Raw genomic sequence first — 46,975 nt, 5'->3', positions numbered from 1 at the left:
GCATCGTCATTGGCAATATCGGTTCCTGATTGATCTTCTACATCATCTCCTGTTGGAGGTGTTCCTACTGCAGTTGCTTGGTTGGTCACGCTGCCTGTGTCTATATCATCCTGTGTGATGGTATAGGTTCCCGTGTAAACCCAAATCTCGGTTACATCAAGCTCGCCGTCACCGTCGGTGTCTCCCGTCGGGCCACTGATCGTTAAAATCAAGGGATCGGTTACGGTTATGTTAGACAGGCTCAAGTTCCCCTCATTAGTTACCGTGAAGGTATAACTGATTGTTTCATCAACATCTGTACAGCCGTTTTGGTTTTCGTCATTGAGAATACCTGTTTTTACTATTGCGATGTCTGGATTTTGGCACAAAATTATTACCGTAGGGTCATCTTCCAAAACGCTGTTATCATCTGAAAGGTCCGTAACTACGGTAGCATCGGGAGCAATACCGATTGCAATGGCCTGGTTGGTAACCTGTCCAGTATCAATATCCGCCTGTGTAATATTATAGGTTCCTGTATATAGCCAAATTTCAGTAACATCCAGTTCGCCGTCGCCGTCGGTATCGCCAGTTGGACCCGTTATTGTTGCGATCAATGGATCGGAAACCGTGACATTGTTCAAGCTTACGCTTCCCTCATTGGTAACCGTAAATGTGTAATCTATAGTTTCACCAGCATCGGTACAACCGTTTTGGTTTTCGTCATTAAGAATACCTGACTTAACAATGGCAATACAATTTTGAGAAATTGTAACCAGAATAGATGTAGTACATCCATTTGCATCCAAAACTTCTATGGTGTAAGTACCCGGTGCTAAATTATCAAATTTTCCGGAAGCCTGTGTCGTACCGCCATCGAGGCTATATAAATAAGGAGCTGTGCCACCGGAAGCCTGAACCGTAACACTTCCGGTACCTGTACATAATGGGTTGGTTTGGGAAAGAATCTCAATATTTAAAGGGAAAGGTTGGGTTACAACAGCACTGGCTTTTGCAAAACATCCTGTGCCAGCATCAACAATTTGCAACAAATATTCCCCGGCAACAAGGCCTGTTATGGTTTGGGTGGTTTGGCTCACGGGACTCCAAATGTAGGAAAACGGACCTACCCCCCCAGTTACATGTGCAGTTGCTGTTCCGTCGCTGCCTCCGAAACAAGATACAGGAGTTGTAGTGATACTAGCTATTATATCATGGCAATCGCCTGGACTTACCGTGACTGTAGCTGTAGCGGTACAGCCATTGGCATCTGTGACGACCACTGTATAAGTACCATCACTTAATCCTGTTATTGTTTGCGTTGTCTCTCCTCCAGGACTCCATAAATATGTATAGGGAGACGTGCCACCACTTGGATGTGCAGTAGCCGTTCCATCATTGGTGTTTGGACCAATTTCATCAGTAGCGGTCGCGGTTACGGTTAAAGGAGTGGAAGGTTCGGTAATTGTAATTTCTTGGGTAACCGCTGGGCAAACTGATCCATCAATTGTTACGATAACGGTATATGTTCCCGCTGTAAGCCCATTTACTGTACTCGAAACAACCCCACTATCTACCTGCGGTGGCATTGTATTCCAACTAAATGTGAAGGTAGAGCCAGGGTTTGAAACAGAACTAGCACCTACGGTGGCACTTCCTGTGGCATCATTAGTACACAATACATTGGTAACATGGTCTATGGCTATAATGGCATCACAAGTAACTATACATTCTATAATTACATCTTCCTCAGAAATACACCCGTTGGTATCAGTAACAAATACGTGATGAGTTCCTACGGATAAGTTTGTAGCCGTCGCGGTTGTTTGATTATTGGCGCTAGCACTCCATTGATATGAATAAGGAGGTGTTCCCCCACTTGGAGATGCAGTGGCCTCTCCATTATTACATCCTTGAGAAGTTGTTGCGTCTATTTTTGAAATAGTAATAGTGATCGGTTGGGTTATCGTAACCAAGAAACTTTTCTCGTCCGAACAGTTGGGCGTGGTGCCCGTTTCAGCATATACATAGATGGTCTGCGTGGAGGCGATCGAACTGCCAACAGGCAACTGCATGCCTGTTCCGCCTGGGCCGGTGTAGTATTTTCCGATATTAAGTGCGGGAAGCGTATAGCTGTCGCAAGCAATAACATCTGCCGGATCGTCAACCACTGGTGTTTGAATAATTTTTAATGTTACCTTCGTGCGAACAGGAGATTTACAGCCGCTATTATTCACAACAGCTTCAGCATAATAATCTATTGTTCCAATTGTATTTAATGTAGGTGTTGATACAGGAGATCCTCCCACCGGCTGGGTATACCAAACAACAGTCTGGCCGGCAACTACCGTCGCGGTGGCTGTCAATGTTTGTATTGGGTCTAAAGCACATTCGGTCTGGTTGCCACCGCTTACGGGTGGGTTTACGGCCGCAGGCTGTGCTATTGTAATACTTTTTTGGGCTGTACAACTATTATTATCAGTTATAGTAACATTATAAGTTCCGGCAGTAAGACCTGATTGATCTTGAGCTGTTATATTTAATCCGCTTCCGTTGTTGGTAGTCCAAGCATAGGAATATGGCGTAGAACCTCCAGTAACACTTAAATCAATAGAGCCATCTGCCAACCCAAAGCAAGAAACGTTTACTTTGGTAAATGTTGAAGCAAGATCTGTAAGATTTAAAGTAAGTTTTCTCGCTGGAGAGGTACATCCCAAAGCTGGATTAAAATAAAATGCATACCAAACCCCTGGAGGTGTTACAGTTGGATTAAGAGGCAAATGGTCTGCTACAACAGTTGGATCAGGATTAGTTGTCCACTTTAATTGTGCACCCGGAGGAGTTGATGAAGTAACAAATGTATTAAGTTGCACAGGAGTTGCTGAACAATAAGTTTTTGTATCCGGGGATACAATTGGTGCATTCGCATAGCCCTCAACAGATAATCTTAAACCATCTACTAAAATAACTGATCTTCCTGGGTTTCCAGTTTTGTAGAAAACTTCAACACTATTAGCACTTGGGCCAGATTTAAAAGTTATACATCTATTTTCCCAAAGAGGGTCTATTTCAGTCCAACCTCCTGGATTTTGATTTCCTCCGTTTCCGTTTGTGGCGGTAGATAACCTTGTAGGAAAATCATTAGTAGTATGTGGAATTAAATTTGCGTGGGTATAAGTTAGTGGATCACCACCGGGCAATTGAACCGCACCATTTCTAACACCAAATTTTAAATCTGGAATATATTCGATAATTGATCCTCCTTGATTATTGCTATTTACGGTATTATAACGAGGTATTACAGCAATTTCAAAACATACGGTATAAACTGTATTTGGAATAACCGCTAGTGTTTGCCGAATTGCTTCATTTTGAAATGAAAATATGGCAAAACCTCCCCCATCATAGGCAGATGGCTCAATAATTCCTGGATAGACTACATTGGCATTTGTTGTAGAATAGGATATATATTGTCCTTCTGACCAGTCTACCGTTCCGTCATCTTCCCAACAAGTATATTTTGTATCCGCTTGGTATTCACCATTTGTGCCACCTATAGCTGTGCGGAATGTACCTCCAGCAACATCGGACTTTTCAAAAGATCCGCAAGTTATTAAATTACAAACACCCACAGAATTCGGGCCTTTATTTGCATTGTCGAAAGCTTCTGCTTTTGTCTTAGAACGAAACGTTCCATTATAAGCTGCAGCCTTTTTATCCAGAGCAGCATTATATTGATCCAAATACGCTTGCGTGTACGGCAATATTACTTCGCCCTCATCTGTCGAACTTTTTACTTGAGCATATCCGTGGCTACTCAAGCAACCTATTAAAATGAGACCTATTAGAAACCTCTTATCAGAAGCAAATAATTTAGTAATTATTTTAAACATAAGTTAGAATTTTATTAATATCGATATATTTTGATAATACAATAATTGAATATTTCGCCTCAATTAATGTCCAAATATACAGCGGAATAAGTGCTAAGGAATTACTAATAAACGAGTATTAGTTGAACTGTAAAAAATAGTCGCCAAACGACATAAATCGAATAGAAAATAGGTTTTATTTGTAGGAAAAATACATACGTGTAAGTACGTACATAGGCTGTTTATAAGGTTTTTAAAAACGCATTTAGTAAGAAAAAATGCAGAGTCACTAAAGGCTAACGAGATTTTTTTGCAAATTTTAGCCAGTTTTAACACGTACGAAATATCCCATATCAAAATAAGAAAAGTTTTCTCCCAAATATTCCAACCTTCCAAAAAGAACAATGCCTTACGCTTATTTACAGCAATATCCATTTTAGATGCAGCTTAGGTTTATTACTTAAATAACAAACTTTATCTTTGCACCTTCATATACAGAAAAAAATGTCCTTACTAAAAGAAATAAAACGCAGAAGAACTTTTGGGATCATCAGCCACCCAGATGCTGGAAAAACCACGCTAACAGAAAAACTACTTCTATTTGGAGGTGCTATTCAAGAAGCTGGCGCCGTAAAAAGCAACAAAATCAAGAAAGGCGCTACCAGCGACTTTATGGAAATAGAACGCCAGCGTGGAATATCTGTAGCTACATCGGTTCTAGCATTTGAATATGAAGGCATAAAAATCAATATTCTCGATACACCCGGACACAAGGATTTTGCTGAAGATACTTTCAGAACCCTAACCGCCGTAGATAGTGTAATAGTAGTGATTGACGTTGCAAAAGGTGTCGAGGAACAAACCGAGAAGTTAGTTGAAGTTTGCCGAATGCGAAATATCCCAATGATCATTTTCATTAATAAAATGGATCGTGAAGGTAAAGATGCTTTTGAATTACTCGATGAAATTGAACAAAAACTGAATTTGCGAGTAACGCCACTTAGTTTTCCAATCGGGATGGGGTATGATTTCAAGGGAATATATAATGTGTGGGAAAAGAACGTAAACCTTTTTAGTGGCGACAGCCGAAAAAATATTGAGGAAACCATTGAAATCGAAGACGTAAGCAGTCCCGAACTGGAAAAACTGATTGGTGATAAAGCTGCCAAAACCCTACGTGATGAATTGGAACTTGTTTACGAAGTTTATCCGGATTTTGACCGTGAGGAATATTTGGAAGGAAAACTTCAGCCTGTATTTTTTGGTTCAGCTTTGAATAATTTCGGCGTGCGCGAGTTGCTGGATTGTTTTGTTGAAATAGCCCCTACTCCACGCCCAAAGGAAAGCAGCACACGGTTGGTAAAGCCGGACGAAAAGGAATTTTCAGGTTTTGTTTTTAAGATTCACGCAAATATGGATCCTAAGCACCGCGACCGTTTGGCATTTGTAAAAATCGTTTCGGGAACCTTTGAAAGGAACTCTCCGTATTTACACGTTCGAAATGGAAAGAAATTGAAATTCAGCAGTCCCAACGCTTTCTTTGCCGAAAAGAAACAAATTGTAGACGTTTCCTATCCTGGCGACATCGTCGGTCTTCACGACACAGGAAATTTCAAAATTGGCGACACGCTTACCGAAGGTGAAGAAATGCAATACAAGGGGGTTCCAAGCTTTTCTCCGGAACATTTCAAATACATCAACAACGCAGACCCGATGAAAAGCAAACAGCTCGAAAAGGGTATTGATCAATTAATGGACGAAGGTGTGGCTCAGCTTTTCACTTTAGAACTCAACGGAAGAAAAGCAATCGGTACTGTGGGGGCGCTCCAGTTTGAAGTAATTCAATACCGACTGGAACACGAATACGGTGCAAAATGTAGCTATGAAAACCTGAATGTACACAAAGCCTGTTGGGTAGAACCGAAAGACCCAAAAAGCGAGGAATTTGCTGAATTCGAAAGAGTAAAGGCAAAGTTTTTGGCGAAGGACAAACGTGGCCAATTGGTGTTCTTTGCCGATTCAGCGTTTACCCTCCAAATGACGCAGTCAAAATATCCGAATGTAAAATTGCATTTTGTGAGTGAGTTTGAAAAGGCTGAAAGATAGAAGTGGGAAGTTTGAAGTTTGAAGGCCGAAGCTAGAAGAAGGAAACTAATAAAAACTTGCATCAAAAAACAATTTATAATTAAATAAAAAATCCAGCTTTTCAGCTGGATTTTTTATTTAATTATGCTTCGCCGGTTGGGCCAAAGTTTAAGGGAATGGGCGGTTGCTCATAATCCTTTATTTCGCCATGGGCGTTTTCAAATCTTTTTACATTGTCATTCAAAGCCTTTAGAAATCTTTTGGCGTGCTGTGGCGTCAAAATAATTCTCGACTTCACTTTGCTCTTCGGGATTCCGGGCATAATAGTTACAAAATCCACAACAAATTCAGAAACAGAATGATTGATAATGGCCAAATTGCTATAAATGCCTTGTGCCACAGCTTCATCCAATTCAATGTTTATCTGTCCTTGTTTGGGTTGTTCTTTTTTTTGATCTGCCATGTTTAAAATATAATTGTGGGCACGGTAGAGACGCACGGCCGTGCGTCTCTACCGCCACACAAATTAATTAAAATTTACTTCCTGCTTTACGCGGTTCATTTCCTCAAGCTCTTCTTTAGAACCTACAATTATAGTATCATATCTACGCATACCGGTTCCGGCTGGTATTTTATGTCCTACAATTACATTTTCTTTCAAGCCTTCCAAAGTATCAACTTTACCGGCAACTGCCGCCTCGTTCAATACTTTGGTGGTTTCCTGGAAGGAAGCCGCAGAGATGAACGATTTGGTCTGTAACGACGCTCTCGTTATACCCTGAAGTACCGGAGTTGCCGTTGCTGGAACCGCATCGCGCGCTTCTGCAAGTTCTTTGTCGTTTCTTCTCAATAAAGAGTTTTCGTCCCGAAGATCACGTGAAGTAAGGATTTGTCCTTCCTTCAAGTTTTCAGAATCGCCTGCGTTTGTAACAACCTTCATTCCGAAGATTTTATCGTTATCTTCGATGAAATCGTCTTTATGAGCCAATTGATCTTCAAGGAAAGTAGTGTCTCCCGGATCTTGAATCCTAACTTTACGCATCATTTGACGAACAACAACTTCAAAGTGCTTGTCATTGATCTTCACCCCTTGCAGACGGTAAACCTCCTGAACTTCGTTCACAAGATATTGCTGTACTGCAGATGGGCCTTTAATACGAAGGATATCTTCTGGCGTAATGGAACCATCAGAAAGTGGCATACCTGCACGAACGTAATCGTTTTCTTGAACTAGAATCTGGTTACTTAATTTTACCAAGTACTTCTTCAATTCGCCCAATTTGGACTCAACGATAATTTCGCGGTTACCACGTTTAATTTTTCCGAAGGAAACTACACCGTCAATCTCGCTAACTACTGCCGGGTTTGATGGATTACGCGCTTCAAAAAGTTCGGTAACACGTGGAAGACCTCCCGTAATATCTCCAGATTTCGCAGATTTACGTGGAATTTTCACAAGTACTTTACCAATCTTTATTTTGTCGCCATCGTCCACCATTATGTGTGCTCCAACAGGTAAGTTATAGCTACGGATCACTTCGTCTTTCTTCCCTAAAATTTGAAGGGTTGGGATTCGTTTTTTATCTCTAGATTCAGAAATTACTTTTTCCTGGAAACCAGTTTGCTCATCAATCTCAACCTGATAAGTCAAACCTTGAACAATGTTTTCGTACTTAATCTTTCCAGCAAATTCTGAAATAATTACACCGTTATATGGATCCCAAGAACAAACTATATCACCAGCGTTCAGGCTATCGCCATCTTTCACAAACAGTGTCGAACCGTAAGGAATGTTATTGGTGCTAAGTGTGATTCCGGTTTTCTTGTCAACAAGTTTAAGTTCAGAAGTACGTGAAATTACGATATCTACCGTTTTTCCTTGGTTATCTTCACCTTTAACGGTTTTAAGATCTTCGATCTCAGCTTTCCCATCAAATTTAACAACCAATTTATTTTCTTCGGAAATGTTCCCTGCAATACCTCCCACGTGGAACGTACGAAGTGTAAGCTGGGTTCCCGGTTCACCAATAGATTGTGCTGCAACAACACCAACAGCTTCCCCGCGCTGAACCATTTTATTGGTAGCAAGGTTACGACCATAGCACTGTGAGCAGATTCCTTTTTTGGCCTCGCAAGTAAGTGCGGAACGAACTTCTACGCTGTCCAATGGAGAAGCTGCAATAGCATCTGCAATCTCTTCGTATATATGTTCGCCAGAGGCAACAAGCAATTCTTTGGTCAATGGATTAACAACATCGTTAAGCGCAGTACGCCCAACAATTCTATCGCGAAGTGTTTCCACAATCTCTTCGTTTTTCTTTAAAGCCGAAACTTCAATTCCACGAAGTGTGTAGCAATCTTCAATATTGATAATAACATCCTGCGAAACATCCACCAAACGACGTGTCAAGTATCCAGCATCCGCCGTTTTAAGAGCGGTATCCGCAAGACCTTTACGTGCACCGTGAGTAGAGATAAAATACTCAAGAATTGAAAGACCTTCCTTAAAGTTGGAAAGAATTGGGTTCTCGATAATTTCACCGCCACCGGAGTTTGATTTTTTAGGTTTCGCCATCAATCCACGCATACCTGTAAGCTGACGGATTTGTTCCTTAGAACCCCTCGCACCAGAATCAAGCATCATATACACAGAGTTGAAACCTTGCTGATCTTCGCGAATACGCTTCATAGAAAGTTCGGTAAGTTCAGCGTTAGTTGCAGTCCAAATATCAATTACTTGGTTGTAACGTTCGTTGTTGGTAATAAGACCCATGTTGTAGCTATTGATAATACCATCCACTTGCGTGTTGGCATTGTCAATCATACTTTGTTTTTCAGCAGGGATAATAATATCACCAAGACTGAAAGACAATCCGCCTTCAAAAGAGTATTTATATCCAAGGGTTTTTATTTCATCAAGGAAAGCTGCAGTAACTGGAACTGAAGTTACTTTCAAAATTCCACCAATAATATCACGAAGTGATTTTTTGGTCAATACTTCGTTGATGTATCCAGCAGCTTCAGGAACTTTCTCGTTAAAGATTACCCTTCCTAAAGTAGTGGTGATGATTTGTTTTACTAATTCACGTTTCTCATTAAAGTCTGTAGTACGTATTCTTATTTCAGCATTCAAATCTACCATCCCCTCATTGTAGGCGATAATAGCTTCTTCAGCAGAATAAAAAGTTAGTCCTTCACCTTTCACTTTTACTTCATCAGTAGATTTTCTAAGTTTGGTCATATAGTAAAGACCCAAAACCATATCCTGAGAAGGAACCGCAACCGGCGAACCGTTTGCAGGGTTCAAAATGTTATGTGAAGCAAGCATCAAAAGCTGGCATTCCAAAATTGCCTCTGGCCCAAGTGGAAGGTGAACCGCCATCTGGTCACCATCGAAATCCGCATTAAATGCGGTACATACCAATGGGTGTAACTGGATCGCTTTTCCTTCAATCAATTTTGGCTGGAAAGCTTGAATACCAAGTCTGTGCAAAGTTGGGGCCCGGTTAAGCATAACTGGGTGACCTTTCAATACATTTTCAAGAATATCCCAAACTACAGGCTCTTTTTTATCTATAATTTTCTTTGCAGATTTTACAGTTTTTACAATACCTCTTTCAATCAATTTACGGATTACGAAAGGTTTGTAAAGTTCGGCAGCCATATCTTTTGGAATACCGCATTCGAACAATTTCAATTCCGGTCCAACAACGATCACCGAACGAGCCGAATAATCCACACGCTTACCAAGCAAGTTTTGACGGAAACGACCTTGTTTACCTTTTAATGAATCTGAAAGGGATTTCAACGGACGGTTGCTATCAGTTTTTACTGCGGAAGATTTACGTGTGTTATCAAACAATGAATCTACTGATTCCTGAAGCATACGTTTTTCGTTACGAAGAATAACTTCTGGAGCTTTAATCTCCATCAATCGCTTCAAACGGTTATTACGTATAATTACACGACGGTATAAATCGTTCAAATCTGAAGTTGCGAAACGGCCACCATCAAGCGGCACCAATGGACGTAATTCTGGTGGAATAACCGGAACTACTTTCATAATCATCCACTCGGCTTTGTTCTCGCGGTTTTTGTTTGAATCACGAAGTGCTTCCACAACTTGAAGACGTTTCAAGGCTTCTGTTTTACGTTGCTTTGAAGTTTCGTTGTTTGCTTTATGACGAAGGTTGTATGAAAGGGTGTCCAAATTGATTCTTTGTAAAAGATCAATTAAACACTCTGCACCCATCTTCGCGATGAATTTGTTTGGATCGCTTTCATCCAAATATTGGTTTTCCTGTGGAATTGAATCAAGAATTGCAAGATATTCCTCTTCAGTAAGGAAGTCCATTTTCTTAACGTTTTCACCACCTTCGTACTTTGCAATACCTGGCTGAATTACTACATAACGCTCGTAGTAAATTATCATATCCAATTTCTTGGAAGGCAACCCCAAAAGGTAACCAATCTTGTTTGGAAGACTACGGAAGTACCAAATGTGTGCCACAGGAACTACCAAATTGATATGCCCCACACGGTCACGACGTACTTTTTTCTCCGTTACTTCCACACCACAACGGTCACAAACAATACCTTTGTAGCGGATTCTTTTATATTTACCACAGGCACATTCGTAATCCTTTACCGGACCAAAAATGCGCTCACAGAAAAGACCGTCACGCTCTGGTTTGTGCGTACGGTAGTTTATTGTTTCGGGTTTTAAAACTTCACCACGTGATTCCGCCAAAATGGATTCAGGGGAAGCCAAACCAATAGAAATCTTGTCAAATTTCTGTACTGTGTTTTCTTTATTTCTGTTCATCATGTTGAAAAAAAATTAATTTTTTTTTGGGGTACGCAATGTACCCATTGTAGGCGCGCGATTAATCGCGCGCCTACCGGCACCGCCTTTCGGCTATTCTTCTAATCTAATGTCAAGACCCAATCCTTTCAATTCGTGCATAAGTACGTTGAAAGATTCCGGTAATCCTGGTTCTGGCATGGTTTCACCTTTTACGATTGCTTCGTAGGTTTTGGCCCTTCCAATAACATCATCAGATTTAACAGTCAATATTTCTCTAAGTGTGCTGGATGCACCGTATGCTTCCAAGGCCCAAACTTCCATCTCTCCAAAACGCTGACCACCAAATTGTGCTTTACCACCAAGAGGTTGTTGCGTAATAAGTGAGTACGGCCCGATGGAACGTGCGTGCATCTTATCATCTACCATGTGGCCCAGTTTCAGCATATAGATTATACCTACAGTTGCAGGTTGATCAAAACGCTTTCCGGTTCCACCATCAAATAGATAAGTATGTCCAAATCTTGGAATTCCAGCTTCATCAGTCAATTCATTGATCTGGTCTATGGTTGCACCGTCAAAAATTGGGGTTGCATATTTGCGACCTAATTTCTGTCCAGCCCATCCAAGAACCGTTTCATAAATCTGCCCAATGTTCATACGCGATGGCACCCCAAGTGGGTTCAACACGATGTCTACAGGAGTTCCGTCTTCTAGGAAAGGCATATCTTCCTCACGTACAATACGTGCAACAATACCTTTGTTTCCGTGACGTCCAGCCATCTTGTCTCCTACTTTCAGTTTACGCTTCTTAGCGATGTAAACTTTGGCAAGTTTCAAAATTCCGGAAGGAAGTTCATCTCCAACAGAGATTGTAAACTTCTCACGACGCAAGTTACCTTGAAGGTCGTTTTCCTTAATTTTATAGTTGTGCATTAGATCTGCTACCAAAACGTTGGTTTCATCATCAGTTGTCCAAACACCTCCAGTTAAGTGGGTGTAGTCGTCAACTGCGTGAAGCATTTTTAATGTGAACTTTTTACCTTTTGGGAATACTATTTCACCAAGGTCATTATTTACACCTTGAGCAGTTTTTCCACCTACAATGGTGAAAAGTTTTTCAACAAGAACGTCTTGAAGGTCTACAAATTTTGCTTCATATTTTGCCTCAAGTTCTGCTATGTCTTCTTTGTCTTTCGCACGCTTGCGCTTATCCTTTACGGCACGGGCAAACAATTTCTTGTCTATTACCACACCGTTCAAGGATGGCGAAGCTTTAAGCGAAGCATCCTTCACATCACCTGCTTTGTCACCAAAAATGGCGCGAAGCAGTTTTTCTTCTGGCGTTGGATCGCTTTCTCCTTTTGGAGTAATTTTCCCGATAAGGATATCGCCAGGTTTTACCTCGGCGCCTATTCTAATCATTCCATGTTCATCCAAATCTTTTGTAGCTTCTTCCGAAACGTTTGGAATATCATTGGTCAATTCTTCGTTACCCAATTTGGTATCTCGAACTTCCAAAGAATATTCGTCTATGTGGATAGAAGTGAAAATATCTTCGCGAACTACTTTTTCAGAAATAACGATTGCATCCTCAAAATTGTAACCTTTCCAAGGCATGAAGGCAACCTTCATGTTTCGTCCAAGAGCAAGTTCTCCTTTTTCGGTAGCATAACCCTGACATAGTACCTGTCCTTTTTTCACTCTGTCACCTTTGCGAACAATAGGCTTCAAGTTAATAGAAGTACTTTGGTTTGTCTTTCTGAATTTTACCAGTTGATATGTTTTATCATCAGAATCAAAACTAACCATACGTTGATCTTCAGTACGGTCGTATTTAATAGTGATTTCGTTTGCATCAACGTATTCAACCACACCATCACCTTCAGCATTAATCAATACACGGCTATCTGAAGCAACTTGTCTTTCAAGACCTGTTCCTACAATTGGTGAATCTGCAATTAATAAAGGTACGGCCTGGCGCATCATGTTTGAGCCCATCAGTGCACGGTTAGCATCATCGTGCTCCAAGAAAGGAATTAACGATGCCGAGATAGATGCAATCTGGTTTGGCGCAACGTCAGCGTAATTTACAACAGTTGGTTCTACAAGCGGGAAGTCACCTTCCATACGTGCAATTACCTTGTCGGTTTCAATCACACCTTTATCAGAAAGTGGAATGTTTGCTTGCGCAATGTGCATTTCTTCTTCTTCCTCAGCAGAAAGATAAACTGGCTCATGTTTAAAATCGATTTTTCCGTCAGTAACTTTACGGTACGGGGTCTCGATGAAACCAAGATTATTCACTTTTGCATATACTGCGAGTGAAGAAATAAGACCAATGTTCGGTCCCTCTGGTGTTTCAATCGGACAAAGACGGCCGTAGTGTGTATAGTGAACATCACGAACCTCAAATCCTGCTCTTTCACGGGAAAGACCTCCTGGCCCAAGTGCAGATAGACGACGCTTGTGCGTAATCTCTGCAAGTGGATTGGTCTGGTCCATAAACTGTGAAAGCTGATTGGTACCAAAGAATGAATTGATTACTGAAGAAAGTGTTTTCGCATTAATCAAATCTATAGGTGTAAACACTTCGTTGTCACGAACATTCATACGCTCGCGGATGGTGCGCGCCATACGGGCAAGACCAACACCAAACTGTTGTGACAATTGCTCACCCACAGTACGTACACGACGGTTGCTAAGGTGATCAATATCATCAATCTCAGCTTTAGAATTGATAAGCTCGATCAAATATTTAACGATGGTAATGATATCTTCCTTCGTAAGCACTTGCTTATCCATGGCGATATCAAGACCAAGTTTTTTGTTCATTCTGTAACGGCCCACTTCACCAAGATTATATCTTTGGTCGCTGAAGAAAAGCTTGTTGATGATACCACGAGCGGTTTCTTCATCAGGCGGTTCAGCGTTACGGAGTTGTCTATATATATGTTCTACCGCTTCTTTTTCTGAATTGGTAGGATCTTTTTGCAAAGTGTTGTGGATAATGGCGTAGTCTGCCAACAGGTTATCCTCTTTATGCAATAAGATAGTTTTTGAACCGGAATCAATTACTTCATCGATGTGTTCCTTTTCAAGAACTGTATCACGGTCTAAAATAATCTCGTTACGCTCTATGGAAACAACCTCGCCAGTATCTTCATCTACGAAATCCTCGTGCCAAGTTTTTAGCACACGTGCGGCAAGTTTACGGCCAATATATTTTTTAAGTCCTGTTTTTGAAGCTTTCACTTCTTCCGCAAGGTCAAATATTTCAAGAATATCCTTATCCCTTTCAAAACCAATGGCACGGAAAAGTGTAGTTACGGGTAACTTTTTCTTACGGTCAATGTATGCATACATTACGCTGTTTATGTCTGTGGCAAACTCAATCCATGAACCTTTAAAAGGAATAACACGGGCAGAGTAAAGTTTAGTTCCATTTGCGTGGAACGACTGGCCAAAGAAAACACCTGGTGAGCGGTGAAGCTGCGAAACAACTACACGCTCGGCCCCGTTAATGCAGAAAGTTCCGCTTGGGGTCATGTAAGGGATTGTACCTAGATAAACGTCCTGCACGATGGTTTCAAAATCTTCGTGTTCTGCGTCTGTACAGTACAGTTTCAATCGCGCTTTTAGAGGCACGCTATAAGTTAGACCGCGCTCAATACATTCCTGGATGGAATATCTTGGCGGATCTACGAAATAGTCTAAAAACTCTAAAACGAATTGGTTTCTGGTATCGGTAATCGGGAAATTTTCCAAAAAGGTTTTGTATAATCCTTCTTGGCCTCTTTCTTCTGATTTGGTTTCCAACTGGAAAAAATCCTGAAAGGATTTAATCTGAATGTCCAAAAAGTCGGGGTAAGCCGGCTTATTTTTTACAGAGGAAAAATTCAATCTTTCAGTTTGCGTTGCTGACATCTATGGACGGAATTTTAATTAAAATAATAATGAAAATCGTATAAAAAAGGTGTTAACCATTATATACGCAAAATGGTTTAGGTCTTTCCGTCGAAACGGAAGACCTAAACCTAAAGGTTTGGAACGTAAGGAGCTTACTTAAGCTCAACCTCAGCTCCAGCTTCTTCTAGTTGTGCTTTTAAAGCCTCAGCTTCATCTTTAGATACACCTTCTTTTATTGGAGAAGGAGCATTATCAACCATTTCTTTTGCTTCTTTAAGACCAGCACCAGTTAATTCCTTAACTAGTTTTACAACTGCAAGTTTAGATGCACCAGCAGCCTTCAACATTACTGTGAATTCTGATTGCTCTTCAACTTCTTCTGCACCAGCACCGCCACCAGCAGCAACAGCTACAGCTGCAGCAGCAGGCTCAATACCGTACTCGTCTTTTAATATTGTAGCTAACTCATTAACTTCTTTTACTGTTAGGTTAACCAATTTTTCTGCGAAATCTTTCAAATCTGCCATTTCTATCGTTTTTTAAAAATAATTGTGTTTATATAAATTAATTAGTGCAATGTTTATTTTATCCTTCTCTTTCGGATAAGGTTTTAACAAGTCCCGCGATTGTGTTACCACCACTCTTAAGAGCCGAGATAACGTTTTTAGCAGGTGATTGTAACAACCCGATAATTTCTCCAACAAGTTCGTCTTTAGATTTAAGGTCAACCAAGTTATCCAATTGATCGTCGCCAACGTAAATTGACTCTTGGATATAGGCTCCTTTCAAAAGAGGCTTATCAGATTTTTTTCTGAATTCTTTAATTACTTTGGCAGGTGCGTTACCTGTTTCAGAGAACATTAAGGAAGTGTTTCCTTTGAGTATTCCTGTTAATTCGCCAAAGTCTTTATCTGAACTCTCCATTGCTTTTTTAAGCAATGTGTTCTTAACAACTGCCAACTGAATTCCTGCTTTGAAACAAGCACGGCGAAGGTTGGTAGTGGTCCCTGCATTAAGGCCTGAAATGTCTGCCAAATAGATATTAGCATTATCAGACAACTGTGCAGTCAACGTTTCAATTACTTGTGATTTTTCTTCTCTTGTCATAATTTCCAGTTTTTACTGCTCAGTAAACCTTTTAGTGTCAATTTGAACACCAGGGCTCATTGTACTAGACATAAAGATGCTCTTAATGTAAATACCTTTTGCCGCCTGAGGCTTAAGTTTAACGAGGGTTGTTAATAATTCTCTTGCGTTTCCTGCAATTTTTTCGGCATCAAAAGATGCTTTCCCAATTGCTGCGTGTACAATACCGGTCTTATCAACTTTAAAGTCGATTTTACCAGCTTTTACATCTGAAACTGCTTTAGCAACGTCCATTGTTACTGTACCGGTTTTTGGGTTTGGCATAAGGCCACGAGGACCTAATATGCGTCCTAATGGACCTAATTTACCCATAACACTTGGCATAGTTACAATTACGTCAACATCTGTCCAACCCCCTTTAATTTTGTCGAGGTACTCATCAAGACCTACGTAGTCTGCTCCTGCCTCCTTAGCTTCGGCCTCCTTATCTGGAGTTACCAATGCCAATACTTTTACGTCTTTACCCGTTCCGTGTGGAAGGGTTACAACACCTCTAACCATTTGGTTCGCTTTACGTGGATCCACGTTAAGACGAATTGCAAGGTCAACGGAAGCATCAAACTTTACGCTGGTGATTTCTTTTATTAAAGCAGAAGCTTCAGCTACGGTATAGGTTCTATCCTCTACCTTAAGTTTAGCTTCCTTTTGCTTTTTAGTTAATTGTGCCATTTTATAGATTCTTTTTTAGATTAAAAAGGTGCATCACCTTTTAATTTAACTCCCATAGAACGTGCAGTACCAGCTACCATTTTCATAGCAGACTCAATGGTAAATGCGTTAAGATCGGGCATTTTATCTTCCGCGATTACCTTAACTTGATCCCAAGAGATTGTGGCTATTTTTTTTGCATGTGGTTCACCGGAGCCTTTTTTTACTTTCGCAGCTTCTAGTATTTGTACTGCAGCGGGTGGGGTTTTAATAACAAAATCGAAAGATTTGTCTTTAAAAACCGTGATCGCTACTGGCAATACTTTTCCTTGCTTATCTTGGGTTCTAGCATTAAACTGCTTACAGAACTCCATGATGTTTACACCGGCAGCACCAAGAGCAGGACCAACTGGTGGTGATGGATTAGCAGCACCTCCACGAACTTGCAACTTAACTACTTTACTGATTTCTTTTGCCATTTCTAATTTTTAATGTGGTATTTCAAAAGTGGAAGCCTCTGAAAAAACCTATTAAGCGTAACAATTAAACTTTTTCTACTTGCATATAGCTTAATTCCAAAGGTGTTTTTCTTCCGAAAATTTTCACCATTACCTCAAGCTTGCGTTTTTCTTCATTTATCTTTTCTACAGTACCGTTGAATCCATTGAACGGTCCGTCTATTACTTTTACAGTTTCACCGGTAATGAAAGGGATGTTTACATTATCGTCTTTCACAGAAAGCTCATCCACCTTTCCTAACATTCTGTTTACTTCAGATTGTCTAAGTGGTACTGGATCCCCTCCCTTAACTTCACCTAAAAAGCCGATTACTCCGTTTATCGATTTTATAATGTGTGGAATTTCACCACCTAAATTTGCTTGTATCATAATGTAGCCGGGAAAGTAAACGCGTTCTTTGTTCACTTTTTTACCGTTACGAATCTGTATTACTTTTTCAGTGGGTACTAACACCTGATCTACATAGTCTTCAAGGCCTAATCGTTTAATATCACTTTCGATATACGATTTGATCTTGTTTTCCTGTCCACTTACTGAACGGACTACATACCACTTTTTTGTACTTGTTGTTTCGGTCATTGTTTACGACTTGATCCAATCAAAATATAATCCTACTACTTTGCTAAAAACGGTATCTACACCCCAAACCGCTAAGGCCAATAAAACAGAAAAGACTGCTACTATAACAGTTAATCTCTGTGCTTCTGCCCACGTAGGCCAAGTAACGTGGTTTTTAAGTTCTTTGTACGATTCTGAAATATAGTTTGCCATTTTTGTCGCAGTTTAAAATTTTCTGGATATACACCCAAAGGTTTGTGTCTTTAGCACGGGTTGAGAGACTCGAACTCACGACACCTGGTTTTGGAGACCAGTGCTCTACCAACTGAGCTAAACCCGTTTATGAGGAATAGCACCCTTAAGGCGATACGCTAAACCCGCTATAAAAGCCAAGGTATCCCGAAGTTAATTCGGGACACCCAGCGCTTTAATTATATGATAATTAGTCTAAAATTTCAGTTACCTGACCCGCACCAACAGTACGTCCACCTTCACGGATCGCGAAACGAAGACCTACGTTCATTGCAATAGCTTGAAGCAATTCAACGTGAATAGTTAAGTTATCACCAGGCATAACCATCTCTACACCATCAGGAAGCATAATAGTTCCTGTTACATCAGTTGTACGTACGTAAAACTGTGGACGGTAGTTATTGTGGAATGGAGTGTGACGTCCACCTTCTTCTTTTTTAAGGATGTAAACCTCAGCTTTAAATTTAGCGTGTGGCGTTACCGATCCTTTTTTACAGATAACCATACCACGACTGATATCGTTCTTTTCAATACCTCTCAAAAGGATACCTACGTTATCTCCAGCTTCACCTCTATCAAGAATTTTACGGAACATCTCTACTCCAGTAACGGTAGAAGTTAGTTTTTCAGCACCCATACCAATAATGTCAACAACATCACCTGTATTAGCTACACCTGTCTCGATACGCCCTGTTGCAACAGTTCCACGACCAGTAATAGAAAACACATCTTCAATAGGCATTAGGAAAGGCTTGTCAACATCACGTGTTGGAAGTTCAATCCAAGTATCAACAGCTTCCATCAATTGCATTACTGTATCAACCCATTTTTGCTCACCGTTAAGTGCGCCAAGTGCAGAACCAGCGATTACCGGTCCGTTATCACCATCATACTCGTAGAAGTTAAGAAGGTCACGGATTTCCATTTCAACTAGTTCAAGCAACTCCTCATCATCAACCATATCCACTTTATTCATGAATACAACCATACGTGGAATACCTACCTGGCGACCAAGAAGGATGTGCTCACGAGTTTGTGGCATAGGTCCGTCTGTAGCAGCAACAACTAGAATAGCACCGTCCATTTGGGCAGCACCAGTAACCATGTTCTTCACATAATCCGCGTGACCAGGACAGTCAACGTGCGCGTAGTGACGGTTAGCTGTTTGGTACTCAACGTGTGAAGAGTTAATTGTTATACCTCTTTCTTTTTCTTCTGGAGCGTTATCAATTTGATCAAATGATCTGGCTTCTGAAAAACCAGCATCAGCCATCACTTTGGTAATAGCTGCGGTTAAAGTTGTTTTACCGTGATCTACGTGTCCAATTGTACCTACATTTAAGTGTGGTTTTGACCGATCGAATGTTTCTTTTGCCATTTTGTATTAATTTTAATCTTAGTTATATATTAGTGTTACTTGCATTCTAATTTTGAGCCAATGATGGGAATTGAACCCATGACCTCTTCCTTACCAAGGAAACGCTCTACCCCTGAGCTACACCGGCGTAAAGTATTTAATTTTTTCCCTTTTGCAGAAAGGAAGATAATCCCTGACTTCACAGGTTTTAGAGCGGGAGACCGGGTTCGAACCGGCGACATTCAGCTTGGAAGGCTGACGCTCTACCAACTGAGCTACTCCCGCATTTTGATTCTAAATTCAGAATCTTGGTTTTCAATATTTCAAGCCTACATTTTCGCCGCTGCGAAAACTAGTGTGGGGAGAGCAGGATTCGAACCTGCGAAGACGTAGTCAGCAGATTTACAGTCTGCCCTCGTTGGCCGCTTGAGTATCTCCCCTTTTTTTGGAATCCCAAAATAGAAATTCCAAATTCCAAAATTTCAAGAGCCGATAGAGGGACTCGAACCCACGACCTGCTGATTACAAATCAGCTGCTCTAGCCAGCTGAGCTACATCGGCTTTTTGAACTCTCTTTAAGGCTATTTTTCAGCCATAAAAAAGTCCGCTATTTCTAACGGACTGCAAATGTAGAAAAATTATTTTTTCTACAAAACTTTTTCTAAATAATTATACTATAAATATGCTTTTTCTTTCTGTTTTCTTTTCTTAAGCTGACGCTCCAGTATTTTAACAACTTCATCGGTAGCTTCCTCAAATGTTCTCGCCTCTTTTTTTACCATTACATCATCGCCGGGAATACTCAGTAATACTTCAACAATTTTATTTTCTTTTTCACTTGTTTTCTGAACTTTTAAGAAGACATCTGCAAAAACTATTTTGCTATAAAATTGCTCTAATTTGGACAGCTTTTTTTCAACGAATACCAATAATTCATCCTTGGCCGCAAAGTTGGGTGTTTGTACGTTTACTTTCATACTATAATGTTTTAAAGTTAATTAATATGTAGTTTTACGCCATAGGTCTCTTTTGGTCTTTTTAATTGCGCGGATGCGAGTTCTTGTATACTTCTTTCAACTCTGCGATGCTGTTTTGAGTGTAAACCTGTGTTGAAGCCAAGCTGGAATGCCCAAGCAACTCCTTCACCGAATTAATATCTGCTCCTTCATTCAATAGATGTGTTGCAAAAGAATGCCGCAGAATATGCGGGCTTTTCTTTACTTTTTCTGAAGCATTACTAAAGTATGAATTTATAATTCTATAGACAAGGGTTTCGTAAACTTTAACCCCTTTGGCGGTCAAAAAAAGCTTATCCGAATCTTTTATTTCATCCAATTGATCCCGAAATGGCAAATAGGCCTGAATACTTTTAATAACCGGCGACAACAATGGAATGATTCGCTCCTTGTTCCGTTTACCCAAAACCTTTATGGTTTTCTGCGCAAATGAAACGTCATTCAGTTTTATATTTATGAGTTCTGCCCTACGTATACCAGTAGAGTAAAAAAGCTCAACAATTAGCCGATCACGGCAGCCTTCAAAATTATTTTCGTTCTCAAGCATTTCCATAACATTTCCTATTTCCTTTTCCGAAAAAGGCACTTGGATTTTCTTAGCGGTTTTTAACGCTTTGTGCTTGGCCAAAGGGTTAATCTCGATCTGCCCTGTTTTCAGAAGAAATTTATAATAGGTTTTTAGTGAAGAAATCTTTCGGTTTACGGTTCGGTTTGAAATGCCCGAGTCTACAAGTGAAACTATCCAGCTTCGAACGATGGAATAGTTCACATCCAAAATTTCAGAATATTGATATTCTTCAGAAGCAAACTTCTGAAAACCTTCCAAATCTTTCAAATAAGCTGTCACCGTGTGTGGTGAATACTTTTTTTCGAGTTGAAGATAATCTGTAAAAGACTGAAAGGACATTTTTCGGTTATCGGTTATCGGTTATCGGGGGAAATTTACAAAATAACTCAATAACCCTTTAACGCAATAACTTTTACCAATAAAAAAATCCGTTGAAATATAATTCCAACGGATTTTTAGTTTTTATTATCAAAAAAGAAATTTTAGATTTCTTCCTGATCTCTTAAGTTCTGAATGTATTGAGCTTTTTGCATTTGTGCTCTTTTCTTAACAGAAGGCTTTGTAAAAGCTTGCCTAGAACGCAACTGGCGCATAGTTCCTGTACGATCAAATTTTCGTTTGAAACGCTTCAGTGCTCTGTCGATATTTTCTCCGTCTTTAACTGGTATAATTAACATAGTGTCATCACCTCCTCTCTTTAGGACGGCAAAAGTAGAAAAAAGTATTCAGTATTTAGTAATCAGTAATCAGTTTTTTTAAAAATAATTACTCTTTATATAAAGACGCGCGTTTGCTTAGGTCTTGGATGAGTTTCTCCTCCTCTTTGCTTTCCAGCAATACGTTGTAGTTTTTCCAAAACGACTCGTTGTAAGCCTTGCTCGAGAAAATATCTGCAGACCAATTATTTTGTTGCAATTCTTGGTTTATTAATTCTGGGTCCTGAATAATATCACTAAACAGGATTTCCTGAATAGTATAATAATACTGTTCGTCCTTATCAAAGCCTGGCTCTGCCTCGGTTTTTACCCTGTCTGAAGAGCGGTCTCCTGTGTTTACAAGCTTGGGGGTTTCGTAATAAATGTAATTTGGATACATCTTTCCATCATACTCAATATAGGTCATCACAAGCTTGTGAATAGTCTGGGTATCAAAAAGACTTTTGCTTCGCTTTTTCTGTACATCGGAAGCTGCGACCAATTCATATTCCACTTTTTTAATTGCGTAGTTATCGTAATAAATATAGATCCAACCTTTTGCTTCAAAACCTTCATTATAGATATTCGGTGTATTCAAGCCAACAAAATCTGCGCCTTTTGAAATTTTTATTTTATAGAGTTTCCTTCCGTTGTCCACCAAAATTGTATCGAGTTCAAACTGATGCTTTTCCAAAATATTCTTCCCTAGCAAAGCGCCAGTTACATTTGAATTCCGAACCAAGTTAAGCTTTCCTTTAAAAAGATTTTCCAAACCGTTTACGCGGCTGTCGTTCCATTTTATGGCATCAATTAAAGATGAAGTTTTTACAGAGCTTCTGCTTAGGCCACCACCTTTAGAGCCTATACTTTTAAGATAGGCCGAATACGTAAAAAGGCTGTCAATATCACGCAAATCATAACTTTTACGGGTTTCATCAACGTTTATTTTCAGATTGTTTTTCGCACCCGAGGCGTAACTGGAATCGTATAAAGTGATCGCACTTTCAATAAGCCATTTGTATTCCTTTTTGTTTCGTTCTTTGTGGCGCAGAAACCCTTTTTGGAGATAGGGTTGTTCGGGAAGATTTTTGGGTAGTTTTTCAATGGCTTTTTGCACAATACCATTACCGGTTGTAGGTCGTGGATCGGCTATTATTACTACTTCATCTAGAGAAGCTACGTCTTCCTCCAAAAATATATCTGTCGCATTTTCGAATTCATTAATAACAACCTTAAAACTTTTATACCCAATGGACGAAATAACCAGAGTATCACTCAAGTTTTGTTGCGGAACTTTTAATACAAAATTACCATCCGCATTGGTTATGGAACCGATGGTTGTATTTTTTATATAAACACTTGCGCTTTCAATGGGTTGAAAGGTTAAGAAATCTGCAACTTTTCCCTTTAGCTCTGTTTGAGCAAAAGTGGTGGCGCCAATAAAAAAAATGAATAATGTGAAAAAATACTTTTTGATGAAATACTTCATTATTTTTAAATAGGTTTATGAATAATTAAAAAGAATTTATGTCGCCGGCTTATACTCTTTTCCTTCAATAACCATTTTGGCAATAATCTCTCTCAAAATCTCTGAAGTACCTCCGCCAATTGGGCCCAATCTGCTATCGCGAAGCAATCGCGCTAATGGATATTCTTCCATATAACCGTAACCGCCTAAAAATTGAAGACATTCGGTCATAACTTCATCTGAAACCTTGGTAGAAATAAGTTTGCTCATTGTAGCTTCTTTAACCACATATTCTCCGTCGTTAAGACGCTTAGCCGTAACGTAATTAAATGTTTTGCAAACTTCTATATCTGTTGCAATCTGTGCAACACGATGACGCAAAGCCTGGAATTTTGAAATGCTTTTTCCGAAGGCAGTACGCTCTTTCATATATTGAATTGTGTATTCTAAAGCGAATTCACTGCGTGCGTGGGCGTTGATGCCCATAATAAGTCTTTCCAATGCAAAATGCTGCATTATGTATGGAAAGCCTAAATTTTCTTCACCCAATAAATTTTCGATTGGAATTTCTACATTATCAAAGGCTATTTCAGCCGTATCGCTGGCGCGCCAGCCCAATTTATCAAGCTTTGTTGCGGAAATACCTTTTGCTTCCCGGTCAACTACAAAAATGCTAATTCCTTTATTTCCTAATTCTGGTGACGTCTTTGCTGCAATAATAAGATAGTCGCTGTAAATTCCGTTCGTGATAAATGTTTTGGAACCGTTCAAAATATAATGGTCTCCTTTTTTTACAGCTGTGCTTCGCATTCCTGAAACATCGCTTCCACCAAAAGGTTCTGTAATACAAAGACACCCAATTTTTTCCCCTGTAATACTCGGTGTAAGATATTTTTCTTTTTGCGCGTGGTTTGCTTCTTTCTTAAGATGCGTCATTGCAAGGTAAGCGTGCGCCCACATTGCTGCGGCAAAACCACCACTATTCACTTTTTGAAGTTCTTCTAAGAAAATTATGGTGTAAAAAAGGTCCAAATCCAGTCCGCCATATTCCTCGGGCTGGTAGATTCCGAAGTAGCCCATCTCGCCAAATTTCTCCCAAATAAAGCGCTCAATATGACCGGTTTTTTCCCACTTATCAATATGCGGGACTACTTCCTTTTGAAGAAAATCCTGAAAACTTTTTCTGAAAAATTCGTGCTCCTCTGTAAAATACATCTTATTCATACTGGTCTAAAACTATTATTTATAAGCCTTTCGGCGGTTTATAAAATTTAATCAACGGACAAATATAACTGAATTAGCTGTAACTTTCTTTCCGTCATTCCTTCAATTTTTTCCAGTTCCTGGATGCTGCTTACTTTTTCTCGTAGCCTTCGGTATTCCCAAATTTTCTTTGCCATTTCAAAAGTGATGCTTGGAATGGTAGCAATATCAGACGCTGAAGCCTTGTTCACATTTATTTTTATTATTTCTTTCGGTATTTTTACGGTAAAAACATTTAGTGTTCGTTGCACAACTTCGGGGTTTAGACCATAAACTGCATTAAGTTCATTGTCGTTGCTAAAACCATTTACTTTCTCTCGATATGAAATTATTCTTTTGCTGAGTGCTTCGCCAATGCCGCTTATTTGTTGTAATTGTTCTTCGGTAGCTTTGTTGAGATCTGTTTTTTGGGCGAATGGTTTTTCATTAAAGCCACTTTCGCTTTTATAATTTTTGAAATCTGATTTTGGTTTCGGATTTGTTACCCAATCTGGAAATTTGAAAAAAGGACTTAATTCGTTCAGCAACGAATCTGAAACGCCTGTTACCTTTTTAAAATCTGCTGTGGAATTGATCCATTTATCTTCTTTTCTATACTGAAGTAATCGGTCAATTTCTTCATTACTCATTCCTAAAACGTAGCCTTTATAATCTGTAATGAAATTGGGATTGAAAGGGTATTTCTTCGGTTTTTTATTTTCAATTTCAACTAAACGGAGTGAATCCATTTCCTTTTGAAGCGAAACAATTTCTGCCGAAGAGGTATCGAAAGTATCTTCTTCAGAAAAATCTACAAACCAGTAAACGCACATTAATGAAATGATGAGCAGCAACAAAAGTAAAATCCCACTCCGTTGTTGTTTGCTGAACGTGAAGTGGGATTTTAATTCCATATAATTTAATTTTTACATATGCTTCTGCAAATCTTCAAAACCGTCATCAATTGCATCGTGTTTGGTTTTAATTGCTTTCATGTAGCGGTTCAGTTCTTTTTTTACAACTGGCGTTAATAATACAACACCGATGATGTTTGGAACCACCATTGCAAAAATCATTGCATCGGAGAAGTTGATAACAGAACCAAGACTAATTACCGATCCAACCCATATAAAGATACAAAATAACAGTTTATAAATAAGCTCGGTAACTTTTCCTCTTCCAAATAGGTAAATCCAACCTTGCATTCCATAGTAAGACCAAGAAATCATGGTTGAAAAAGCAAATAGAATCACAGCTACAGTAAGTACAATTGAGAAGTGTGGAATTACACTATCAAAAGCGGTTGCAGTTAGTTCAACTCCTTCTTTCACCTCTACACCGTATTGAATAATATTATTGTCGAAATTGGTTATTACAATTACCAAAGCAGTCATAGTACAAATAACCACGGTATCAATAAAAGGCTCCAAAAGCGCCACGATACCTTCGGAAGCAGGATACTTTGTGCGTACTGCCGAGTGGGCAATAGCTGCAGAACCAACTCCAGCTTCGTTAGAGAATGCGCCACGGCGAATACCTTGAATCATTACACCTACTAAACCACCTGCAATTCCAAGACCTGAGAAAGCACCTTCGTAAATAAGAGCAAAAGCGTCACCAATATGATTATAATTTGCAACCAAGATAATAAGGGCTGCCAGCACATAGATTCCCGCCATAAAGGGAACAATCTTTTCAGTAACCTTTGCAATACGTTTTATGCCTCCAATGATAACAAAGGCTACTATTATTGCCATAACAATACCAAACCAAGTTGCTGCGCTGGTACCCTGCAGTTCAAAAAGTTGTACAAATTGAGCTGCAGCTTGGTTTGCTTGGAACATATTGCCGCCGCCAAAAGAGCCCCCAATTACAAATATTGCGAAAATAACCGCGAGCACTTTACCTAAACCGCCCATTCCTTTTTGGGCTAAACCTTTTTTAAGATAATACATGGGTCCACCATAAACAGTGCCGTCTGGACCCACGTCTCGGTATTTTACACCAAGGGTACATTCGGCAAATTTGGATGCCATTCCCAACAAACCTGCAACTATCATCCAGAAAGTAGCACCGGGTCCACCAATGGAAAGCGCCACGGCAACTCCAGCTATATTTCCTAAACCTACTGTAGCCGAGAGTGCCGCAGTTAGGGCTTGAAAGTGTGAAACCTCGCCTTCTGCACTGTCATCGCGAATGGTTTCAATTAGGTTTTCCTGCTCATTTGGGGTTACATCACCATAAAGTGTGTCGGCGCCGTGCTTTTCAATATCTTCATATTTACCTCTCACAACACGAATGGCAGTTCCGAAACCTGTAAAATTTATAAGTCTAAAATATATTGTGAAATAAACTGCTCCTCCAATAAGGATTATTAAAACCCACGGTATTTGGAAATTCTCGGAGAAAGGAATTTCATAGAATATCAAGTCTACAAACCATCCTGTATATTTTTTAAAAATTATATCAACCTGTTCGGATGCAGTGGTATCCTGCGCAAAAGTGATAATTGGAATTAGAAATGTAATTAGCGAAAGCAGCTGTTTCTTCATAATGGATTTTTAAAATGAAATGTCTTGTGAAATAAAACAGAGCAAGATGCTTAAAAAAAATAACAATTTCAAAAAAATGCCATGAAATTTGTTAACGTTTTGCTAAACCCCGTATTCTCTTTTAAGGCTTTCTATTTGTTCAGGCCGCCCAATCAATATCAATTTTGAGTTTTTCTGAAGTACCAAAGATGGTTCCGGATTTACAATATATTCACCCGAAGGGGAGCGATACCCGATGATGGAACAGCCCGTTTTTTTACGAACATCTAAATCTCTTATTGCCTGTTCCCTGCCGTGGGGACACATTTTTTCAAAAGGTATTTGCTCTACATTTATACTGTCCTGCTGCCCAGAAACGGTCAAGTTATCCAAAAATTCTACAAGATCCGGCACAACTACAAGTGAGGCCATGTGGTCACCTCCTATTTTATCTGGCATTATAACATTGTCGGCTCCGCCAAGTTTTAATTTTTTATAACTGGTTTCCTCACTGGCGCGACTTATTATTTTAAGGTCTTTATTCATTTGCCGCGCTGAAAGGACTATGAATAAATTATCAGCGTCATTTGGCGTAGCACAGATTAAGGTAGAAGCTCTTTTTATCCCAGCTTTCAGCAAAATTTCGTCTTCAATGGCGTTTCCCAAGATGAATAAATAATCGTCGTCGGAAAAACGATCAATTATTTCCTCGTCTTTTTCAATAATAACAAAGGGACGATTGTACGCCAAAAGTTTCTGGGCCGCTTGTTTTCCATTTCTGCCAAAGCCGCAAACAACTACGTGGTTATGCATGGATTTCAATTTTTTCTGCACTTTTTTCTGTCTTAAAATACCTATGTTTTTGCTCAATATATATTCTGTGATTACTGAAATGGCGTAACCAACGATAAAGATACTGGAAATGATGAGAAGCGAGACAAAAAGTTTTTCATTCGGGCTTAGCGGCATTACTTCGCCATAACCCACCGTGGTTACTGTAATAACCGTCATATAAAAAGCATCTATCCAACTGTATTCTGAAAAAAAATGGAAACCAACAACTCCCGCCGTAAAAACCAAGATCAAGAGCAGAATGGCAACTGCTATTTTAGAGCTGAAGAATTGCTTCATAAATCAAAAACTGAGGTTCGTTTGGTATTTACCAAATCCTTGAGTCGTAAAACAAAGGCTAAAGTAAGGTAAATGGCAAAACCAGCACCCAATGTAGCAAAAGAGACGTAAATAAAAAAAAGACGAACGCTCTTGGCCCGCATACCCAACCTATCTGCTAAGCGCGAAGACACGTAAAAACCGCGTTTTTCGAGATAGTGTCTTAAGGAATATATGGTTTGTAACATAGTTGCAAAATACGCTTTTTCGTTCTAAATATGTAAATCGCAAAAAAAGATAAAGGTCAAATTAATTTCCTCATACTCGCTGTACCCTCAGAGCCAATTATTATATTGCCTATTGCACATTGCAAACATTTATTCTTATCGCAGTACTCACTTTTTAGTTGAAGTAACGCTTGACTCTGATATGCGTTTTTTGAAATATTTTTTAAAGAATTGAATTTCTTCACAATCGTATTTTCTTCGGAAGAAACTTCGGAGGCCAGTTTCAGTATTTCTTCGGAAACATCGCGGCCGTGCTGTGTGGCGTAACAAAACTTCAGCGGAATAACGGTATTGATAATCAAAAGATCTACAAAACTTTTGGTAACGCGCTTTTTGCGCTCCAAAGAACCAATGCCAAAGTTGTAATGCGTACTCCAGTATTCACTGCCATATACGTTGAAAAGTTCATGAAAACCGCTTACGCTTTTTATATCGATTACCTGTGAAAACAAGTTGTTACGCTGAAAATAAAGCATTGCAAACTGTGCTAAACGCACCGTGGGAAAGTTGGGAGGCCGTAGTCTGAAAAACTTTGGAACAATTACATTTTCATTCTGTAACTGAAATTTATGCTTCAAATATTCGTATTTTAATTTCAGCGTTTTAAAATACCAATCTTCCGTTTCGCCTTCCAACAATCCGGCCTGACCCATTAGCAGTGCTTCTAAATCCTGTCTTTCCTGACAACATTTTTTCACTACTGAAAAATCGATGGATTTTGCAATACTAAAGAAGGAATCTCCATTAACTTTTAGTCCAAAATTTTTGCAAAGCATTCTGAAAAGCAAGCTCTCCCAATGGTTTTGTGAATCTTTCAATTCCATTAAAAAAAATGTTTCCTTTTTTTGAAGCCTTTCAAAATATAGTCGTTCCAGCCAATTTTCAATACTAAAATCATCTACGTCTGCAAAATCACTTTCGCATTTAATCCACTTTTTTTCTTGGGAAAATAATTTCTGGTATTGTGCCACAGTAGTTTTTGGAATATGCTCCTTTATGACAAAAGTGGGTATCGCAGTGCCATCCTTTCTATAAATTTCGGCGTCGTGCTCCCAAACTACGTGCAGTATAACATTGTCATAAGCCGCATCGGTTTCGTGACCATGCGCATACCAGTCTGAGGATTTTAGATGAATCTCGACATTACCCGCCCAAAGTTGACCGTCCAGGTCAATCTGTGCATTAAAAAAATCGGGGCCCGAGTTTAAGTTATGGCTCCCTTGCTTTTGTATGTGTAGATTTTCATTAGTTGAAGTGTAAAATTCGCCCACATCAAACTTCTGAAATTTCCACACATAGTGCAGAAAATCTTCTTTCATTTGAAAAATAGTTTAGTGGGGAGTATTAAATGCGTGATAAATATAAGAAAAAATACTATGCTTCCGTCTCTTGCTTCTCCAATTTTTCTTGCTTATCAGCCTGTTTTTCAACTTTTTCCGAAATGGTATCCACATAAAGAATGCGGTTCCATTTGTAAAGTCTTCGAGACAGTAGAACATATCTAAAAATACCTATTGCCAAAAAAATGACACATACTACCAATGCTACATAGCCAAGCCATTTTATTCTCTCGAAGTCTTTTAGTTGCAGAATTCCAATTCCTCCCAATAATAAATAGAGTGAGGAGCGAATGTATGAAAGCAGCGTGCGCTCGTTGGCCAATTTAGTCCGCTCCAACGCCAATATTTCATTTGTATTTGCCGGCACGGGTTTAGTGCGTAGGAAACGGAAAAGTTTTTGGGCTTCGTTTTTCATATTAGGTTAAAAATACGGAAAATTTTTATGAAAATTTTGTCGCAAATTTACAAATGCATTTATAAAATATTCGCGAATTCGCGGCAAAAAACTACAGTGCACTAATTATATCGTGCTTTGTAATTATATTGAATTTACCTTCACCTAAATCTACTAAAACAGCATTGTTTTCTTTGTGAATCAATTTTGATATTTCTTCAATAGTGGTGTGTTTTTTCACAATAGGAAACGGTTTGTGCATTACATCTTTGATGGGAAGATCAGCCACGTTTTTGTTTTCCAGATATTTGCGAAGTAAATCTGTTTCGTCCAAAGCCCCCACAAAACCTGTTGTATCTTCCACAGGAATCTGCGAAATGTTGTATTTCTTCATCCGCTCTATGGCGTGACCAACCAGTTCTTCTGTTTTTACGGTTATTAATGGCTTGTCTTCATGCTCTTTTATCAAATCTGAAGCATTTTTGGCTTCATCCTCAACAAAACCGCGTTCGCGCATCCATTCGTCATTATACATTTTACCTACATAGCGACTGCCGTGGTCGTGAAAAAGAACAACTACCACATCGTCTTTTGTAAATTTATCTTTTAGTTGAAGTAATCCTTTTATCGCTGCTCCGGCTGAATTTCCAAGGAAAAAACCTTCCATTTTCGCAAGCTTTTGGGTGTAAATTGCTGCGTCTTTATCGGTCACTTTGGTGAAACCGTCAATTACACTAAAGTTAACATTCTTCGGAAGAATATCTTCACCAATCCCTTCGGTTATATAGGGATAGATTTCGTTTTCGTCAAAAATTCCAGTCTCATGATATTTTTTGAAAACACTTCCGTAGGTATCAATTCCCCAAATCTTTATGTTCGGGTTTTGTTCTTTTAAATATTTTCCAACGCCACTGATGGTGCCACCAGTACCAACACCAACGACAAAATGCGTTACTTTTCCGTCGGTCTGTTTCCAGATTTCTGGGCCCGTACTTTCGTAATGCGCTTTAGTGTTGCTTGGGTTGTCGTATTGATTTACGTACCAACTGTTGGGCGTTTCCTCTGCCAAACGTTTTGATGTGGAATAATAACTTCGGGGATCATCGGGAGCTACGTTTGTTGGGCAAACTATAACTTTGCTTCCCACAGCTTTCAGAATATCAATCTTTTCTTTGCTCTGTTTGTCGCTGATTACGCAGACCATTTTGTAGCCTTTTACGATTGCGGCAAGTGCCAAACCCATCCCGGTATTTCCGGAAGTTCCTTCAATGATTGTTCCGCCGGGTTTTAATCTTCCGTCGGCTTCTGCGTCTTCAATCATTGTTAAGGCCATTCGGTCTTTAACCGAATTGCCGGGATTGAAAGTTTCATATTTGGCAAGCACCAAAGCGGGAATGTCCCCAATTATTTTGTTGATTTTCACCATTGGTGTGTTCCCGATAGTTCCTAAGATGTTTTCTGCGTATTCCATAATAAATTTTAGAGGTGCAAAGGTAACATTCTGAATTCAGAATTCAGAATTACGGATTCAGAATTATTGATAATGAAAAGACCCCAAAGGTTTCAAAACCTTTGGGGTCTGGTTAATAATTTTTGCAGCGATACTTAAAACTTACCGTTGACTCGCTATCGAAGAACCGAAAGGAATTTTAAAGCATATAACATCTTCAAATTTATTGATAAATAATTGTTTCAGTATTTATTGCCTTATCATGAATTGTGAAACCGTTTAATACAAATAAGAATCCTGCAATCGGAAAAATCATTAAACTTAAAACTTTCAAGAAAGTTCTTAAAAATTTATTGTAGTTTGAATTCTTTTCAACATTTGAAATAACTCTAATCTTGGTTAACATTTTACCAAAAGTTATACCTTTATTAAAGACATCAAAGAGAAAAAAATAAATCCAATAGACGACAATTAAAAAACTATAACCATACAAAATATTTAGGTTAAAGATTTCTTTGGACCCTAATTCTACATTTAAATTTATAAAATTAGTCCCAAAGCTATATATAAAACCAATTACTATTAAATCAATTATTAATGCAAATATTCTTTTGGTCTTAATATTCATAATTATTAAATTTCTTCGTATTCAAAATTAACAGTGTTATCTCCATTGATGTAATATCTTTTTGATTTAATTCTAAGATTATGCCCATTAAATACCTCAACGGTACTGGATACAACATCAATATAATTATTTGGAGCAGTTTCCCCCATATCAGTATTACCGATATCTAAATTTGATAAATCAACATGAATTGTCAAATCCTCAGGATTGCGGTTTACCCCATTCTGTGCATAAGAACAAAGGGGCATAGGAGTAAAAATGTGACAACAAACTTCCACTTGTGTTTCTATATAAAATATTCCAACATTCACACCAATAGTAAAAGTACCACAACCGGGAGTTATATCGCTATTCTCTGAATTGGAAATTGTATTGAATTCAAGAATATTACTTGGGTGTGTAGATGAATTAGCTAAGTTACTGAACAGTAAAACACTAATTACTAAAAACATTTTTTTTAATCGTAAAAAATTTTTCATTATACAAAAATTTGTAGGTTAAATAATCAATTTTTGTATTGTAAAAAAGGTGCGCACCTATATCTACTAATACATTGCAAATTAAAAAAAAAACGAATTGTAGGAAATATATTTGTTAAATTTTTCAGATAATAGTTTCTTTTTTTAAAAGGCTATCAAGGTTTGAAATTGCTTTGTGCCTCGCAAGGTTACTCAAACCGAATTGCTTTAACAGGAGAAATTTTTGAAATAATAAAAGAAGGAATCAAAAGCATTAAAAGGCAGAGTAGAAAAGTTCCGCCATTCAAGATTAAAATATACTCCCAATTCAAATAAACAGGAGCTTCATTCACGTAATAAGTATCTGGATTCAATTTGAAAACCTTACCGTATTTCTGAACCAAAAGCAGTCCAATTCCAATAACATTTCCCCAGAAAAGACCGACGCCTATCAAGTACATTGCATTGTATAAAAAAACTTTGCGCACGCTCCAATCGCTACTTCCCAAAGCTTTCAAAATACCAATCATTTGGGTGCGTTCCAAAATCAAAACCAAAAGTGCAGTTATCATATTGATGCCAGCGACCAAAATCATAATCCCGATAATCATTATTATATTGAAGTCAAAAAGGTCGAGCCATTCAAAAATGGAGGCATATTTTTGGCGGATGGTCTGCGTGTCCAGTGTACTGCTTGTTTCGTTGTAAACTTCGTTTCCGATGGGAACAATTTGGTCAAAATCATTAACAAAAACCTCGAAAGCACCAATTTGATCATCTTCCCATTTGTTCAATCGCTGAATATGGCGAATGTCGGTTATTATAAATTGCTCGTCAAATTGCTGAAAACCGCTATTATATATTCCCACAATGTTGAAACCGCGGCTGCGTGGCGTTTTTGAAACTTCGTCGTTCAGAAAAAAAGTGGTCACTTTATCACCAAGTTTCAGATGAAGCCTATTTGCCAAATATTCTGAAATTAAGATGTCTTCGTTTAAATCACCTTTAAAATCGGGCAATTTTCCTTCCACCAAATAATCCTTGAAATATTCCCAATCGTAATCATTGCCCACGCCTTTTACCACCACACCTTCAAAATCGGTCTCGGTACGGATTACGCCGCCTTTGGAAGCGGTAACTTGCACGTGTTTTATTCCATCAATATTTTTAAAAGTGGGGTAAAAATCCTGATCTTTTGAAATAGGATTTTGGGAATCATTGGAAAAGTTGGTGTCGAAATTCGTAATGATTATATCGCCATTGAAGGCAGAAACCTTTTCGCGAATCTTTTTTTGAAGCCCAACGCCCGTTGCAATCGAGATTAGCATCATAATAATACCGAGCGCAATTGCGGTGATTGCAATTTTTATTATCGGCGCCGAAATACTACTTTTATAGTCCTTGGAAGCAATGATGCGCCGAGCGATGAAAAATTCGAAATTCACTGAAATTTTATGGGCTTAACTTTTTTCAAAAATACAGTTTTATTGGTTGTTTTGACCATTTTTTCCTGCGGAAGTTCCAATGAGAAAAGCCCCCTAACCCCCAAAGGGGGAAATGAGGACGGAAGACCAATGACGGATGACGGAACTTCGACTTCCCTAAGTGACCAAGATATTATTGTTGGTGCTGAGCAGTTTCAACTTTATTCTGAACTACTGAAAGGAAAAAATGTGGGAGTGGTTGCGAATCAGACTTCTTTTTTGGAAAATGAAAACCAGCATCTTGTAGATTTTTTGATTTCGAAAAATATTATTATTAAAAAGGTTTTCGCTCCAGAGCACGGTTTTAGAGGTACTGCCGATGCGGGTGAACATGTGAAAGATGGAGTAGATTCAAAAACGGGTGTTCCTTTAATCTCACTTTACGGAAATAACAAAAAACCATCCCAAGAACAATTGAAAGGAATTGACGTAGTAGTTTTTGACATACAAGATGTTGGCGCACGTTTTTACACCTACATTTCCACGCTTCATTATGTTATGGAAGCCTGCGCAGAGTTAGGTATTCCCGTCATAGTTTTAGACCGTCCAAATCCCAACGGACATTACATTGACGGGCCAATAATGGAACCTGAGAATGAAAGCTTTGTGGGAATGCATCCAATTCCAGTGGTTCACGGAATGACTATTGGCGAATACGCAGCTATGATAAATGGCGAAGGATGGCTGAATAACAAAGAAAAAGATTGGTCGCAAAAAAAAGATGTATGCGACCTTACCATTATCGGAATGAAAAACTACACTCATGAAACACAGTATTCACTTCCCATAAAACCATCCCCAAATTTACCTAACGATCAAGCCATAAACCTCTACCCTAGCCTCTGCTTTTTTGAAGGAACGTTTATAAACGCCGGCCGCGGCACGGATATGCAATTTCAGGTTTTTGGAGCACCGAGTTTGCCCGCTTCAAAATATACTTTTGAATATACGCCACAATCCAACGAAGGCTCAAAAGACCCAAAATTCAAAGGGCAACTTTGCCACGGAAAAGACCTCAGAAAAGAACCGCGATTGAGTAAAATAAATTTGGAATGGCTAATCGATGCCTACAACGCCAACGGGAAAAAGAAGGATTTTTTCAATTCATTTTTTGTGAAACTTGCTGGAACAAAGAAATTGCAACAACAAATTGAGCAAGGTTTATCTGCTGAAAAAATTCGGGATTCTTGGAAAGATGGGCTTGACAGTTTTCAGAAGGTTAGGGAGAAGTATTTGCTTTACCCTTAAAAAAGTTGCAGTTTTCTGTTGCAGTATTCAGTATGCCGAAACTTAATAAACAACCGAAGAATACACATCTAAAAAAAGAGATTTATATGAAAAAACGCTTTTTAATAATTTTCTATTTACTTCTCTCATTACAAATTTTTGGTCAAAAAAAAGTCGTACTTCGAAATCAAATTGAGCAAATCATCGCTGCAAAAAATGCAGCTGTTGGAGTTTCACTTTTTGGATTAGAAACCGGAGATACCCTAAGTATTAATGGAAACAAAAATTATCCAATGTTAAGCGTTTTCAAATTTCATATTGCATTAACAGTTTTGAATAAAGTTGACAAAGGAGAACTTTCTTTAAATCAAAAATTATTTATCAAAAAGAGTGAATTGCTTGAAAATACATGGAGTCCTTTTCGAGATAAATTCCCTGACGGTAACATTTCAATAACTCTAAAAGAAGCAATACAATGGACTGTTAAAAACAGTGATAATAATATATGTGATATATTGATAAGACTTATTGGTGGTGTAAAAACCATCGATAGTTTCATTAATAATCCAGATTTTATCATTGTAAATAATGAAGAAGATATGCACCAAAATTGGGAAGCACAATTTTTAAATACAACAACACCAAATAATGCCACTCATCTTTTAAAGAAACTCTTTCAAACGCAAATACTGACAAAAAGTTCAACCAAATTTCTATATAAAACTATGTTAGAAACCTCTGTTGGACAAAATAGAATAAAGGGAAAATTACCCAAAAACACAGAAGTTGCCCATAGAACGGGAAGTTCATTTACAAATGATGCAGGATTAACAGGCGCTATAAATGATATAGGAATCGTAAAATTACCTAACGGACAACATTTTGCAATATCTGTTTTTGTGCATAACACCACAGAAAAATTTAAAGACGGAGAAGAAATAATTGCAGATATAGCAAAAGCAACTTGGGATTATTATCAGAAAAATTAAAGAAACAGATTTTTATCAAGCAACTATTTCTCCAGACTGCGTAGTGCATACTGAAACTGCCCACTGCTACTTATTTAAAAGTCGTTTCATCTCCTCCACAATATTATAAGCCGCTGGGCAAACAGCAACATTTTTCATTGTAAGATTTGAAATCTGCTGAAATTTCTTTCTATCTGTATGTGGAAATTCGCGACAGGCTTTTGGGCGCACATCGTAAATGCTGCAATAATTATCTGCTCCCAAAAAAGTGCAGGGAACGCTTTGCAACACATAATCTTTGTCTTCATCTATCCGCAAATACGTTTCAATAAACTGTTGCGGTTTCATCCGGAAATGTTTTGAAATACGCTCTATGTCTTTATCCGTAAAAAGTGGGCCTGTGGTTTTGCAGCAATTGGCACAAGTTAAACAATCTGTTTTTCGGAATTCTTCGTCGTGCAATTCCTGCATCAAATTATCGAGATGTTTGGGCGGCTTTTTCTTCAGCTTTGCAAAAAACTTTTTGTTTTCGGCCTCGGCTTCCTTTGCTTTCTGCGGAAGTTGTTTCAGAATATTTTCCATCTCATTTCTTCTTTGCGACTTTGCGCCTTTGCGAGAAAATTTTTGCACGCAAAGGCGCAAAGTCACAAAGTGCTTTTATTCAGATTCATAAACCATTTCGCCATTGATGAAAGTTGCCAAAACCTTTGTGTTCGGAAGTTCTTTTTCATCAACCTTCATTATATCTTTATCGAGAACGGTAAAATCTGCAAATTTCCCAACCTCAATGCTTCCCTTTTCGTTTTCTTCAAAATTGGCGAAAGCTGCCCAAATGGTCATTCCGCGTAAAGCCTCTTCACGGGTCAATACATCCTTCATTTGAAAACCATTTTCAGGATAATTATTTAAATCCTTTCGGGCAACAGCGGAGTAGAAAGTGTACATCGGGTTTACTTTTTCCACAGGAAAATCAGTTCCCAAAGCAACCATTCCAGCTTTGTTGAGCAACTCTTTATATGCGTAAGCGCCTTTGATCCGTTCCGCTCCCACTCTATCCTCAGCCCAATACATATCACTTGTTGCATGGGTAGGTTGTACTGAGGGTAGAATGTTGTTATTGTCTGCAAAATAACTGAAATCCTGTGGCGAAATAATCTGCGCATGTTCTACTCTCCAACGTCTATCCGTTTTGCCTTCCAAAGCCTTTTTATAAGCGCGTAAGACTGCAATATTTGCAGAATCGCCAATGGCGTGCGTATTCATCTGAAACTCCGAAGCGGCAATCTTTTCAGCTAAATAATTCAAACTATCGGCTGTGGTAATCATTGCGCCAAAATGCCCGGGCATATCACTGTATGGTTCGCGCATGGCAGCACCGCGGGAGCCAAGTGCGCCATCGGAATAAACTTTAAAGGAACGCACGTTTAATCGATCGGTTTTATAAGTTCCATTTTGCAAATAATAGTCACGATTTTCGCGACTATTGCTAATCATAGTGTACATCCTCAATTTGAATTTTCCTTCTTTTTGAAGTGTATCAATCAATTCAATAATATTTCTGTTCAAACCAGCGTCATCAACAGTTGTCAATCCGTATTGAAGGCAGATTTTTTCTGCTTCCAAAAGTGCTTCGGTTGAAACTTCATCCGTGATTTCGGGGAAAGTTTTATCGATAAGATCCATCGGGCTGTCAATCAAAATTCCAGTTGGATCGCCGTTTTCTAAAACCACTTCGCCTCCTGGGATTTTAGTTTTTGATGTAATTCCGGCAAGTTGCAACGCTTTGGAATTCACTAAATATGCGTGGCCGTCAATTCTTTGCAAAGCCACAGGTGTATCTGGAAAAAGGGAATCCAATTCTTTTTTTGTGGGAAAACTTTTAGCATCCCAGTCGTTTTGATCCCAACCGCGACCTATTATATATTCAGTATTTCTTTCTTCCTGAAAAGCGACAACACGCCCTAAAACTTCCTCGAAACTTGTGGTTCCCACTAAATCTACATTCTGTAAACCTAAACCAAGACCATATAAATGTGCATGTGCATCAATTAAACCCGGAACTACAGTATTGCCTTTGGCATCATAGGTTTCCTTAATATCATATTTCAATTCAAGTTCAGGTTTTAAGCCTATCTCCAGAATTTTTCCATCTTTTACCACAAGTGCGTTTGCTGTGCTGAACTCCTTATCAACGGTATAGATTGTTGCGTTTTTTATCAATAAATCGGCTGCCAATTTATCTGGCGCGCAGGAGAATAGTGATATTGTGAATATTAAGAAAATTAGTTTTTTCATCATTTTTAATTTAGGCCGTAAAAGTAAAGAAAGCATTTTCATGATAGTAATTTATACGAAAAATAAACTAAATCCTCTTAGAGTATATACCAAAAAGATATACTTTTGAGTAAAACATTTGAGATGAAAACAGTATCATTAAAAATAGACGATTCCATTTTTGGAGAAACCGAAGAAATTTTAAAAAATCTTAAAAAGCCAAGAAACCGATATATCAACGAGGCACTTGAATTTTACAATAAATTTCAAAAAAGAAAAATGATTGAAAATCAGTTGAAAAAAGAATCAAAATTGGTTAGTGGCAACTCAATGGAAGTATTGGCAGAATTTGAAATTTTCGAAAATGAAAATTAAACAATTTGAAATATGGCTGGCAGATTTAAACCCTCAAATTGGTACCGAACCGGGAAAGACCCGTCCGGTGCTAATTCTCCAAACCAATTTTTTGAATGCAATCCCCCATCCTTCCACTATCGTGTGCCCGTTAACTACACATGTATTTAGAAAATCCGAAATATTACGGGTTTATATCGCAAAAGGCGTAACGGATTTAGATAGGGAAAGTGATATTTTGATCGATCAAGTTAGAGCCATCGACAACAAAAGATTAATCAAAAAAAATAGGGATTCTTCCTACTAATTTAGTGAATCAGGTGAAAGAAAACATTAAAATTGTGCTAGATCTTTAATCTACCAATCAAATTTATAAGTAACTCCAGCCAATCCCTGAATTCCCTGCACGGGATAATTCAGCCATTTTTCATAATTATCGCCAAATAGATTGCTTCCTTTTACAAAAGCCGAAAGCCTGTCGGTAAATCTATATCCAAAACTTAAATTGGCATCCACATAGCCATCAAGTGTAACTTCCTGTGTATTATATGGATCTACATGAAGGTCCTTTCTTTCACCTACATAGAACAACGAGGCACCTCCATACAATTTTTCTGTAATGTTGAAATTTGAAAATACCGAAGCCTTTAAATCTGGCAAGTTCCACGCTTCATTTTGCAAATCTGTACTGTAACTATTATAAGTTCCGTTTATTCCCAAAGAAAATTTATCTGAAACCTCAACTTTCAATTCAGCAAAAAACGCCAAAGTGTTTACGTCGTCATAAACTATATTGAAAGAGTTGCCGAACTGATACCCTTCAAGACCTGGTGCTAGCAAATTAATGAAATTGGCCTGAAACAATGCTTTATTCTCATCTTTCCCATAAGAAGCTCTAACGTTATAGGCTACTGAATTAGACAATTTTCCTTTGATTCCTCCAAAACCTTCATATAATTTTTTAGTGGGTGCAACATTTAAAGTAGGCGAAACAAATGGATTTTCTTCTTTGAAATTGTAATACGTGTTTTGCTGAAGACCGCCTTCTGCCCCACCATACAAAATTACTGTTTCATCCAGCAAACGGTAAGAAGCGTTCAATCTTGGGTATAACGAAAAGTCAGTATCGCTGTTTTCGGAATCCAAACTCACATATGCCGCAACCCCCAAAGAAACGCTGAGATCGTTATTTACAAAATTAATGGACGGCACCAATCCAACGTTTAAAAAACTGTATTTAATATCGGAAGTGTTTGTATAATTCCTGTCAAAACTTCCGCTCAAATAATCAATATCGCCATCAATTTTAAAAGTCAAATTTTCAAGTGGGAACGAGAACTCTGGCTTCAACGTTGCGTTAAATTCCGAAGAAGAAAACGCATCGCCCAAATAGCGAATATTCACTGCAGCCCTTTCAAAAAAAGAATCGTCCAACGCAATACTCCCGCCAGCATAGCCGCTAATATAAGTTTGCTGTGGGTCTATTTGCACATTTGGTTCCTGAATATAAACTATCTCTGGCACCCCATACCAATTGTAAAGTTGATGCTCCACACCCGCGTCAAGTCTGTAAGTTGCATCTTTTTGTCGACTTGTGTAATTTGCATCCAGACTTGTATCGTAATATTTATTATCCAATTTCACGCCTTCTATATCGCCCTGTGAAGAATTATGCCGAAAGAAAAACCCAGCATTATCGGTACGGCTGATTTCAAAATTGCTGTAGAACTCACCCAAAATTGAAGTGTAATTTCCAAAACCCAGCGTTGCGTAATTATCGTATAATTTTATAGGCTTTGTCTTTTCAACAGTTGTAGCCTTTCCTTTTGAAGGCGTAAAAGTGGAAGCCACAGGAACTGAAAAAATACTGTACTTCACCTCCTTTTTTGTGGTTGAAATGGAATCGTTCAACGTTGGAGTTTCCTTCACTTTAAAGGCGTCCGAAATTGTGGGGGTGTATGGTTTTACAATGTTTACCACTTCAGTATCCAATTCTTTTTCTTGGGAAAAAGCGGAAATACCACTTAGTACAACAATTATAAATGAAAATAAAAGTATGCGTTTCTTGGACATATTATTAGGTGATTATTTATCTTATTTTTAAGTTGCTTGTTTGCTCTGTGTCCTCTGTGCCTCTGTAGTATAATTTTTCACCACAGAGGCACAGAGAGCACAGAGGATATTTGTTAATTTCCTGTTTCTACAGAAGAATTGGTTTTCGCTTCTGCGTTTTTGATTACGGCGAGTTCGGCTTTTGCTTCCTCAACCACATCGGGATAATCGGTGAAATTTTTGGTTACACTTTCTAAAATGTATGTGGCTTGGTAAGCGTCTTTCAAAGCGTAAAAATTCTTCGCCATCAGCACCAAACCTTTGGCACCGTAAAGTTTGTAGCTAGAATAATCCTTCGCCAATTTTTGCACGGAAGTGTTTGAGCCTTCAAAATTTCCTTCTTTGTTTTTGAAATAAGCATCGAAATAAAGCGCTTCTGCAGCAAGTTGGCCGGTGGCGATTTTCTGTACTTCGGCGTAAGCGGTTTTCGCTTTTGCCTCGTTATTGGTTTTTATCGCCGAACGGGCGATAATTACTTGTGCGTCACTCTTTATTGAATTGTCAATTTTTGAATTTTGAAGCACTTTTTCTGCATAATTTACAGCTTCGGCATATTGCTTCAACTCATACGAAGCCTTCATACTGTTGGTCTGCGCAAAGATGACGTTCTGCGGAAAATCTGCTCCGGTTTCCAAACGCGTTAAATATTTTAAAGCATTTTGGTAATCCTTTTTGCCCAAATACAATTCCGAAACCCGCGCCAAAGCTTGTTCTGTAAATTCGCTTCGTTCGCGATTCACCACATATTCAAAATGTGGAATGGCTTGATCGCTTTTTCCATCGGTGAAATAAATCTGGCCCAAATAGAAATGTGCATTTTGTGCGTGTTGGCCATTTGGGAATTGCCTTAAATAATCCTCAAAACGACCCTTCGCCTGTGATTGATTGTTTTCTAAATAAGGTTGTTCGGCGGCCAAATATGCAGCATCGTCCATTTCGGTATCGCCCACTTTCACGTAATCCAAGGTTTTTACCCAACGTGCATATTCATCAACATTTCCTTGGTCTATGTAAATGATTTTTGCTGAAGAAACGGCTTGCAAAGCTTCGGGAGTTGAAGGAAAATCCTTAGCCACTCTTTTGAAAATAGCTAAAGCTTCATTGCTTTTTCCTGTGTTATCATAAATCAAAGCTTTTTTTAGCAATGCTTTTGAAACGAAACTGCTGTTTGGAATGTCGCGAACCAATTGGTCGTATGCCGAAATTGCCTCATTGGTTTTGTTTTGCGCCACGTAGGTATTTCCCAATTCATATAAAGCATCATCGCGATAAACGGATTTTGGATATTGTTTTATGAAAACAATCAATTCCTCAACTTTTTTATCGGGGCGATCCACAAAACCATAACTGATGGCTTTTTGAAAATCGGCATAATCATTATCGCCGCCCATTTCAGCAGCTGCGTTATAGTTTTCCATTGCTGGCCAATATTGACTGGTCACAAAATAGCTGTCGCCCAAGCGCAAATAAGCATCTTTTTTTCGTACAGTTTCAGCGGACGAAGAGCTGACGTAGCTTTTGAAATTTGAAATAGCTTCGGTATAATTTTTAAGTTTGAATTGGTTGTACGCCAAATTGTACTTCAAATTTTTATTTTCTGAAGTATTTTGCGAGCCGGGCATCTGTGCAAACTTCTTATATCCAGTCAACGATTTTTCAAAATTTGAAAGTTGGTAATCGCTTTCAGCTTTCCAATAAGTAGCGCGGGCAGCAAAACTTGGGTCTTGCGATTCTTTCATGCTTTTATCAAAAAACGAAATCGCTTCGTTGTAATTTGTTTCGTTGTAAAGTTCAATTCCTCTATAAAAAGCTACTTTTTGATAGGCTGCTTTGTCAGCAAAATTTTTGTTGTTCTCCAACAAATCCAATGCTTCTTTGTAGTTTTTTGAAGTAATGTAACTATCAATCAGCAATTTTTTCAGCTCGTCGTTGTTGGTGTTGTTAGGGTATTTTTCAATAAACGAAAGCAAAACCTGCGGTGTGCTTTTATAGCTGTTCCCTATTTCATAACTCAATTTTGCGTAATTCAAATAAGCATCTTCCTGAATTTCTGCGCTGAAATCCATTTCCGAAGCATTTTTAAAAGCATTCAATGCTTCCTGCTTTTTATTGAGCTTTAAATAACTTTCCGCCAAATGATAATAGGCGTTTTGGGCAACAGCGTTCTTTCCGTCAACAATTTTGTTGAACTCGCCAATTGCATTTTCGTAATTTTCTTGTTTGTAATAAGCGTAGCCTAATTGGTAATAATCGGTATTGGACCACTTTCCGCGCGTGCCTTTGTATTTCTTTAGATAGGGAATGGCTTCGTCATATTTTTCCAGATTAAAATAGCTTTCCCCAATAATTTTTGAAAGCTGGCTTTGTTCCTGCGGATTGCTTTTGCTAAACTGCTCCTTCCCCATATCAATGGCTTTTTGAAAATTGCCCAGCTTGAAATTCATATCGGCTTGGTAATAACTAAGATCTTCGGAGTAGCGCTCCTCACCTTTTACTTCCTCAAAATTTTTATTGGCTTCTTCGTAATCATCACCTTCGTAAGCGATAAAACCCAAATAATATTTCGCCTGAGAGCCATATTTGTGTGAAGTGGAAACTTTGTTGAAATAGCTTTTCGCATCATCATATCGCTTCGCTTTAAAATATGCGTACCCATTGTTGAAATTGAAACGTTCCTGCTCGCTTCGGCTTAAACTTCCCTCATCAACTTTATCATACCATTTTTGGGCGTAGGAATATTTTCCATTTTCGAAATAATAATTGGCAACATCTATAAATGCAGAATTCCTCTTCAAACTCGTTGGATATTTCTCCACAAATTCTTCCATCAACTGGTCAGCATTTTGCTGGTTTAACCTAACTGCCGCATTCGCAATGTAATAGGCGCAATCGCTTTGTACTGTTGCATCAGTATTACTGTTTTTTATTTTGTCGAAGAGACTTTGCGCAGCTAAATATTGCCCGTTATCGTAGAGTTCCAACGCTTGGTTGAACTCAGCGAGGTCGTTTGTGTATGCTGCAGTTTGCTGCGAGAATGATGAAAATGAGAGGAATAGAAAAAGCGAAAAGACAAGAAAATTCTTTATCATTATTTACAGTTTTTGTGGCGTAAAGGTATTTAACTTTAAATGTAGCTTTCGGCGATACTGTAAATTTTTAAGGTTTAATTAACGAATGATTTTTAATGAAAATTCTTAGCAATATAACGGCACAAAAGTGAAATAAGTATGTATTGTTAAAGAGATTTTAACATACCCCGAACATCTTAAAAAAAAAATGTAATTTTAAAAAATTAGAAATTCTAATCACATTGTTATGAACAGATTATTGATTATTGGATTTTTTTTATTTTCGATTTCCGCCACTTCGCAGCGCAATCCATTTAAAAATATTTCAGAAAAAGATGGCAAGATCGGCATCGGAACTAGTTTCCCCGACGAACTTTTGACTGTAAAAGGTAAAATACATACACAGGAAGTATTGGTAGATTTGGATGGTGCCGTGGCTCCAGATTATGTGTTTGAAAATTATTACTCAGGTTTTTCTGAAGCAATGCCTGAATACAAATTAATTTCCTTGGAAGAATTGGAAGCGTTTTTGAAGGAAAACCACCATTTACCGAATGTGCCTTCAGCTAAAGCGATGCAAAAAGAGGGAATTTCACTAAAAGAAATGAATTTGATTTTACTTCAAAAAATTGAGGAGTTGACGCTTTACACACTTCAGCAGCAAAAGGAAATTGATGCTTTAAAAGAAAAGTTTCAGAAAATAAAATAAGTAGCAGTATTCAGTTGCAGTTGGCAGTATTTCAAATTACTTTTGTTTCATGCTTTAAGCTTTTTCCATAATCGTAAATCTACAATCTCAAATCCAAATGGCCGATACCGTATTATTTTTAAAAGATGCTTCCATTTATCAAGGAGACAACTTAGTACTTTCTGATGTTTCCGTTTCTGTGGAAAAAGGTGAATTTGTTTACCTAATCGGAAAAACCGGAACCGGGAAAAGTAGTTTTATGAAAACGCTTTATGGCGATCTACCACTGCAAGAAGGCGAAGGCAATATTGTGGGTTATGATTTGGCTACTTTAAAAGAAAACGACATTCCTTTTTTGAGAAGAAAACTAGGTGTAGTATTTCAGGATTTTAAATTGCTGAACGACCGCACAGTGCATGATAATCTTAATTTTGTACTCACTGCTACGGGATGGAAAGATAAACCGGCAATGGAAAGTAAAATAAATAGCGTGTTGGACAAGGTTGATATGAAAACCAAAGCCTTTAAATATCCCTATCAGCTTTCTGGCGGCGAGCAACAACGTGTTGCAATTGCACGTGCGCTATTGAACGATCCAGAATTAATTCTTGCAGACGAGCCAACTGGAAACCTCGATCCGCAAACAAGCGTGGAAGTAATGGAAGTATTACGCGAAATAAATAAAAACGGCAATACTATTTTGATGGCAACACACGACTATGCCCTATTGCTAAAATATCCCTCCAAAACACTGAAGTGCGACGAAAACCAGATTTTTGAAGTGGTGCAGAAAACTGTTTAGTTGATGGTTGATGGAAATTAATCATTTAAAATACTTGGATCGCGAAGCTGCAACTCACATTCCTTTTTAAGTGACGGATTTATTTTTAAATGGATTTTGCCTAAAGTATTCGGTTTTAGAATAGTATTTTCAGAAATCACAATACTTTTTTTTGAAGTAAGATCCAAAGTTGCTTCTTCTGTAAATTCTTGGTTTTTCATTATTATTTCAGAAATAGAGCTAAGCTTAAAATCCCATCTACTGAAACGCTGATTTTCAATTTTAACTGGTTTCTCTTCAGCAAACATGTCAAAAACCATTTCTACTGCGCCACCTGTATTGAGTATTCCTGCCCCATACATTCCTGCGTAGGGTTTGTTAACTTCAATATCGTCAATATTTGTGGCTGTCATTTTTAAAATACTTTCCACTTCGTCCGCTGGCAAGCAAGGATAGAGCGAGAACATTAACGCTATGGTTCCTGTAACCAGAGGAGCAGATGGTGAGGTAGCCTCAAAAGGAATGTAAGCAATCTTATTGTTTTCCGCCGTGCGTGAAAATCTTAAGATACCTACAGATGGCGCCAGTAAATCCACATCTTTATTTAGGGTTGTTATGGATATCGGCCAAATTTTCGCCTTCTTTTTAGGATCATTGTCCTCAAAACCTACGGTTCTGCCCACATGTCCCATTATGTTTTCGGCATAATATTCACCAGACTCCAATAGTATTATATTATCTTCTATATTTTCATATTTATACATTCCAGAGGAAACTGAAATTACATGATCATAAGAAGCGGGATAATAGGATTTTTTTCCAAGTGTTGTGGTCCAAGGCCTGTTGCCTGCAGCTGCAACAATTATAGTTCCCTGTTTTAGCATTTCATTTATCTCTCCCTGTACTTTTTCGGTTGAATATGTGCCCAGCCAGCTGCAGTTAATTACTCTGGCCCCCGCATCTGACAGATCCTTTAGCATTTGCAAAGTCCGGAAATTGCCATATCCAGTGGTGTAAATGCTACAATCGTAACAAACCCCAGGCACACCATAACCGTTATCACCTTGGCCAGCAGCTATGGAAGCAACGCTCGATCCGTGACCTTTAGCTTCAAACGACTTTTTGAATTCCGTAGTTTTTCCTTTAAACTCAACATTTGTAGTATCTACGGTACCGTCAGAAATTCCTATAACTGTGTTTCTATCACCCGTCGTGTAGTACCAAGCTTTGGGTAGTCCCAGAAAATCCAGATAATCCAGGTTTACCTTAAAACCTTTACTATCACCAATGGTACTGGTAAGACCGTAATCATTAGGTTCGAAGATTTTTCTATCTTCTTTTGAAATTATTTCACCAGATTCAAAAATATCTGAAGCGTTTAGCAGCAAATCCTGAAGCAGACTTTCTTTATCTGCTATCACAAAAAAGGTTTTATAAATATCTTGCTTCTTTGAATTTTTCTGGGTTTTATTAAAAGTCTTGATTTGATAGTTTTTAAGCCCAGCCTTGAGTTTGGAATCTTCCCCAGTATAAATTATATATTCACCTTTTTTTTCAAAGGAAGGGGTAAAAGAAGTATCGCGGGCACGAATGTAAAACCAAGTTTCATCTTGCGCTTGGGCAGAAAAAGTGATTAAAATAAGAATGGAAAACAACAATAAATTGCGCACAGGCTTTTTTTTTAAAGGTACTTATTTTTTCAA

The 46,975-nt window shown here is 38.4% G+C and carries 38 protein-coding genes and 5 tRNA genes; 7 read left to right on the top strand and 36 right to left on the bottom strand.

The window, feature by feature from the left end:
• Positions 1 to 3,872: DUF7507 domain-containing protein (locus ESV24_RS09905; RefSeq protein ID WP_146951073.1), on the bottom strand; the 3,872-nt coding region annotated here is incomplete at its 3' end.
• A 483-nt stretch (positions 3,873 to 4,355) separates the two neighbouring features.
• Here ESV24_RS09905 and ESV24_RS09900 point away from each other — a divergent pair.
• The gene (locus tag ESV24_RS09900) at positions 4,356 to 5,957 is read left to right on the top strand and encodes a peptide chain release factor 3 (RefSeq protein ID WP_111816307.1); all 1,602 of its coding nucleotides are present in this window, start codon (positions 4,356 to 4,358) and stop codon (positions 5,955 to 5,957) included.
• A 121-nt stretch (positions 5,958 to 6,078) separates the two neighbouring features.
• On the opposite strand, the gene ESV24_RS09895 is transcribed toward ESV24_RS09900, so the two are convergent.
• The 30 genes from ESV24_RS09895 to ESV24_RS09750 all read right to left on the bottom strand — a co-directional run bounded on the left by ESV24_RS09895 (position 6,079) and on the right by ESV24_RS09750 (position 33,761).
• Positions 6,079 to 6,399 (bottom strand): DUF3467 domain-containing protein, encoded by a 321-nt coding sequence (locus ESV24_RS09895; RefSeq protein WP_068761376.1) that lies wholly within the window; start codon positions 6,397 to 6,399, stop codon positions 6,079 to 6,081.
• A 63-nt stretch (positions 6,400 to 6,462) separates the two neighbouring features.
• Complete coding sequence (rpoC, locus tag ESV24_RS09890; RefSeq protein WP_200829531.1) at positions 6,463 to 10,761, bottom strand: DNA-directed RNA polymerase subunit beta'; 4,299 nt, start codon at positions 10,759 to 10,761, stop codon at positions 6,463 to 6,465.
• 93 nt (positions 10,762 to 10,854) lie between these two features.
• A complete protein-coding gene (rpoB, locus tag ESV24_RS09885; protein ID WP_111816309.1) occupies positions 10,855 to 14,667 on the bottom strand; it encodes a DNA-directed RNA polymerase subunit beta in 3,813 nt (1,270 codons plus the stop codon).
• A 134-nt stretch (positions 14,668 to 14,801) separates the two neighbouring features.
• Complete coding sequence (gene rplL / locus ESV24_RS09880; protein WP_111816310.1) at positions 14,802 to 15,176, bottom strand: 50S ribosomal protein L7/L12; 375 nt, start codon at positions 15,174 to 15,176, stop codon at positions 14,802 to 14,804.
• Positions 15,177 to 15,234: 58 nt separating this feature from the next.
• Positions 15,235 to 15,756: a 50S ribosomal protein L10 gene (rplJ, locus tag ESV24_RS09875; protein ID WP_111816311.1), complete on the bottom strand. Its 522-nt coding sequence runs from the start codon at positions 15,754 to 15,756 to the stop codon at positions 15,235 to 15,237.
• Positions 15,757 to 15,768: 12 nt separating this feature from the next.
• Positions 15,769 to 16,464 (bottom strand): 50S ribosomal protein L1, encoded by a 696-nt coding sequence (gene rplA, locus ESV24_RS09870; RefSeq protein WP_111816312.1) that lies wholly within the window; start codon positions 16,462 to 16,464, stop codon positions 15,769 to 15,771.
• A gap of 20 nt (positions 16,465 to 16,484) precedes the next feature.
• Complete coding sequence (gene rplK, locus ESV24_RS09865; protein ID WP_111816313.1) at positions 16,485 to 16,922, bottom strand: 50S ribosomal protein L11; 438 nt, start codon at positions 16,920 to 16,922, stop codon at positions 16,485 to 16,487.
• Positions 16,923 to 16,986: 64 nt separating this feature from the next.
• A complete protein-coding gene (gene nusG / locus ESV24_RS09860; protein WP_111816314.1) occupies positions 16,987 to 17,541 on the bottom strand; it encodes a transcription termination/antitermination protein NusG in 555 nt (184 codons plus the stop codon).
• Positions 17,542 to 17,544: 3 nt separating this feature from the next.
• Positions 17,545 to 17,733 carry a preprotein translocase subunit SecE gene (secE, locus tag ESV24_RS09855; protein WP_111816315.1) on the bottom strand — a complete coding sequence of 63 codons (189 nt, stop codon included), beginning with the start codon at positions 17,731 to 17,733 and terminating at the stop codon, positions 17,545 to 17,547.
• 54 nt (positions 17,734 to 17,787) lie between these two features.
• Positions 17,788 to 17,860 (bottom strand) — tRNA-Trp (locus tag ESV24_RS09850).
• A 102-nt stretch (positions 17,861 to 17,962) separates the two neighbouring features.
• Positions 17,963 to 19,150 (bottom strand): elongation factor Tu, encoded by a 1,188-nt coding sequence (gene tuf / locus ESV24_RS09845; RefSeq protein WP_111816316.1) that lies wholly within the window; start codon positions 19,148 to 19,150, stop codon positions 17,963 to 17,965.
• Positions 19,151 to 19,205: 55 nt separating this feature from the next.
• Positions 19,206 to 19,277, bottom strand: a tRNA-Thr gene (locus ESV24_RS09840).
• Between the two features lie 64 nt (positions 19,278 to 19,341).
• Positions 19,342 to 19,414: transfer RNA gene (locus tag ESV24_RS09835), tRNA-Gly, on the bottom strand.
• A 73-nt stretch (positions 19,415 to 19,487) separates the two neighbouring features.
• Positions 19,488 to 19,569: transfer RNA gene (locus ESV24_RS09830), tRNA-Tyr, on the bottom strand.
• A 47-nt stretch (positions 19,570 to 19,616) separates the two neighbouring features.
• A tRNA-Thr gene (locus tag ESV24_RS09825) sits at positions 19,617 to 19,690 on the bottom strand.
• Between the two features lie 113 nt (positions 19,691 to 19,803).
• A complete protein-coding gene (gene hpf, locus ESV24_RS09820) occupies positions 19,804 to 20,106 on the bottom strand; it encodes a ribosome hibernation-promoting factor, HPF/YfiA family (RefSeq protein ID WP_111816317.1) in 303 nt (100 codons plus the stop codon).
• A 61-nt stretch (positions 20,107 to 20,167) separates the two neighbouring features.
• The gene (locus ESV24_RS09815; RefSeq protein WP_111816318.1) at positions 20,168 to 21,052 is read right to left on the bottom strand and encodes a tyrosine-type recombinase/integrase; all 885 of its coding nucleotides are present in this window, start codon (positions 21,050 to 21,052) and stop codon (positions 20,168 to 20,170) included.
• Positions 21,053 to 21,195: 143 nt separating this feature from the next.
• Positions 21,196 to 21,390 (bottom strand): 30S ribosomal protein S21, encoded by a 195-nt coding sequence (rpsU, locus tag ESV24_RS09810; protein ID WP_111816319.1) that lies wholly within the window; start codon positions 21,388 to 21,390, stop codon positions 21,196 to 21,198.
• Between the two features lie 88 nt (positions 21,391 to 21,478).
• Positions 21,479 to 22,897: a carboxypeptidase-like regulatory domain-containing protein gene (locus ESV24_RS09805; RefSeq protein WP_111816320.1), complete on the bottom strand. Its 1,419-nt coding sequence runs from the start codon at positions 22,895 to 22,897 to the stop codon at positions 21,479 to 21,481.
• Between the two features lie 36 nt (positions 22,898 to 22,933).
• Positions 22,934 to 24,100 carry an acyl-CoA dehydrogenase family protein gene (locus ESV24_RS09800; protein ID WP_111816321.1) on the bottom strand — a complete coding sequence of 389 codons (1,167 nt, stop codon included), beginning with the start codon at positions 24,098 to 24,100 and terminating at the stop codon, positions 22,934 to 22,936.
• 47 nt (positions 24,101 to 24,147) lie between these two features.
• On the bottom strand, positions 24,148 to 25,032 hold the full coding sequence (locus ESV24_RS09795; protein ID WP_111816322.1) for a ComEA family DNA-binding protein: 885 nt from the start codon (positions 25,030 to 25,032) through the stop codon (positions 24,148 to 24,150).
• A gap of 12 nt (positions 25,033 to 25,044) precedes the next feature.
• Positions 25,045 to 26,670: an alanine/glycine:cation symporter family protein gene (locus ESV24_RS09790; protein ID WP_111816323.1), complete on the bottom strand. Its 1,626-nt coding sequence runs from the start codon at positions 26,668 to 26,670 to the stop codon at positions 25,045 to 25,047.
• A gap of 102 nt (positions 26,671 to 26,772) precedes the next feature.
• Entirely contained in the window at positions 26,773 to 27,780 is a 1,008-nt protein-coding gene (locus ESV24_RS09785) for a potassium channel family protein (protein ID WP_111816324.1), read from the bottom strand.
• Complete coding sequence (locus ESV24_RS09780) at positions 27,777 to 28,007, bottom strand: PspC domain-containing protein (RefSeq protein ID WP_111816325.1); 231 nt, start codon at positions 28,005 to 28,007, stop codon at positions 27,777 to 27,779. Before ESV24_RS09780 ends, ESV24_RS09785 begins: the two co-directional genes overlap by 4 nt.
• 56 nt (positions 28,008 to 28,063) lie before the next feature.
• Positions 28,064 to 29,365, bottom strand: coding sequence for a DUF2851 family protein (locus tag ESV24_RS09775; protein ID WP_111816326.1), 1,302 nt, complete (start codon positions 29,363 to 29,365; stop codon positions 28,064 to 28,066).
• Between the two features lie 55 nt (positions 29,366 to 29,420).
• On the bottom strand, positions 29,421 to 29,801 hold the full coding sequence (locus ESV24_RS09770) for a DUF202 domain-containing protein (RefSeq protein ID WP_111816327.1): 381 nt from the start codon (positions 29,799 to 29,801) through the stop codon (positions 29,421 to 29,423).
• 91 nt (positions 29,802 to 29,892) lie between these two features.
• Positions 29,893 to 31,251 (bottom strand): pyridoxal-phosphate dependent enzyme, encoded by a 1,359-nt coding sequence (locus ESV24_RS09765; RefSeq protein ID WP_111816328.1) that lies wholly within the window; start codon positions 31,249 to 31,251, stop codon positions 29,893 to 29,895.
• Between the two features lie 202 nt (positions 31,252 to 31,453).
• Positions 31,454 to 31,858: an RDD family protein gene (locus ESV24_RS09760; protein ID WP_111816329.1), complete on the bottom strand. Its 405-nt coding sequence runs from the start codon at positions 31,856 to 31,858 to the stop codon at positions 31,454 to 31,456.
• 5 nt (positions 31,859 to 31,863) lie between these two features.
• Positions 31,864 to 32,337 (bottom strand): hypothetical protein, encoded by a 474-nt coding sequence (locus ESV24_RS09755; RefSeq protein WP_111816330.1) that lies wholly within the window; start codon positions 32,335 to 32,337, stop codon positions 31,864 to 31,866.
• Positions 32,338 to 32,525: 188 nt separating this feature from the next.
• Entirely contained in the window at positions 32,526 to 33,761 is a 1,236-nt protein-coding gene (locus tag ESV24_RS09750) for an ABC transporter permease (RefSeq protein ID WP_111816331.1), read from the bottom strand.
• A gap of 9 nt (positions 33,762 to 33,770) precedes the next feature.
• Here ESV24_RS09750 and ESV24_RS09745 point away from each other — a divergent pair, with 9 nt between their 5' ends.
• Positions 33,771 to 35,048 carry an exo-beta-N-acetylmuramidase NamZ family protein gene (locus tag ESV24_RS09745; protein WP_111816332.1) on the top strand — a complete coding sequence of 426 codons (1,278 nt, stop codon included), beginning with the start codon at positions 33,771 to 33,773 and terminating at the stop codon, positions 35,046 to 35,048.
• An 86-nt stretch (positions 35,049 to 35,134) separates the two neighbouring features.
• Positions 35,135 to 36,016 carry a class A beta-lactamase, subclass A2 gene (gene bla, locus ESV24_RS09740; protein ID WP_111816425.1) on the top strand — a complete coding sequence of 294 codons (882 nt, stop codon included), beginning with the start codon at positions 35,135 to 35,137 and terminating at the stop codon, positions 36,014 to 36,016.
• Positions 36,017 to 36,082: 66 nt separating this feature from the next.
• On the opposite strand, the gene ESV24_RS09735 is transcribed toward bla, so the two are convergent.
• Both ESV24_RS09735 and ESV24_RS09730 read right to left on the bottom strand, forming a co-directional pair.
• A complete protein-coding gene (locus ESV24_RS09735; protein ID WP_111816426.1) occupies positions 36,083 to 36,577 on the bottom strand; it encodes a YkgJ family cysteine cluster protein in 495 nt (164 codons plus the stop codon).
• A gap of 75 nt (positions 36,578 to 36,652) precedes the next feature.
• A complete protein-coding gene (locus ESV24_RS09730) occupies positions 36,653 to 38,290 on the bottom strand; it encodes an amidohydrolase (protein WP_111816427.1) in 1,638 nt (545 codons plus the stop codon).
• A gap of 123 nt (positions 38,291 to 38,413) precedes the next feature.
• Here ESV24_RS09730 and ESV24_RS09725 point away from each other — a divergent pair, with 123 nt between their 5' ends.
• Together ESV24_RS09725 and ESV24_RS09720 are read left to right on the top strand one after the other, a co-directional pair.
• Positions 38,414 to 38,644 (top strand): ribbon-helix-helix domain-containing protein, encoded by a 231-nt coding sequence (locus ESV24_RS09725; RefSeq protein ID WP_111816333.1) that lies wholly within the window; start codon positions 38,414 to 38,416, stop codon positions 38,642 to 38,644.
• A complete protein-coding gene (locus ESV24_RS09720; RefSeq protein ID WP_200829530.1) occupies positions 38,634 to 38,930 on the top strand; it encodes a type II toxin-antitoxin system PemK/MazF family toxin in 297 nt (98 codons plus the stop codon). The genes ESV24_RS09725 and ESV24_RS09720 overlap by 11 nt, the downstream gene beginning before the upstream one ends.
• A 50-nt stretch (positions 38,931 to 38,980) precedes the next feature.
• Here ESV24_RS09720 and ESV24_RS09715 read toward each other — a convergent pair whose 3' ends face one another.
• Both ESV24_RS09715 and ESV24_RS09710 read right to left on the bottom strand, forming a co-directional pair.
• On the bottom strand, positions 38,981 to 40,696 hold the full coding sequence (locus ESV24_RS09715; RefSeq protein ID WP_111816334.1) for a porin family protein: 1,716 nt from the start codon (positions 40,694 to 40,696) through the stop codon (positions 38,981 to 38,983).
• A 113-nt stretch (positions 40,697 to 40,809) separates the two neighbouring features.
• The gene (locus ESV24_RS09710; protein ID WP_111816335.1) at positions 40,810 to 43,824 is read right to left on the bottom strand and encodes a tetratricopeptide repeat protein; all 3,015 of its coding nucleotides are present in this window, start codon (positions 43,822 to 43,824) and stop codon (positions 40,810 to 40,812) included.
• 226 nt (positions 43,825 to 44,050) lie between these two features.
• Between ESV24_RS09710 and ESV24_RS09705 the strand changes: the two genes are divergently transcribed.
• Positions 44,051 to 44,512, top strand: a complete 462-nt coding sequence (locus ESV24_RS09705) for a tail fiber protein (RefSeq protein ID WP_111816336.1) — start codon at positions 44,051 to 44,053, stop codon at positions 44,510 to 44,512.
• Between the two features lie 97 nt (positions 44,513 to 44,609).
• Positions 44,610 to 45,293 carry a cell division ATP-binding protein FtsE gene (locus ESV24_RS09700; protein ID WP_111816337.1) on the top strand — a complete coding sequence of 228 codons (684 nt, stop codon included), beginning with the start codon at positions 44,610 to 44,612 and terminating at the stop codon, positions 45,291 to 45,293.
• Positions 45,294 to 45,310: 17 nt separating this feature from the next.
• Here ESV24_RS09700 and ESV24_RS09695 read toward each other — a convergent pair whose 3' ends face one another.
• Positions 45,311 to 46,942: a S8 family peptidase gene (locus tag ESV24_RS09695; protein WP_111816338.1), complete on the bottom strand. Its 1,632-nt coding sequence runs from the start codon at positions 46,940 to 46,942 to the stop codon at positions 45,311 to 45,313.
• Positions 46,943 to 46,975: the final 33 nt, after the last annotated feature.

The sequence above is a fragment of the Aequorivita lipolytica genome (assembly GCF_007997135.1).
GTDB classification, from domain to species: Bacteria; Bacteroidota; Bacteroidia; order Flavobacteriales; family Flavobacteriaceae; genus Aequorivita; species Aequorivita lipolytica.
The sequence above is the reverse complement of the archived record's forward strand: the minus strand, read 5'-3'. Positions and strand labels throughout refer to the sequence as shown.

What these genes read in the sequence shown, in the direction of transcription:
- bla (WP_111816425.1), top strand. Translation starts at nt 35,135, where the DNA reads ATGAAAAAACGCTTTTTAATAATTTTCTATTTACTTCTCTCATTACAA.
- ESV24_RS09805 (WP_111816320.1), bottom strand. Translation starts at nt 22,897, where the DNA reads ATGAAGTATTTCATCAAAAAGTATTTTTTCACATTATTCATTTTTTTT.
- ESV24_RS09785 (WP_111816324.1), bottom strand. Translation starts at nt 27,780, where the DNA reads ATGAAGCAATTCTTCAGCTCTAAAATAGCAGTTGCCATTCTGCTCTTG.
- ESV24_RS09780 (WP_111816325.1), bottom strand. Translation starts at nt 28,007, where the DNA reads ATGTTACAAACCATATATTCCTTAAGACACTATCTCGAAAAACGCGGT.
- ESV24_RS09765 (WP_111816328.1), bottom strand. Translation starts at nt 31,251, where the DNA reads ATGGAATACGCAGAAAACATCTTAGGAACTATCGGGAACACACCAATG.
- ESV24_RS09735 (WP_111816426.1), bottom strand. Translation starts at nt 36,577, where the DNA reads ATGGAAAATATTCTGAAACAACTTCCGCAGAAAGCAAAGGAAGCCGAG.
- ESV24_RS09725 (WP_111816333.1), top strand. Translation starts at nt 38,414, where the DNA reads ATGAAAACAGTATCATTAAAAATAGACGATTCCATTTTTGGAGAAACC.
- rplJ (WP_111816311.1), bottom strand. Translation starts at nt 15,756, where the DNA reads ATGACAAGAGAAGAAAAATCACAAGTAATTGAAACGTTGACTGCACAG.
- ESV24_RS09790 (WP_111816323.1), bottom strand. Translation starts at nt 26,670, where the DNA reads ATGAAGAAACAGCTGCTTTCGCTAATTACATTTCTAATTCCAATTATC.
- ESV24_RS09755 (WP_111816330.1), bottom strand. Translation starts at nt 32,337, where the DNA reads ATGAAAAATTTTTTACGATTAAAAAAAATGTTTTTAGTAATTAGTGTT.
- ESV24_RS09900 (WP_111816307.1), top strand. Translation starts at nt 4,356, where the DNA reads ATGTCCTTACTAAAAGAAATAAAACGCAGAAGAACTTTTGGGATCATC.
- tuf (WP_111816316.1), bottom strand. Translation starts at nt 19,150, where the DNA reads ATGGCAAAAGAAACATTCGATCGGTCAAAACCACACTTAAATGTAGGT.
- nusG (WP_111816314.1), bottom strand. Translation starts at nt 17,541, where the DNA reads ATGACCGAAACAACAAGTACAAAAAAGTGGTATGTAGTCCGTTCAGTA.
- ESV24_RS09760 (WP_111816329.1), bottom strand. Translation starts at nt 31,858, where the DNA reads ATGAATATTAAGACCAAAAGAATATTTGCATTAATAATTGATTTAATA.
- ESV24_RS09795 (WP_111816322.1), bottom strand. Translation starts at nt 25,032, where the DNA reads ATGGAATTAAAATCCCACTTCACGTTCAGCAAACAACAACGGAGTGGG.
- ESV24_RS09700 (WP_111816337.1), top strand. Translation starts at nt 44,610, where the DNA reads ATGGCCGATACCGTATTATTTTTAAAAGATGCTTCCATTTATCAAGGA.
- ESV24_RS09775 (WP_111816326.1), bottom strand. Translation starts at nt 29,365, where the DNA reads ATGAAAGAAGATTTTCTGCACTATGTGTGGAAATTTCAGAAGTTTGAT.
- ESV24_RS09730 (WP_111816427.1), bottom strand. Translation starts at nt 38,290, where the DNA reads ATGAAAAAACTAATTTTCTTAATATTCACAATATCACTATTCTCCTGC.
- ESV24_RS09710 (WP_111816335.1), bottom strand. Translation starts at nt 43,824, where the DNA reads ATGATAAAGAATTTTCTTGTCTTTTCGCTTTTTCTATTCCTCTCATTT.
- ESV24_RS09895 (WP_068761376.1), bottom strand. Translation starts at nt 6,399, where the DNA reads ATGGCAGATCAAAAAAAAGAACAACCCAAACAAGGACAGATAAACATT.
- rplA (WP_111816312.1), bottom strand. Translation starts at nt 16,464, where the DNA reads ATGGCACAATTAACTAAAAAGCAAAAGGAAGCTAAACTTAAGGTAGAG.
- ESV24_RS09715 (WP_111816334.1), bottom strand. Translation starts at nt 40,696, where the DNA reads ATGTCCAAGAAACGCATACTTTTATTTTCATTTATAATTGTTGTACTA.
- rplK (WP_111816313.1), bottom strand. Translation starts at nt 16,922, where the DNA reads ATGGCAAAAGAAATCAGTAAAGTAGTTAAGTTGCAAGTTCGTGGAGGT.
- ESV24_RS09705 (WP_111816336.1), top strand. Translation starts at nt 44,051, where the DNA reads ATGAACAGATTATTGATTATTGGATTTTTTTTATTTTCGATTTCCGCC.
- hpf (WP_111816317.1), bottom strand. Translation starts at nt 20,106, where the DNA reads ATGAAAGTAAACGTACAAACACCCAACTTTGCGGCCAAGGATGAATTA.
- ESV24_RS09745 (WP_111816332.1), top strand. Translation starts at nt 33,771, where the DNA reads ATGGGCTTAACTTTTTTCAAAAATACAGTTTTATTGGTTGTTTTGACC.
- rpsU (WP_111816319.1), bottom strand. Translation starts at nt 21,390, where the DNA reads ATGTTAATTATACCAGTTAAAGACGGAGAAAATATCGACAGAGCACTG.
- rpoC (WP_200829531.1), bottom strand. Translation starts at nt 10,761, where the DNA reads ATGAACAGAAATAAAGAAAACACAGTACAGAAATTTGACAAGATTTCT.
- ESV24_RS09770 (WP_111816327.1), bottom strand. Translation starts at nt 29,801, where the DNA reads ATGAAAAACGAAGCCCAAAAACTTTTCCGTTTCCTACGCACTAAACCC.
- secE (WP_111816315.1), bottom strand. Translation starts at nt 17,733, where the DNA reads ATGGCAAACTATATTTCAGAATCGTACAAAGAACTTAAAAACCACGTT.
- ESV24_RS09815 (WP_111816318.1), bottom strand. Translation starts at nt 21,052, where the DNA reads ATGTCCTTTCAGTCTTTTACAGATTATCTTCAACTCGAAAAAAAGTAT.
- rplL (WP_111816310.1), bottom strand. Translation starts at nt 15,176, where the DNA reads ATGGCAGATTTGAAAGATTTCGCAGAAAAATTGGTTAACCTAACAGTA.
- rpoB (WP_111816309.1), bottom strand. Translation starts at nt 14,667, where the DNA reads ATGTCAGCAACGCAAACTGAAAGATTGAATTTTTCCTCTGTAAAAAAT.
- ESV24_RS09720 (WP_200829530.1), top strand. Translation starts at nt 38,634, where the DNA reads ATGAAAATTAAACAATTTGAAATATGGCTGGCAGATTTAAACCCTCAA.
- ESV24_RS09800 (WP_111816321.1), bottom strand. Translation starts at nt 24,100, where the DNA reads ATGAATAAGATGTATTTTACAGAGGAGCACGAATTTTTCAGAAAAAGT.